Genomic DNA, 54,706 nt, shown 5'->3' with positions numbered 1-54,706 from the left:
CCGCAGGAGATTGAAGTCCCATGGCTGAAGTTCTGGTCTACGTCGACCACGTGGACGGTGCCGTCCGCAAGCCCACCCTCGAACTGCTGACGCTGGCCCGCCGTGTCGGCGAGCCGGTCGCCGTCGCCCTGGGCAACGGCGCGGCCGACACCGCCGCCGCGCTGGCCGAGCACGGTGCGGTCAAGGTCCTCACCAGCGACGCCGCCGAGTTCGCCGACTACCTCGTCGTGCCGAAGGTGGACGCGCTGCAGGCCGCCTATGACGCCGTGTCCCCGGTCGCCGTGCTCGTGCCCTCGTCCGCCGAGGGCAAGGAGATCGCGGCGCGCCTCGCGGTCCGCATCAAGGCCGGCATCATCACCGACGCCGTCGACCTGGAGGCCTCCGACGAGGGCCCGGTCGCGACGCAGTCGGCGTTCGCCGCCTCCTACACCACCAAGTCCCGGGTCTCCCGGGGTACGCCGGTCATCACGGTCAAGCCGAACTCGGTCGCCGTGGAGGCCGCCCCGGCCGCGGGCGCCGTGGAGGCTCTGTCCGTGTCCTTCTCGGAGCAGGCCACGGGGACGAAGGTGACCGCGCGCACGCCGCGTGAGTCGACCGGGCGTCCGGAGCTGACCGAGGCCGCGATCGTGGTCTCCGGTGGCCGTGGCGTGAACGGCGCGGAGAACTTCCACGTGATCGAGTCGCTCGCCGACTCGCTCGGTGCCGCCGTGGGCGCCTCGCGTGCCGCGGTGGACGCCGGCTGGTACCCGCACTCCAACCAGGTCGGCCAGACCGGCAAGTCCGTCTCGCCGCAGCTCTACATCGCCTCGGGCATCTCGGGTGCGATCCAGCACCGGGCGGGCATGCAGACCTCCAAGACGATCGTGGCGATCAACAAGGACGCCGAGGCCCCGATCTTCGACCTGGTCGACTACGGCGTGGTCGGCGACCTCTTCGACGTCGTGCCCGCCCTGACCGAAGAGGTCAACACCCGCAAGGGCTGATCGCTTCACGCGGCACCGGGCAACACCAGAGGCAGTACGAGGCCTTCGCCACCGCATGCCGCGGCGGCGAAGGCCTCGGTGCGTCACAGCGTCAGCGATGCCTGCACCGGCAGATGGTCGGAGGGGAACTGTCCGCCCTGCGAGAAGGTGTTGATGGCCGCCGAGTGGACCCGCACCCCGGGCGTGGCCAGGATCCAGTCGATCCGGTCGCCGTCCGGCACCAGCGGCTTGTAGCCGTGGAAGGTGGCGTACGCCTTGCTGCGCTGGTCCGCCGCGTCCCATGTGTCGACGAGACCGGCGCCCAGCAGGGTGTCGTAGACCGCGTTCTTGTGCGCCGCGACGTTGAAGTCACCCGTGACAAGCAGCGGCAGGGACCGGTCCAGGGCGCCGATGCGTTCGACGATCAGACTCGCCGCACGCGCGCGTGCGTACTGACTCGCGTTGTCGAGGTGGGTGTTGAGGACGTACAGCTCGGTGTCCGTGCGCAGGTCGTGGAAGCGCACCCAGGTGACCATGCGGATGGAACCGCCGCCCCAGGTGTTCGACCCGATGACGTCCGGGGTGTCGGAGAGCCAGTAGTGGTCGTACTCGACCGGCGCGAGCCTGCGCGTGTCGTAGTAGACGGCCATGAACTCGTTCCGGCTGCCGCCCGCGCGGCCGGTGCCGATCCAGTCGTAGTGCGGGCCCAGGTCCTGCGCGATGTCCCGCACCTGCTGGTAGAGGCCTTCCTGGGTGCCGATGACGTGAGGGCGCGCGCGGCGCAGCAGGTCCCGGGTCACCGGGCGGCGGTCGGCCCAGGTGTGCGGCGGCGTCGCGCTCGCGTAGCGGAGGTTGAACGACATCACCTCCAGCCGGCGCCCCGCGCGCTCCACCGCGTGGGCGGGCGAGGCGGCCAGCGCGGTGGTGAACAAGGGCACGGCCACCGCGGCGAGCGCGGTCTGGAGGCCGAAGCGGCGCGTTACTCGGGTGTCATTCGGCACGCGGTCTCCTTCGGTGGGGCTTCAGTGGGAGGCGGTCGGGACGGGACGAGGTGCGGGCGCACGAGTGCGGAAGCAGGATCTGAGACACGGGTGAACGGACGAGGTCCGGCAGACGAGAGGGTGTTGACCAGCGGGAAGGTCGCCGGATAACTTCGCCATGCGGATTGTTGATTCCGTGAAGCGGAAACTCGGTTGTCCCGAGTGGTCCTGAGTGTGTGGTCCCGAGCGTGTGGAGGGTGCAGGAATGGGTCAGCAAGAGAAGGTGGCAACGAGCCTCGCGGGCGCGGTCAGCGAGGGCATCAGCGCTTCCCTCGCCCCGGTGGACGCGGAGCTCGAGCGCCGCTACCCCGGCGACCCCGGCACCCGCCAGCCGGTCCACACCGTGTACGTCCCCGGCGAGCTCTTCGACGCCGGAACCATCCGTACGTGGGGTGACCAGGCCCTGAAGGCCCTCGACGAGCACGCTCCCGACGCCGCCTCCTTCGCGGCCGTCCTCGGTCTCGCCGACGACCTGGCCGGACCGGTCTACGACCGCGTGCGCGCCAAGCTGGAGCGCGAGCCCGTCGAGGACCTGCGCATCGACTTCGAGGACGGCTACAAGGGCGCGGACGAGGACCAGGACGCCGCCCGCGCGGCCCGCCTGATCTCCGAGGCCTACCGGAACGGCACCGCGGCCCCGTACATGGGCATCCGCATGAAGTGCTTCGAGGAGAACGTGCGCGACCGCGCCATCCGCACCCTCGACATCTTCCTGTCCGGCCTCATGGAGGCCGGTGGCCTGCCGGACGGACTCGTCCTGACGCTGCCCAAGGTGACCTACCCCGAGCAGGTCACCGCGATGGTGCGCCTCCTGGAGGAGTTCGAGAAGGTACGCGGCCTCGAGCCCGGCCGGATCGGCTTCGAGATCCAGATCGAGACCAGCCAGTCCATCCTCGCCGCCGACGGCACCGCCACCGTGGCCCGCATGATCGGCGCCGCCGAGGGCCGCGCCACCGGCCTGCACTACGGCACCTTCGACTACAGCGCCTGTCTCGGCGTCAGCGCCGCCTACCAGACCAGCGACCACCCGGCCGCCGACCACGCCAAGGCGATCATGCAGGTCGCCGCGGCCGGCACCGGCGTACGCGTCTCGGACGGCTCCACCAACGTCCTGCCCATCGGCACCACCGAGAAGGTCCACGACGCCTGGCGCCTGCACTACGGCCTCACCCGCCGCGCCCTGGCCCGCGCCTACTACCAGGGCTGGGACATGCACCCCGGCCACATCCCCACGCGCTACGCCGCCGTGTTCGCGTTCTACCGCGAGGGCTTCGAGCAGGCCGCCGCACGCCTGTCCGCGTACGCCGCCCACCGCGAGGGCGGCGACGTGGCGGACGAGCCGGCGTCGGCCAAGGCGCTCGCCGGCTACCTGCTGCGCGGCCTGGACTGCGGCGCCCTGGACGTCGGTGAGGTCACCCGGCTCACCGGCCTGACGCTGGCCCGCCTCCAGAGCTTCTCCGGCCCGCGCCGCGGCGACCTCACGCCGCACGGCAAGTAACACCCGGCACGCCCTGTCACCCCTGCCCCGTAGTCTGTGAGCCACCAGAAGTGGTGGCACAGGAACGGGGCAGCGGTGACTTCGGGGGATCAGGAACAGACGGGCGGAGTGGGCCGGCTCCTCGCCGGGCGCTACCGCGTGACGGCGCGGCTCGGACGCGGTGGCATGGGCGTCGTGTGGCGCGCCGTCGACGAGGTGCTCGGCCGTGAGGTCGCCGTCAAGGAACTGCGGACGTACACCGACGCGGCCGGGCCCGAACTGGCCGACCTGCGCGTACGGATGCAGCGCGAGGCCCGTGCCGCCGCCCGGGTGCGCCACCCCGGGGTCGTCGCCGTGCACGACGTGGCGGAGGTCGACGGACGGCCCCTGATCGTCATGGAGCTGGTCGAAGGACCCTCCCTGGACGACGTGCTGCGTGAGCGCGGCACCCTCGGACCCGGCGAGGCGGCTGCCATCGGCGCCCAGGTCATGGAGGCGCTCGCCGCCGCCCACCGCGCCGGAGTCCTGCACCGCGACGTGAAGCCCGGCAACATCCTCCTGGAGACCGGCGGCCGCGTCGTCCTGACCGACTTCGGCATCGCCACGATGGACGACCCGGGGGACGGCTCCGCCACCCACCTCACGCGCAGCGGCGAACTGGTCGGCTCCCTCGACTACTTGGCGCCTGAGCGGGCCCAGGGCCAGGACCCCGGTCCCGCATCCGACGTGTGGGCGCTCGGCGCCACGCTGTACGCGGCGGTCGAAGGCGCCTCCCCGTTCCGCCGTACGTCGACGTGGTCCACGCTCACCGCGATCGTCACCGACCCGCTGCCCGAGCCGCGGCGGGCAGGTCCCCTGCTCCCCGTGCTGCGACAGCTGATGCACAAGGACCCGCGGGCCCGGCCGGACGCGGAGCAGGCGGCGCTGATCCTGGCCGACGCGGCGGACGGCGCGGTCACGGCCGCCCTGCGCGAGCCCGCGCCCCGGCCGAGGGAGGCCACCGAGCGCAGCATCCCGAGCGGCCCTCCGCCGGGCTTCGGGCCACTGCTCGCCGGGCCGCCCCAGCCGCTCCAGCCGGCCGGGCAGCCCCCGCTGACCCACCCCACCGGACCGGCGCCCGCGCCCGCCTCCGGGAGCCGCCGGCGCCGTGGCCGGGTCCTGCTCGCCGCGGTGGCCGTGGCCGTCGTCCTGGCGGCGACCGGCGTCACCGTGGCCCTCCTCGACGGCCAAGGGGACAGCGGAAACAAGGCCGGGCGGGCCGCCGCCTCCGCGGACGCGGCCGAACCGGGCGCCGAGAGCAGCCGGGGCGCACTGGACGACGCGGACGGGCCCAAGCCCTCGAAGCAGGGCGACGAGAAGTCCCGCACGCCGGACGCGAAGCCCTCGGCGGGCCAGGGCGGCGCCGACGACGACCCCAAGTCCACGGACCGGCCGAAGGACCGCGCCAAGTCCTCCGCCGAGCCCACCGGGGACGGCGGCACCACGGGCGGCGGTGCGGACGGCTCCGGCGGCACGACCGGTGGCGGGGAGGATCCGGCACCCGAAGCCGCCTGCCACGCCGCGGGCGGCGGCAGGTACGACTGCTCGGTCTGGCGCACCGCCACGTCGTACACCGCGGCGGGCGCCGAAGCGGGCGTACTGAACGCGGGCACGAACTACTTCTACTGCCAGCAGAACCTGGGCCGCCGCGAGACGCACGGCGAGTGGACGAACGTCTGGTGGGCCAAGACGGACGACGACAGCGGCAACAGGGACGTGTTCATCAGCGACGTCTACATCAAGGGCGGCGACAACGACAAGCCGCTGCCCGGCCTCCCCGTCTGCTGACCGCGCCCCCACCGCCGCCTGCCGGCCGTCAGCCCGCGGGCGGCAGTTCGCCCGATCCGCGCTGGATGAGCCGCGTCGGGAGTTCGATGCGCTCCGGGGCGTCGGACGCGCCGTCCAGCTGACGGAACAGGCGCTCCGCGGCGGTCCTGCCCAGTTGCGCGGCGTCCTGGGCGACGACGGTCACGCCCGGCTGGAGCAGGTCCGCGAGCTCGATGTCGTCGAAGCCGACGAGGGCCACGGGCCGGGAGTGCCCGGCGAGGACGCGCACGACCGTCACCGTCACACGGTTGTTGCCCGCGAAGATCGCCGTGACGGGGTCGGGGCCGCCGAGCATCGTCCTGGTGGCCTGCTCCACGCGGTCCGGGGCGGTGGGACCCAGGGACATCCACGCGTCCTCGACGTCGATCCCCGCGTCCTCCATGGCGGCGCGGTAGCCCCGCAGGCGCTCTATCGCGGTGTGGATGCGCGGCTGGTCGCCGATGAAGCCGATGCGGCGGTGGCCGTGGGCGATGAGATGGGCGACGCCGTCGCGCGCGCCGCCGAAGCTGTCGGAGAGCACGACATCGGCGTCGATCTTCCCGGCGGGCCGGTCGACGAAGACGGTCGCGACCCCGGCGGCGATCTCCGGCTCCAGATAGCGGTGGTCGTCACCGGCCGGGATGACGACGAGGCCGTCGACCCGGCGCGCGCACAGCGCGAGCACCAACTCCTGCTCGCGGTCCGGGTCTTCGGCGCTCGACCCGTTGATGAGGAGGGCGCCGTGGGCGCGGGCCACTTCCTCCACGGCACGGCTGAGCGGCCCGTAGAAGGGGTCGGCGAGGTCTTCGAGGACGAGGCCGATGCTGGCCGTGCGGCCCTTGCGCAGGACGCGTGCGCTGTCGTTGCGCCGGAAGCCGAGGGCATCGATCGCCTCCTGCACGCGGCGCTCGGTGTCCGGGGTGACGCCCGGCTCGCCGTTCACGACACGGGAGACCGTCTTGAGGCCGACTCCGGCGCGGGCGGCGACGTCCTTCATGGTCGGACGGTTGCCGTAGCGGGGTTCGGGTCGCTCGGGTCGGCTGGCGGTCTCGGCCACGGTGCGCTGTCCTGTCGTCGACGAAGGGGAGCTGAAAGTGGTGCGTAAGTGATGTGGCGTCGAGCATAGAACCTGGACAACGTTGTCAGATGCAAGAGAGACTGTCCATCACATTCTCCGGCCTGCACTTTCACCAGGAGAGCGGCCTGCCCTTGCCACCGGGAGATCAGACACTGATGCACACGGACCTCGTCGCCGCACTCGACATCGGCGGCACCAAGATCGCCGGCGCCCTGGTGGACGGCCGCGGCCGGATCCTGCTGCGCGCCCAGCGGCCCACCCCCGCGCGCGAGGACGGCGACATCGTGATGCGGGCGGTCGAAGAGGTCATCGGCGAGCTCACGCGCTCCTCGATGTGGGGCAGGACGCGCGCCGTCGGCATCGGCAGCGCGGGCCCCGTGGACGCGTCGGCGGGCACCGTCAGCCCCGTGAACGTCCCCGGCTGGCGCGGTTACCCGCTGGTCGAGCGGGTGCGCGCGGCCACCGGCGGCCTGCCGGTCGAGCTGGTCGGCGACGGCGTCGCGATGACGGCCGCCGAGCACTGGCAGGGCGCGGCCCGGGGACACGACAACGCCCTGTGCATGGTGGTCTCCACCGGTGTCGGCGGCGGCCTGATCCTCGGGGGCAAGCTGCACCCCGGCCCCACCGGCAACGCGGGGCACATCGGGCACATCAGCGTCGACCTGGACGGTGACGCCTGCCCGTGCGGGGCGCGCGGCTGCGTGGAGCGCATCGCGAGCGGGCCGAACATCGCGCGGCGCGCCCTGGAGGGCGGCTGGCGGCCCGGCGCCGACGGCGACACGTCCGCCGCCGCGGTCGCCCTCGCCGCCCGGGCCGGGGACCCGGTCGCCGTCGCCTCCTTCGAACGGGCGGCGCAGGCGCTCGCCGCGGGCATCGCCGCCACGGCGACGCTCGTCGAGATCGACATCGCCGTGATCGGCGGCGGGGTGGCCAAGGCGGGCAACGTGCTCTTCGACCCGCTGCGCCGCTCCCTGCGGGACTACGCCACGCTCTCCTTCGTACGTCATCTGACCGTGGGCCCGGCCCTGATGGGGACGGACGCCGGCCTGGTGGGAGCGGCGGCGGCCGCACTCAGCCAGGAGGACCGGACCGTGGGGCTGCGGCCTGTCGTGGGGAGCTGATCGCTGGGGCGGGCCTGGTCGGCCTCGGTCAGAACGGCCGCGCTCCGGGAAGGCGGGCTCCGCTCCGAGAAGGCGGGCCCCGCTCCGGGCAGGCGGGCCGCGCTCCGGCCCCGGCCGGTGATCCGGGCGCTCGGCAGACCGGGCGCCCGGATCGTGGTCGGGTCAGCAGCTGAGCACCGGCTCCGCCCAGTCCGCGTGGTCGGAGTCCCTGCCGTCGCCGCCGTCCGTGACGACGAGACGTACGACCTGGGCGCCGCTCACGTCGGCCGAAATTCCTTGCGCGGCATCGGCGTTGGTGAGCACTCCGGTCGACGCGGCCTTCTTGCCGTCCGCCCAGATCTCGAAGGTGACCGTGCCCTTCGGGTCCTTCTCGTCGTCGACGCCCACCCGCGCGGTGAGCTTCTCGCAGGAGGCGCCGGTGTAGTACTCGACGGCGCTGTCGGCGTGCACGCCGAGCCCCTTGGCGAAGACGGCCCCGCCGATGGTGAGCGGCTTCCCGTCGCCCGCCGCGCTCTCGCCGTTGCTCGTGTCCTTCTCGACCGGGCCCCAGCCGTTGACCGTCGACATCCACGGCAGGTCACTGACCGCCGAGTTGCCCGCGGGCGGCGCCACGACGACATGCGCGGTCAGCGGCAGCACGCTGTCGGCGCGGGCGCCGCCGGGGGAGCGGTAACCGGTCTTGAGCGTGAGGTCGTACGCCCCCGGGGCCGCGCCCCGCGGTGCGGTCACCGTCCACTTCGTGCTCAGCGACTTGTCCGTCGGCAGGGATGCCGCGGTCGAGGGCGACGTGGCCTTGATCCGCCAGCCGGAGGGGCCGGTGAAGGTGGTGGACACCTTCTGGGCGGGGGTGCGGCCGAGGTTGGTGACCTTCGACGTCAGCCGCGCGGGCTTGCCCGCCTCCACCAACGGAGCCCCTTCCAGGCCGAGTTCGACGGCCGGCGGGTTCTTGGCCCACTTGCCGTCCGCCGAGACGCGCAGCAGTACGGTGCCGTGCGCGGGCACGGTCGCCGAGATCCCGCCCGCCGTGTTGTAGCTCTTGTGCTTCCACAGGTCGCGCAGCGTGTATCCGTCGGCGGCCGGCAGCCCGACCGCCTTCGCCGTCGTGGCGATCGACTGGGCGGTACCCGTCTCGTTGAAGAGCGCGACCGCCCGGCTGCCGTCCTTCATCTCCTTGGCGACGACCCAGCGGCCGCCCTCCGAGGACAGCACGTCGCCCTGCTTGCCCAGCGGGTCCTGGTCGACGGCGATGACTTCCTCGTTGCCGATGATCTCGAAGGTCTCCGGCGTCGCCTTGCGCAGATCGGACCCGATGAGCAGCGGCGCTGCCATGATCGACCACATCGAGAAGTGCGTGCGGTACTCGGTGTCCGTCATGCCGCCGTTGCCGACCTCGAGCATGTCCGGGTCGTTCCAGTGACCGGGCCCCGCGTGCTTTGCCAGCGGCAGGTTCTGCTTCATGATCGACAGCATCGAGGACCAGGTGTCGCTGATGTCGCCGGTGGTGCGCCACAGGTGGCCGACATCGGCGGCCCACTCCCAGGGTTTGTTCTCGCCCCATTCGCAGATGCTGTAAACGATGGGGCGCCCGGTGGCCTTGAGCGCGTCGCGCATCGCGACGTACCGCTTCTTGGCGTCGACGCCTTGGTTGTTGCAGTTGTCGTATTTGAGGTAGTCGACGCCCCAGTCGGCGAACTGCCGTGCGTCGCTCACCTCGTGGCCCAGCGCCCCGGGGAAGCCGATGTCGCTACAGGTCTTGGTGCCGGCACTCGTGTAGATGCCGAGCTTGAGTCCCTTGGCGTGCACGTAGTCGGCAACTGCTTTGATGCCGCCGGGGAAGCGCTTGGGGTCGGGCACCAGTTTGCCGTTCGCGTCCCGCTCGGGCAGCGCCCAGCAGTCGTCGAGATTGACGTACTGGTAGCCGGCTTCCTTGAGGCCCTTCTCGACGAAGAGGTCCGCGATCCCCTTGACCATGGCCTCGTCGAACTCGGCCCGGCAGTGCGTGGAGTTCCAGTTGTTGAAGCCCATGGGCGGGGTGAGGGCGAGGTCGCCGGGGAGGTTCGCGCCACCCGTGCCGGCCGTGCCGTTCGCGCTGCCGGTGTCACTTACGTCGCTCGTGCCACCCGTGTCACTCGCGCCACCCGTGGCCTGTGCCGCGGCCGGGCCCGCGAGACCCGCGGCGCACAGCAGTGCGGCGGTCAGCGACCCGACGACTCTTCGACGCGTGGTGCGGGATGTGAGATGACGCATCGTTACATTCCTCCGTACTCGCAGAAGTTGTGGGGCTGCATGTACGTGTCAGAGGTGCGCGCTTACGGTAGGGCTTGTTGGACTCTGTTGGAAGAGGAGGGGGCGAGCCGTAACGGTTCGAGCACCCGCCGCCGAAACCCTTGACTGCGGTGACGCTTGGGAGTGGGATCGCAACCCTTGCGTTCGGTTGTGTTCGTTTGAACCCCGAGGAGGGGGACATGGCACAGTCATCGTTCATGGGTCCTGCCACGCCTCGTAGCATGTCAGGACATCGGATGTCCCGCCGGAATGTCCTGCGCGGTGCCGCCGCCGGAGCCGGTGCGGTCACCCTTCCGGCCCTGCTCACCGCCTGCGGTGACGGACCGGGCGGCGACAAGGACGAAGTCTCGATGGGGTCCAATTCCTCGGACGCGGTGCCCAAGAAGGCGTTCGCCGCCGCCTTCGACGCCTATGAGAAGAAGTCCGGGAAGACCGTCAAGGTCAACACGACAGAGCACAACGAGTTCCAGCAGAACATCACGCGCTATCTCCAGGGCACGCCCGACGACGTCTTCATGTGGTTCGCGGGATACCGCATGCAGTACTTCGCCGAGAAGGGGCTGCTGATCGAGATCAGCGACGTGTGGAAGGGATTCAAGGGCTTCTCGGACGCGCTGCGCGACCAGTCCACGCACGAGGGCAAACAGTACTTCGTGCCGTATTACTACTACCCATGGGCCGTCTTCCACCGCAAGAGCCTCTTCGAGAAACAGGGCTACGAACAGGCCACGACATGGGACCAGTTCATCGCGCTCGCCAAGCAGATGAGCAAGGACGGCATACCGGTCGCCTTCTGCGACAAGGACGGCTGGCCCGCCATGGGCACCTTCGACTACATCAACATGCGCCTCAACGGATACGACTTCCACAAGAGCCTGATGGCCGGCGAGGAAGCCTGGACCGACACCAAGGTCAAGAAGGTCTTCGACCTGTGGCGTGAACTCATGCCCTACTACCAGAAGGGCGCGCTCGGCCGTACCTGGGAAGAGGCGGGGCAGGGCCTTCAGCAGCGCAAGACCGCCATGGCCGTCTTCGGGATGCCGCACCCCGGCCAGCAGTTCCCCGCGGACGAGCGCGACGACATCGACTTCTTCGCCTTCCCCGAGATCGATCCGGCGTACGGCCAGGACGCCGTGGAAGCGCCGATCGACGGATTCCTGGTGGCGAAGAAGTCGAAGAACGTCGAAGGCGCCAAGGAACTCCTCAAGTGGCTGGGCACACCGAAGGCCGAGGACATCTACCTGGCCGGTGACCCCAACAACGTCGCGGTGAACGACGGCGCCGACACCAGCAAGTACAGCCCCCTCCAGAAGAAGTCGGCCGAACTCGTCTCCGGGGCGAAACAGATCTCGCAGTTCCTGGACCGGGACACCCGGCCCGACTTCGCGCAGACCGTCATGATCAAGGCGCTTCAGGACTTCATCGACAATCCCAAGGACGTCGACGGCCTGGTGAACAGCATCGAGCGCCAGAAGAAAGACATCTTCTCCTCCGACGTCAGCTGAGTAGCGAGGGACCGCACCCCGTGCCGCAGAAAACCGCGCGGCGCGCCGGCGGACGGCGGGGACCACGGCGTTTCACGCGCCGTGACGTCGCCGTGCTCGGCGTGCTTCTGGGAATTCCCGTCCTCCTTGACCTCTTCATCATCTGGGGCCCGACCCTGGCCTCCGTCGGCCTGTCCTTCACGTCCTGGGACGGCATCGGCGACGTCACCTGGGTGGGCGGAAAGAACTACGAGAACCTGGTCGACAACTACCCGGCGTTCTGGCCCGCCGTCCGCCACAATCTGCTCTGGATCGCGTTCCTCGGCCTGGTGGCCACGCCGTTCGGCCTGCTCCTCGCGGTCGTGATCGACCGCGGGGTCCGCTTCAGCCGCTTCTACCAGTCCGTGCTCTACATGCCGGTGGTGCTCTCGCTCGCCGTGGTCGGTTTCATGGCCCAGCTGATCCTCGGCACCGACCAGGGCGTCGTCAACACGATCCTCGACAACCAGAACGACCCGATCGACTGGCTCGGCAACTCCGACATCAATCTCTGGATGATGATGCTGGCCGCGAGCTGGCGCCACACGGGTTACGTCATGATCCTCTATCTGGCCGGGCTGAAATCCGTCGACCCGGCCCTGAAAGAGGCCGCCCAGATAGACGGCGCGAACGCCCGCCAGACGTTCTTCCGCGTCGTCTTCCCCACCCTGCGCCCCGTGAATGTCATCGTCGGCGTCATCACGGTCATCGAGGCACTGCGCGCCTTCGACATCGTCTACGCGGTCAACAAAGGCCGCAACGGCCTGGAACTGCTCTCCGTGCTCATCACCGACAACATCATCGGCGAGGCGAGCCGCATCGGATTCGGCTCCGCCATCGCGGTCGTCCTCTTGACCGTCTCGCTCGGATTCATCGTGACGTTCCTGGTCCAAGAGCTGCGAGGTGCGCGAGACCGATGAGCGCCGACATCCGCACGACACCGCTCGGGGAAAAGCCCGCACCGCCCGCCGAGAAGCCCGCGGGCCGTACCCGCCGGCGCGGCCGTTTCGGGGTGCACATCTTCCTCACGGCAGTGACCCTGGCATTCCTCGCGCCCCTGCTCCTGGCCGTCTACGCCTCCCTGCGCCCGTACGAGGAAACGGCGCGGCACGGCTATTTCTCGCTGCCCAAGAGCCTGTCGTTCGACTACTACCGTCAGGCCTACAGCGATTCCGGCATGGGCAAGTACTTCACCAACACGCTGCTCATAGCGGTCCCCGCGGTCCTGGTCACCCTGTTCCTGGCGTCGTTCGTGGCCTTCGCCGTGTCCCGCCTGCGCATCCGCGGCGGAATGATCCTCCTGATGCTCTTCACCGCGGGAAACCTGCTGCCGCCCCAGGTCCTGGTCACCCCCCTGTACGTCCTCTTCCTCAAGATCCCTCTGCCGTGGTGGATGTCCGATTCCCTCACCCTGTACGACTCGTACTGGGCGATCATCCTCGTCAACATCGGCTTCCAGATCGGCTTCTGCGTCTTCGTGCTCTCCAACTTCATGCGGACCCTGCCGCAGGAAATCCTCGAGGCGGCGATCGTGGACGGCGCAGGAGTATGGACCCAGTTCTGGCGCATCACCGTCCCCCTGTGCCGCCCCGCACTGGCGGCTCTTGGCACCCTGGAATTCACCTGGATCTACAACGACTTCCTCTGGGCCCTGATCTTCATCTCGAACCCCGACAAACTCCCGATCACGTCGTCCCTGAACAACTTGAGAGGCCAATTCTTCACGGACTACAACCTCCTGGCAGCAGGCTCGGTCCTGGTGGCCCTCCCCACGATCCTGGTCTTCCTCCTCCTGCAACGCCACTTCATAGCGGGCCTGACACTGGGCTCGAGCAAGGGGTGAGGCGGGAAACGCGTCGGGCTCAGGGGCATCCCGCCGCACGAAAGCAACGCCCCCACCGGCAGATGGGGGCGTTGCAGAGCGCACGAGCGTAGTTGCAGTGTGAGCGGGTCAAAATGACGGCGCTCTCACGGCGTTGCGGTCCGCCACGGGACCGCCAAGGCGAACTCTTCCGCACCGCGCCAAACCTTGATCCACAACTGGGGCGGATGGTCCGCGCTCGAAGTGCCGACCACCGAGAACCTGACGGCCTCGCCCGGGACCAGCTCGGTCCGCGGAGGCGTAAGCGAAACGGCTCCGGGGAGATCTCGTGGGAGGACCTCGAAACGAATGTTCTCGGAACCCAGGTAGCGCAGCAGGTTCCCGGAGTGATCCTGTTCAATGCAGAAGTCTGTGAGGCGTTTTAGGGCGAGCCTCGCGATCCTGGCCGAATCCTGGGCAGCGGCCCTGCTCTGCCTGGCCTCCTTCACCATCTTCGTTCCGAGCCACAACTGCACGCCGAGCGTGACCACCGCAACGCCGAGTGTGATCGGCTCCATCCTGCGCGTCCTTAGCTAAGTTGGGTCTTGGCCAACCAACGAGAAGGGCGGCGAGAGGGGACGGGCTGGCCGCGAATTTCACTCCCGAGTGGTAGTCGGCTCTGATCGGTTGCCGGCGCTCGACTCATGTGCCCAGACCGCGAGATTCGAGGTGTCCTCTGCTGACTTCGCCGCTTCCGCGGCGGACCTCGCGCTGTCGCGAGCGGCGGACACGAGTTTTCGGCCGACGATGATCATCCACGCGGCCGCGAGCACGGTCACCACACTCGAAACTATGGGAGCTAGCGTCATACCGACCACGGGGGTTACCTCTCCTCGCCTGCGAACCCGATCGTCTGGAAGCGTGGGGAGTGATAGTCCTCGCTCTCTCGTCGGGCGTATTCGATCCGCGGAATGAACGGCCACATCAAGAACGATGCATCAGATCACCTTGTCACGGGACGCCTGCAAACTGACTCACTCGGAAGGGTGACGCAGGTGCTCGATCACCCTCCGAAAGCGCCAAGTTGAGGGTCGGAAGCGAAGCCAGAGCGCCGTAACTCGCCCACCGCAATCAGACACGATCTCGCGTTCGCAACATCCGGAGACGGGTGTCCGGGAGCGCTCGCGACCGGCTGGCTCGGACATCACTTGGGCTTCGTGGCGCGGACTGTCGCCGAGTGCATGTCGGTGGCGACCGGGTGGGTGGGGGTGAGTTCTACGTTGGTGAAGCCTGCCGCTTCCAGGCCCGTGCGGTATTCGGTGAAGGAGAGCGCGCCGGCTATGCAGCCGACGTAGTCGCCGCGCTCGGCGCGCTCGGCGGGGGTCAGGGTGTCGTCGGCGACCACGTCGGAGATGCCGATGCGGCCCCCGGGGGCCAGGACGCGGAACATCTCGGCGAAGACCGCGGGCTTGTCGACGGACAGGTTGATGACGCAGTTGGAGATGACCACGTCGATCGTGTTCGCGGGCAGCGGGATCGCCTCGATGGTGCCCTTGAGGAACTCGACGTTCGTGGCTCCCGCCTTGCGCCGGTTCTCGAGTGCGAGCGCGAGCATCTCCTCGGTCATGTCCAGGCCGTACGCCTTGCCGGTGGGGCCCACCCGGCGGGCCGAGAGCAGGACGTCGATGCCGCCGCCGGAGCCGAGGTCCAGGACGCGTTCGCCCTCGTGCAGGTCGGCGACGGCCGTGGGGTTGCCGCAGCCCAGGGACGCGGCGACAGCTTCGGCGGGCAGGGTGTCGCGCTCGTCGGCGGCGTAGAGCGTCGAGCCGAAGTTGCCGTCGACCTCGATGGCGTCGGGCCCGCAACAAGAGCTGCCGCCCTCGGCCACCTGCACGGCTGCTGCCGCATAGCGCTGCCGGACGGTCTCTTGCAGGTCCGCGCCGCTCTGGGCGGAGGTCTCGGTGGCGTTGATCGCGTCGGTCATGGCGGTCGCTCCTTCGTGGCGGACCCAGGGGCCAGGGGCCAGGGTTCGCGGTCGGCTGTGTGGGCTGCAGGGGCTGTATCGACGTTCCTCGATGCAACAATGCGCGTTGGTTTGAGAACTGTCAATATAGAAACATGTCGAAACAAGAGTTTGTGGTGCTCGGGCAGGACGAGGGCCGCTGCTGCCCCGCCCTGCTGGCCGCGCCGATGGATCAGGACCAAGCCGTCCAGCTGGCCAAGGTGTTCAAGGCCCTGGGCGACCCGGTCCGGCTCAGGCTGCTGTCGATGATCGCCTCGCGGGAGGGCGGCGAGATCTGCGTATGCGATCTGACGCCGGCCTTCGACCTGTCGCAGCCGACGATCTCCCACCACCTCAAGCTGCTGAAGCAGGCCGGACTGATCGACTCCGAGCGTCGCGGGACGTGGGTGTACTACCGCCTCCTGCCCGCTACGACCGACAGGCTCGCCGCGGTCCTCGCCCGCCGCGCGGCCACGCCTTCGCGTTCGGCCGGAGCCGCCGGCCCGGGCGGTGGAGGAAAGCGTTGCCCGGTGTGATGAGCGGGGCGTAGGGGCGGCCGTCCGCATGATCCGGTCCGTGTCACGGGCTGTCGTGTTCCGCGCCGAGCGGCCGGATTGAGAGTGTCGGGGCGTGGCCACCGACGACCCCCGGCAGACGGAGCGCTCCGCATGAAAGCCCCGAAGTACGCCCGTGAGATTCCCGGCCTGTGCTGGGACGAGAGGCCCGGTGATGTCCTGCACTGCACCCTCGGCCAGGGCCACCCCGGCGACCACTTCCACGCGTACACCCGGACCAGGTGGCCCAACCGTGCCCGCGTCGCCGGGCCCGCAGCCAAGCCACGGTGAGCATTCCTTTCACACGGGGTGTGAAAGGAATGCATATATGCATCGTGCGCGACTGCTACCGCCCATGGCATGCGCAGGGCAAGCTTTTGATGCTGCCCGGACCCCGCAGCACCCTTCCGTCGTCGCGCTCCCTTCGGCCGTACTCACTTCTCCCGCAATGCCTCCTCCAGCGTGCTCACGGGTAACAGCATGGGAGTGAGGCCCGTGAGGCGCAGGATGCGCAGCGTCAGGGGGTGCGTGCAGACCACGGCGAACCGGGCGTCTCTCGCGGTCGTGCGGCGCCGGGCGCGGACCAGCAGGCCGAGGCCCGAGCAGTCGAAGAACGTGGTGTGGGTCAGATCCATGACCACGGTGGTCGCCGTGCCGCCGGTGATGGGATCGAGGAGCGGGGAGATCCGCTGGTAGGCCAACAGGTCTATCTCGCCGTGCAGTTCGACGACGACCGCGCCGTTGTGGCCGTACACGCGCGGCTGCAGGTCGGAGTCTTCGAAAGCGAATTCGTTCAGTGCGTCGATTTGCACGAGTCCCCCCAGGATCGAACATCGGCCGGACCCTCGCGTGAGCGCGATGCGTCGGAAGAGCCGGATTCAGGAGGTCACCAGGGGCTGGGGCGCCAGACGGATCACGCTAGCGGGGGAGGCTCCGTCCTGTAGTGAGGGAACGATTCATGCAGGGCGACTGCCACCCGATGGGGTGAATTGAGTGCCAAGTGCTTGACATTCCTTGGCGTCTCTCGGTGCCTGTAACGGCGGCCTCATCAGGGCCTGGTTTCCGTGGCAGGGTGTTGCGGGCAAGCCACAGGGGGCCAACAGAAGAGGGGGAACCGTGATCGTCTGGATCAACGGCGCGTTCGGTGCGGGCAAGACCAGCGCCGCACGGGAACTGATCGAGCTGATCCCGAACAGCACACTCTTCGACCCTGAGGTCATCGGTGGCGGACTGCGCGACCTGCTGCCGCCCAAGCGCCTCGCCGAGGTGAGCGACTTCCAGGATCTGCCGCTGTGGCGGCGGCTCGTCGTGGACACGGCGGCAGCGCTGCTCGCCGAGGTCGGCGGCGTCCTCGTGGTGCCCATGACCCTCCTGCGCCAGGACTACCGCGACGAGATCTTCGGCGGCCTCGCCTCACGCAGAATCGCCGTACGACACGTCGTCCTGACCCCGGACGAAACGATCCTGCGCGAGCGAATATCCCAACGCCCCGTCCCGGACATCCCGGCCGGCGAGGTACGCGTACGGCAGTGGTCGTTCGACCACATCGAGCCCTACCGCGTCGCGCTCGCGGGCTGGCTCGGTGCCGACGCCCACCGTATCGACACCGGCGGACTCACCCCCTGGGAGACCGCCGAGCGCGTCGCCGACGCTGTACGCACCGGGGCCGCGTCCATCTGCGACATCGTGCAGACGCCGGCGCCCACGGCGGAGACGCTCGCGGCCGGCGTGCTGCTCTTCGACGAGCGCGACCGGGTGCTGCTCGTCGACCCGACGTACAAGGCCGGCTGGGAGTTCCCCGGTGGTGTCGTCGAACCGGGTGAGGCGCCCGCGCGCGCGGGCATGCGCGAGGTGGCCGAGGAGACCGGCATCCAACTCGCCGACGCGCCCCGGCTCCTCGTCGTCGACTGGGAGCCGCCCCTGCCCCCCGGCTACGGAGGCATGCGGTTCCTCTTCGACGGCGGAAGCCTCGCCGTCGACGAGGCACGCCGGATGCTGCTGCCGGGGCCCGAACTCCGCGACTGCCGCTTCGTCACCGAGGAGGAGGCGGCGCTGCTGCTGCCCCCCGTACGGTACGAACGCCTGCGCTGGGCCCTGCGTGCGCGGGAGCGCGGGGTCGCCCTCTACCTGGAGGCGGGGGTTCCCGTCGGCCGCCAGTGACGGGCGGTCGACACCACCGGGCCGGCCGCCCGGTCGGCAGCGGTGCTCGATCCCGGCCGCTCACCGCGGGCCACGCGCCGCGGGTCGCTCACCGCGGGCCACGCGCCCCCGACTCCCGTCCGCCCGCCGCCTACTGCCGACCGCGCGCCCTCTACTGCCGACCGCGTGGAGCTCAGCTCGTCGCGTACTTCTGGAGGAACAGTGCCTCCGCGACCGAGAGGCGCTCCAGTTCCTGCGGCGACACGCTTTCGTTGACCGCGTGGATCTGCGCCTCCGGCTCGCTCAGGCCGATCAGGAGGATCTCCGCCCGGGGGTAGAGCGCGGCCAGGGTGTTGCACAGCGGGATCGAGCCGCCCTGCCCGGCGTACTGCATCTCCTCGCCCGGGTACGCCTCGCCCATGGCCTCCGCCATCGCCGCGTACGCCGGGCTCGTGGTGTCCGCGCGGAACGCCTGGCCCTGCCCGATCTGCTCGGTGGTCACCTGGGCGCCCCAGGGGGTGTGCGTCTCCACGTGGGCCTGGAGGAGCTTGGTGGCCTCGGCCGCGTCCACGCCCGGCGGCACCCGCAGGCTGATCAGCGCCCGGGCGGCCGCCTGTACGGACGGGGTCGCGCCGACCACCGGCGGGCAGTCGATGCCGAGCACCGTGACCGCGGGGCGCGCCCAGATGCGGTCGGCGACCGTGCCCTCGCCGATCAGCCGTACGCCGTCGAGGACCTTGGCGTCCTTGCGGAAATCGGCCTCTTCGTACTGAAGCCCGTCCCACACCTCGTCGCCGGTGAGCCCGTCGACCGTCGTCGAACCGTCCTCCGCGCGCAGCGAGTCGAGCACCCGCACCAGCGCCGCGAGCGCGTCGGGAGCCGCGCCGCCGAACTGCCCCGAGTGCAGGTTGCCCTCAAGGGTGTCGACACGGACGCGCACGAGCGTCATGCCGCGGAGCGTGGCGGTGACCGTCGGCAGGCCGACGCGGAAATTGCCCGCGTCGCCGATGACGATCGTGTCGGCCGTGAGGAGGTCGGGGTGCTGCTCGGCGTACCGCTCAAGGCCGCCCGTGCCCTGCTCCTCGGAGCCCTCCGCGATCACCTTGACGGTCACCGGGACGCCGCCGTTCGCCTTCAGGGCGCGCAGCGCGAGCAGGTGCATCAGGACGCCGCCCTTGCAGTCGGCGCTGCCGCGTCCGTACCAGCGGCCGTCGCGCTCGGTCAGCTCGAACGGCGGGGTGGTCCACGCCGCCTCGTCGAGGGGCGGCTGCACGTCGTAGTGCGCGTAGAGCAGCACCGTGGGAGCGCCCTCGGGGCCGGGCAGCAGGCCGTACACCGACTGGGTGCCGTCCGGGGTGTCGAGCAGGGCCACGTCCTGGAACCCCTCGGCGCGCAGCGCGTCCGCCACCCAGTTGGCGGCGGCCTCGCTCTCGCTCTTGGGGAACTGATCGAAGTCCGCCACCGACTTGAAGGCCACCAGTTCGGTGAGCTCCGCCTTCGTCTTCGGCATGAGTGAGGCGACGGTCTCGGCGATCGGATTCGGCGACATTGGCACGCTCCTCGTGGGTGCGACGTTGTACGTCTGTGGGTGTTGTGATCCTCCCACAGGAGGGTGGCCGAGGTGCCCGCCGTAGGATGCCTTGGAAAGCGCGGCCAACAGCTGGATCGGGAGCGGTAGACCAACGTGAGCAGCGAGAACTCAGCGGACGACGCGCAGTACGTGTGGGACGTCGTCGTCGTGGGAGCAGGGCCCGCCGGGGCATCGGCGGCCTACGCGGCGGCCGTCGCGGGACGCAGCGTCCTCGTCCTGGAGAAAGCCGAACTGCCCCGGTACAAGACGTGTGGCGGCGGCATCATCGGCCCCTCGCGTGACGCGCTCCCGCCCGGGTTCGAACTGCCCTTCAGGGACCGGGTGCACGCGGTGACGTTCTCCCTGGACGGCAAGTTCACCCGCACCCGCCGCTCGAAGCAGATGCTCTTCGGGCTGATCAACCGCCCCGAGTTCGACCAGCAACTGGTCGAGCACGCCCAGAAGGCGGGCGCCGAGGTGCGCACGGGCGTCACCGTCGCGCGCGTGGAGCAGCACGGCTCCTCGGTCCCCGACCGGCGGACGGTCGCGGTGGTCCTCCAGGGCGGCGAGACGGTGCTCGCCCGTGCGGTGGTCGGTGCCGACGGCAGCGCGAGCCGCATAGGAGCACATGTCGGGGTGAAGCTCGACCAGGTGGACCTGGGCCTGGAGGCCGAGATCCCGGTGCCGCAGAGCGTCGCCGAGGACTGGGCGGGCCGGGTGCTCATCGACTGGGGTCCGATGCCGGGCAGTTACGGCTGGGTGTTCCCCAAGGGCGACACGCTCACCGTCGGCGTGATCTCCGCCCGCGGCGAAGGCTCGGCCACCAAGCGGTACTTGGAAGACTTCATCGCCCGCCTCGGGCTCGCGGGCTTCGAGCCCAGCATCTCCTCCGGGCATCTGACGCGCTGCCGCAGCGACGACTCGCCGCTCTCGCGCGGCCGGGTCGTGGTGTGCGGTGACGCGGCGGGGCTGCTCGAACCATGGACCCGCGAAGGCATCTCGTTCGCGCTGCGCTCGGGCCGGCTCGCGGGAGAGTGGGCGGTGCGGATCGGTGAGGCGCACGACGCGGTCGACGCCCGCCGCCAGGCCCTGAACTACGCCTTCGCGATCAAGGCAGGTCTCGGCGTCGAGATGAGCGTCGGGCGGCGCATGCTCACCGTCTTCGAGCGCCGCCCGGGCACGCTGCACGCGGCGCTCACCGGCTTCCGTCCCGCGTGGAACGCGTTCGCGCGGATCACCCGTGGCTCGACGACCCTCGGCGAACTGGTCCGGAGCCATCCGCTGGCGGGGCGGGCGCTGAGCGCGTTCGACAAGTAGGAAGCCCGCCTTCGAGCGGCTGCTGCTGGTGGGCGGCGGCCGCTCGTGGGTGGGAGCCGCTTCTGGGTGGCATGCGGCGGGCGGCCGGGGCCGCGGGTGGCCGGGGTCGCGGGCGGCCGGTGGGGTCGCTGTTCCCTGTGCCCCGGTGGTGGCGTCACTTCGTCACGGTGACGCGGAAGACGGGGTGGTCGCCCGCGGCCGCCTCGATCTCCGCGTCCGTGGACTTGGCGGTGACGCCCTTGAAGTACTGGTTGACCTCCCAGCCCCACTTCTCCAGGTAGCCGCGCAGCAGCGGCAGCTTCTCGGCGTCCGGGACCTCCTCGACCGTGAACGCGCGCACCTTGCGCCCCACGCGCAGCTCGCCCCCGCCGGCCACGCGCATGTTGCGCACCCACTGCGAGTGCCCACGCGCCGAGACCAGGTACTGCGCGCCTTGGTACGTGAACGGGTTGACCGGGATGCGCTGCATCTGGCCGCTCTTGCGCCCCCGTACGGAGAGCTCGGCCGAGCCCATCAGGCTGATACCGCGCCGCGCCAGCCAGCCGATCACGCTGTTGAGCCGCACGGCGAACGGGCTGCCCTGGAGGTAGTAGGGGGAGGTCGAGGTCGAGGAAGAGGAGGAGGAGGAAGAGGATGCGGAGGGTGACGAGGACATGGTGACCGCCAGAGTCGGAGTTATTTCCGAGAGCACTGCTCTCGCTTAAGAGCAGTGTGCACGAGACGGGTGCTCCATTTCAAGAGCAGTGCTCTCGAAGTTAAGCGCCGCTCTCGAATTTATGCGCCGCTCTCGTTTTGGTGCACCGCTCCCATTCCGTGGCACACTGCCGGTATGAGCAGCGCCACCAGCGGGGCCAGGGCCCGCGCCCGAGTCGAAGTGACCGCCGCGATCAAGGACGAGGCACGCAGACAGCTGGCCGCCGACGGCGCCGCCAAGCTCTCCCTGCGCGCCGTCGCCCGCGAGCTCGGCATGGTGTCCTCCGCCCTCTACCGCTACTTCCCCAGCCGCGACGACCTCTTGACCGCGCTCATCATCGACGCCTACGACTCCCTCGGCGCCGCCGCCGAAGCCGCGCACGCCGAGGTCGCGTCGGCCGAACCCGTGCGCCGCTGGACCGTCACGTGCGAGGCCGTGCGGGCCTGGGCGCTCGACCGACCCCACGAGTACGCGCTGATCTACGGCTCGCCCGTCCCCGGTTACAGCGCGCCCGCCTCCACGATCCAGGCCGCGGCCCGCGTCGGGCTGCTGCTCATCGGGATCGTGCGCGACGCCCATCAGGGGCGGGGCGTGGCCGTGCTGCCGCTGCCGGACGGGCTGCGTGCCGAGGCCGAGCGGATCGCCGCCGATCTCGCCCCCGATCTGCCGCCGGCGGTGGCCACGGCTTTGGTCGCCGCGTGGTCCCAGCTGTTCGGGCTGGTGAGCTTCGAGGTGTTCGGCCAGTTCAACCGCGTCGTGGAGGACCGCGCCGAGTTCTTCGCGTACGCGGTCACGCAACTCGCCCACGGGGTGGGCCTGTTGGACCAGAAGTAAGCCCGCGCACGCCCCCCACCACGCCCGCCCACCCTCCCCACCACGCCCACCACGATCACCCCATCCACCCCACCTGCCGCGCCCGCCACCACCACTCACCCCGCACCCGAGCCGCACGCACGGCCAAGCGCGTACGTACTCCCCCGGGAGTACGCGTGATCGCCACGCACGGCTGACGCCCCTCGCCCGCCGCGCGGTCTAGCGTGGCCGTCATGGATGAGCAGCGCGAACACGGGCGCGGCCGACCGCCCCTGCCCTGGGGCGGACCCGCGGCGTGGCGGCACGGGCCGCCCTGGTGGCACCAGCGCCACGAGGCGGGCGCCGCCGGCAGGCTGCCGTGGCCGACGACGCTGGCGATCACCCTGTTCGTGCAGATCGGCAGCAAGTACGCCGCCGAGGGCCAGCTCGACCGGCAGCCGCTCGACCTCTACGCCCGGCTCCTCCTGCTCGCGGGCACGGCATCGCTGCTGCTGCGCCACCGCCGTCCCGTCCCGGTCGCGTACTTCACGGCCGGGACCGCACTGGTCTACCTCGGTGCCGGGTACGCGTACGGCCCCGTCCTCATCACCGTCGCCGTCGGCTGCTTCGCCGCGGTCGTCGCCGGGCACCGCCGCGCCGCGTGGGGCGCCGTCGCGATGCTGTGGGCGGGGCATCTGCTGGTGGCGCACTGGCTCTACCGGTGGCTGCCGCCGGACGGCGACACCGCCCGGACCTGGGGCGAGGAAACCGTCGTCGCCGTCTGGGTCGTCGCCGTCGTCGCCGTGTCCGAACTGGCCCGCGTACGGCGTGAGCAGTGGATGAAGGAACGTGCGGAGCGCGCGCGGGCGGCCGAGCGGCGGGCCGACGAGGAGCGTCTGCGCATGGCCCGCGAACTGCACGACGTCCTCGCGCACAGCATCTCCGTGATCAACGTCCAGGCGGGCGTCGGCCTCGCGCTGCTCGACTCCGACCCCGAACAGGCCCGCACCGCGCTGACCACCATCAAGGCCGCGAGCAAGGAGGCGCTGGGGGAGGTGCGCCAGGTCCTGGGCACCCTCCGCACGCCCGGTGACGCGCCCCGCGCCCCGGCTCCGGGGCTGGACCGGCTGCCCGAGCTCGTGGAGCAGGCGGGCAGCACCGGGCTCACCGTCGACGTCGACACGCAGGGGGCCCGCGGAAAGCTGGCGCCCGGCGTCGACCTGGCCGCCTTCCGCATCGTCCAGGAGGCCCTCACCAACGTCGTACGCCACTCCGGATCGCGGCACGCGCGCGTGCTGGTGCGGTACGAGGCGGCGGCGCTCACCCTGCGGGTGGACGACGACGGCCCCGCCACCGGCGCGGACGCGGGCGGCAGCGGCAACGGACTCGCCGGGATGCGGGAGCGCGCCGCCGCCCTGAACGGCACGATCGAGGCGGGCTCGCGCCCGGGCGGGGGCTTTAGGGTCACCGCCGTACTGCCCACCCGCACGGCACCCCAGGAGGACCAGTGATCCGCGTACTGCTCGCCGACGACCAGTCGCTGGTCAGGGCCGGTTTCAAGGCACTGCTCGACGCCCAGCGGGACATCGGGGTGGCGGGCGAGGCGGCGGACGGCGAGGAAGCCGTGCGCGCGGTGCGGGAACTGCGGCCCGACGTCGTCCTGATGGACATCCGCATGCCGCTGCTCGACGGGCTCGCGGCGACCCGCAGGATCACCGACGACCCGGACCTGAACGACGTCAAGGTGGTCATGCTGACCACCTTCGAGCTGGACGAGTACGTCTTCGAGGCGATCCGTGCCGGGGCCTCGGGCTTCCTCGTCAAGGACACCGAGCCGGAGGAGTTGCTGCGTGCCGTCCGTGCGGTGGTCGGCGGTGACGCGCTGCTCTCGCCCGGCGTGACGCGTCGCCTCATCGCCGAGTTCGCGGCCCGCTCCAAACAACCCGCGAGCGCGGCGCCGCTGGGTGAACTCACCGAGCGGGAGCGGGAGGTGATGGCCCTGGTCGGCATCGGTCTGTCGAACGAGGAGATCGCCCGCCGTCTGGTCGTCAGCCCGCTGACCGCGAAGACGCACGTCAGCCGGACGATGGTGAAGCTCGGCGCCCGCGACCGGGCCCAACTGGTCGTCCTGGCCTACGAATCGGGCTTGGTGCGCCCCGGCTGGCTCGGCTGACGCGTCCGGCGGAACCGGATGAGGACCGTGACCACGGACACGACGAAGACGGTGGCCGCGACGATCGCGCCGACCCGGGTCAGCGTGTGCTCCGAGGGTGAGGTGACGCCGAAGAGGTGGACCGGCGCCGTCACGGCGAAGAAGGCGGCTCCCGCGAGGCTCGTCGCGACGAACAGCGCGAAGCAGGTCTCGACGGTGGCCGCGTCCCGCTGTGCCTGTGTCCTTCGCCCCATCTCCCGAGTGTCACGGGCCGGCCCCCGGCGGACAAGGAGCTGACCGCCGGAGGCCGGTAGGGAGGTGTCCTTCCGCCACGGTCAGTCCCGTACGGCCACCCGCTCCTCGTCCGCCTCTCGCTGCACGGACTTCACCACGAGGATCGTCTGCTGCGTACGGCGTGTCCGCAGTCCGGTGAGGGTGATCAGGAGCCCCGCGACGGCGATCGCCGTGACGACGACCAGGCCGGGGCGGTAGCTGTCGAGCACGGCCTGCGGTGAGGCGTCGGCTCCGTGGGACGAAGCGGTGACGACCGCCGTGACGACGGCGAGGAAGATCGCGCCACCCACCTGGATCGAGGTGTTCAGGAGGCCCGAGACCATGCCCTGCTCGTCGTCGTCCACGCCGTTGGTGGCCTGGATGTTGAGCGAGGGGAAGACCAGGGCGCACGCGAAGCCGAGCAGGATCATCGACGGCAGCACCATGGACGCGTAGGAGGGGGTGAGGCTGACGCGCAGGAACAGCGCGTACGAGGCGACGAGCAGGACGAAGCCCGCCACGATGACCCGCGGCGTGCCGAACCGGTCGATCACCGAGCCGACCTTCGTGGACGACAGCGCGACCAGCGCGCCCGCGGGCAGGAAGGCGAGCGCGGTCTCCAGGGCGGACCAGCCCAGCAGGGTCTGGAAGTACTGCGTGGCCAGGAACTGGAAGGAGACGTAGCCGCCGAAGAAGGTCATCGCCCCGATCTGCGCCCGCAGCTGGGGCCCCGCGCGCAGGACGCCGAGCCGGATCAGCGGGTGCGCGGTGCGCAGTTCGATGCGTACGAAGACGGCGAGCAGCACGGCCGCGGCGAGGAACGACAGGAGGGTGCGGGCCGAGGCCCAGCCGGCTTCCGGCGCCTCGACGACCGTGAAGACGAACAGCAGCATCGCCGCCGTGCCGGTGACGGCGCCCGGCACGTCGTATCCGCCGGTGTTCTTCTCGCGGGCGCTGCGCGGGATCAGCTTGAGCCCGGCGACGAGGGCGATGACGGCGATGGGGGCGGGCAGCAGCATCGTCAGGCGCCAGCTGGCCTCGGTGAGCAGCCCGGACAGGACGAGGCCCATGGAGAAGCCGGTGGCGGCGCAGGTGGTGTAGATGGTGAGCGCGCGGTTGCGGAGCGGGCCCTCGGCGAAGGTCGTGGTGATGATCGAAAGGCCGGCGGGCGCGGTGAACGCGGCGCTCAGGCCCTTGATGAAGCGGCTCGCGATCAGCAGCGGGCCCGAGTCGACGAAGCCGCCGAGCAGCGAGGCGAGCGCGAAGACGGCGAGTGCGATCAGGAAGACGCGGCGCCGCCCGAGCAGGTCGGCGGCCCGGCCGCCCAGGAGCAGGAGGCCGCCGTAGCCGAGGATGTAGCCGCTGACGACCCACTGGAGGGTCGAGGTGGAGAGGTTCAGTTCGGAGCCGATGGAGGGCAGCGCGACGCCGACCATCGACACGTCGAGGGCGTCGAGGAACATCGCGGCGCAGAGCACGAGCAGTGTGCCCCACAGGCGCGGGGACCAGCGCTCCGGGGACGCGGAGGCAGCTGTGAGCGGAGAAGTCATGCGGAGGACAGTACATGCACATGCATTGAGTGCAAGTGCATTTAATTCCGATGCAACAAAGTTCGTGTTCTCTGCTACCGTGCGATGTCATGGCGGCGAAGAAGGCCGAGCAAGGGCTCGTGGACCAATGGCGCGACATCCTCGCGGTGCACGCGCGCACGTTGTGTGAACTCGACGGCGCCCTGCGTGAACACGGCCTCGGGGCGAGCGACTTCGAAGTCCTCGACGTCCTGTCCGAGGGCGCCGCGGCGGACGGCGACTGCGCCTACCGCGTCCAGGACATCGCGGGCCGGGTGCACCTGAGCCAGAGCGCGCTGTCGCGCCTCATCGGCCGCCTGGAGAAGGACGGCCTGGTGGAGCGTGCCATGTGCAGCGAGGACCGGCGCGGGGTGCGGGTCGTGCTCACCGACAAGGGGCGCCACCTGCACGAGCAGGTGCGGCCGCTCCAGCGGGCGGTGCTCGCACGCATGCTGGCCCCCACCGACTCGTAGGCGCCCGGCCCGTCCAGGCTTACGAGCGGATGCCTGCGCTCCTCCTCACACGCCCGACGTCTCGCTCCACAGCTCACCGAGCGCGGTGTCGCCGGTGACGTGCGGGAACGGCGCGCGATTCCACAGCGCGAGGTAGAGGCGGTCCGCGGGTCCCGACAGTTCGCACTCGGCCGGGCCGTCGTCGCCCCGCTCCGTGACGGGCGGTTCCTGCGAGAGGCGCACGGTCCACACGGCTTCGGCGTCCGTGTCCGTCGCCCGTACGCGCAAGATCCTCGGTTCCCGCGTACGCACCCTGCTGCGTGAGCGGGCGTGAAAGCCGCGCAGCAGCTCGTCGATCCCGTCGGCGGCGAACTCCGTGCCGATGGGGGAGAAGGCGCCCGCGCGCGCGGACTCGGCGTCCACGCGGTGGACCGCCGTCTCGTTCGCCTGCCGCCGCGCCCAGAAGGCGAGCGGGGACGGCGCGGGCAGAAACGCCCAGCACGCCACGTCGGGTGCGGCGGCCCGCAGCGTGGCCACCAGGTCCCCGTGGGCTTGGCGGTACCAGTCGATCAGGGCCGCGCCGTCCAGGTCCGGCGGGTCGCCCATGGGGCGCGGCGAGTCGTGGCCGTCGGCGACGAACGCCGCGGCCCACCGGTGCACCGCCCCCGTGTGCCGCAGCAGATCGCGCACGGTCCACTCGGGGCAGGTGACCACCTTGGCGCCGGTCCCCGCCGCTTCGGCGGCGCGGGCCAGCAACCGGCCTTCGGTGGCGAGGACGTCGAGGTGCTCGGCAATCTCCATGGGGGGATTGTGCCGGACGGAGCTCCGCCGGGAACTGCAATTTCGCCCTCACCTCGTACAACTTTTCGAGCAGGATGAGGGTCTTGCTCTTGCTGCTGGTCCCCCGGACACCGATCACCGCCAGAGCCGGTGAACGAGGCAGCGACGGAGACACCGATCAAGAATCGGTACAGACCGACAGAGAAGAGTCCATGCGCCACCCCTACCGCTCCCGCACCGCCCCCGCCCTTGCCGTCGCCCTCGCGGCCGGGGTTCTCGTGGCCGTCCCCGCACACACCGCGTCCGCCGCGCCCGCCGCCGCTCCCGACGGCCGCAGCGACGTGAACGGAGACGGCTACGGCGACCTCGTCACCACGTCCGAAGCCGGTGTGGCGGGCGTCCGGGGCGCCGGTGCGATCGTCGTGAACACCGGTTCCTCCGCCGGGATCTCGGCCGGCCGGACCCAGATCGTCACGCAGAACTCGGCGGGCGTGCCCGGTGCCGCCGAAGAGGACGACCGGTTCGGATCGGCCGTCGCCACCGGTGACCTGAACGGCGACGGCTACACCGACGTCGTGACCGGCACCCCGCGCGAGAAGGTCGACGCCGACGTGGAAGGCGGCACCGTCGCCGTGCTGTGGGGTTCCAAGTCCGGGATCGACGGCGGTACGACGCTCGCCGACCCGGCACCGGCCGCGCACGACCTCTTCGGCAACCGTCTCGCCGTCGGCGACTTCGACGGCGACGGACACCCCGAACTGGCCGTCGGCACGGGCGGCGACGACGTGTGGATCTTCAAGGGGATCGGCAAGTCCGGTGCCGCGGGCCACCGCGAGCTGAAGACCGAGATCGTCGCGGACAGCTCGGACTACTACCGCTCGCTGGCGGCGGGGGACTTCGACGGGGACGGCAAGGACGACCTCGTGGTCGGCGGCCGCTACGACAAGGACGGCAGCTACGACGGGGCCTCGCTCGTCTACCCGGGGGCGGCCGGCGCGTACACCACGCTGCCGGACGAGGCCCACGCGGCCGCCACGGGGGACTTCGACGGCGACGGCAAGGACGACCTGATCCTCGGCTCTCCCGACGACAACGCGGTCATCTCCTACGCGGGCGGCGCCGACGGCCTGAAGCCCACCGGCGGCCGCACCCTCACCCAGGACACCGCCGGTGTGCCCGGTGCCACCGAGCCCGAGGACACGTTCGGCGAGGCGGTCGCGGCGGGCGACGTGGACGGCGACGGATACGCCGACGTGGCGGTGGGCGTCGAGTTCGAGACCGTCGGCTCGGTCCCCAACGCCGGGGAGGTCGTGATCCTGCGGGGCTCGGCGAGCGGCCTCACCGGCACCGGATCGCAGGTCGTGCACCAGGACACCGCAGGCGTGCCGGGCGCGAACGAGCCCTACGACCGCTTCGGTTCGGCCGTGCGCCTGACCGACACCGACCGTGACGGCCACGCCGATCTGGCCGCCGCCGCTCCCATGGAGAACACCAGCAACGGCGCCCTGTGGAGCCTGGGCGGGTCCGCCGGTGGCGTGAACCCCTCGTCCCGCGCGGTCAGCTTCTCGGCGGCGACCGCCGGGCTCTCCAAGGACCCGTACACGTACTTCGGCAGGTCCATGCCGACGAGCGCGTACTGAGCGGGACGGACGGAGCGGTGGCAGGGCGGCGCCCGGGGCGTGGGCGCCGCCTTCTGCCGGCGTGGGTGCGGCTCCCGCGAGTTTGTGAACGCGAGCACAACTTCCCCGTGGTTGCGCTTACCGATCATCCACGCGGGCACATGGGGACAGCCAACGGCGATTCGTTGCCCCCCCATGGCTCCACGCATCGAACGAAAGGAGCACCCAGTGCTCAGGCCTCACCCCACGTTCCTGCACACCCTGCTCGAGACGTACGTGTCGCTACGGGATCTGCAGGCCCGGGAGGACTCGCCCGACGTCCGGCGCAGGCTGGACGACGTCGCGTACACCCTGTGCGTCTCGACGGGCACGCGGACTCCCGAGGCGGCCGTGGCCTGGGCCCGGGGCCAGCTCGCCGGCGTGAGCTCGCAGGACGACGCCCGGCTGTCCGCTTGACGGATGTGGTGACGGACGGGGTTCCGGCGTCAGCTTGCGCCACATGAGCAACCCTTTGTGATCTGCTCCGCATGCATGCGCGACTACCGGGAACCCCGTCCGCATGGATTCCAGCCTCACCTGCCCCGTCGCGTCCCACCTGCGCGTAGACGCCCTCGACCTCGTGCTCGAGGCAGAACTGACCCTCACGTACACCACCAAGGACCCGCTGGCGGTGGCCCTCACCTTCCCGCGTCCCGCCGCCAAGAAAGCCCCGACGACCTGGGTGCTCTCCAGAGAGCTGCTGGCGTCGGGGCTTCGCGCGCAAGTGGGCGAGGGGGACGTGGTGATCCGGCCGACGGGACGTCACACGGTGATGATCGTCCTCACGTCCCCGAACGGACGCGTCCTCGGCGAGATGGAGCGGGCGCCGGTCGAGAGGTTCATCCGCGAGACGTACGCCCTGCTGCCCGCGGCCGAGGAGAGCGCGGCCCTGAACATGGACGGACTGATCACGGCTCTCCTCGTCGAACCCTGAGACACCTCGGCGCGGCACGTGTCCCTGGGCCCCGTGCCCCTGGGTGCAGCAGCCTGCTCACGCGGCCTGGATCAGCTCGGCCCGCCCGAACAGGAGGGCGTGGCCTGCGGGGAGCTGGTCCAGGATGCGGGTCAGGAGATCGGGGCCCGCCAGGGCGCTGACGGCGGCCAGGACCGCGCCGGTGTCCCAGCGCGTGGTGGCGAGGCTCGCCCCGGCCCGGGTGGCGAGATCCTTGACGAAGCCCCAGCCGGTGAGGGGCTCGGCGGCGGGGATCTGTGCGGTGAGGATACGGGCCGCCTCCAGGGGCAGCCGGGCGGCCAGTTCAACGCGTTCGTCCCCGACCAGCTGCCTGCCGAGCCCGCCCAGGACCAGCCGGACGGCTTCCTCGGCCCGCTCCCGGGTGGGATAGGCCCCTTCGTAGCGGACCTTCTCCAGCATCTGCGGGAAGGTCATCGCGGGGAGGGGCCGGGTGGATTCGGGTCGCTCGAACATCGCTGGGTGCGCGCCTTTCTCGTCGCGGGGGGCTGTCGGGGAGGGGTTGTTCGTCGTGAATGCGGGTCGTCGTGGCATGCGGGGCGTGGTGGATGTGGCCCGTCCATGCGGGCGGTCGTGCGAGATGGGCGGGGCCGGGCGTCACCACGTGCGCGGGGGCGGGGCGGGGATGCGGAGGACGGAGTGTGAGCCGGGGGATGCTCGGCCCGTCCTCCGCACCACGCGTCGGTGCTCCCGGATCAGCCGCGGATCTCCTTGCGGGACCCTTCGCTCCCGATGGAGACCTTGCGGGGCTTGGCCCGCTCGGCGATCGGGATACGCAGGGTCAGGACCCCCGCGTCGTAATCCGCCGTGATCCGCTCGGTGTCCAGTGCGTCGGCCAGCACGATCTGGCGGGAGAACACGCCCAGGGGCCGCTCGGACAGTTCCATCTGGACGTTCTCGGACTTGGTGACCGGTCGGCGCTCGGCCTTGACGGTCAGCATGTTCCGCTCCACGTCGATGTCGATCGCCTCCGCGGTCACGCCGGGCAGATCGAAGACCACCACGTACTCGTCGCCCTCGCGGTAGGCGTCCATGGCCATCGCGGACGGCCGTGACCACGTGCCGGGTCCGACCAGCTGCTGGGCGATGCGGTCGAGCTCGCGGAAGGGGTCGGTGCGCATCAACATCGCGAAACACCTCCTGAAGGTTCGGGCAGTAACTGCCAATGCGCTTCACCTGCCTTCGGTTGTAGCATGTCGTCCAATGGATGACAAGCTCGATGTCGTCCAAGCGATGACGCTACGAAGTGACGCCCCGAAGTGACGCCACGAAGGAGGCTCCCCATGGCAGCGACCGGCCCGCCGAATCCACCGCACGGACCCGGAGACCGCCCCGTCGAGAACCAGAACCCGACGTCCTTCCCGGCCGCGGCCACTGCCCTGGAAGCCATCCGTGACGCCCTCCAGGTCGCCCGGCAGGACGGCGCGGACGCCTCACCCGCCGACGGCACCGACCCGGAGGACGCCCTGGCCTCACTCCTGCTGCTGCGGGAAGTCCGGGAGCAACTCGCCGCGTGGGAAGCGGGCCTGATCGAGACCGCCCGACACGCGGGAGCCAGCTGGGCCGACCTCGCCCAGCCCCTGGGGGTCGCGAGCCGCCAGGCCGCCGAGCGCCGCTACCTGCGCCAGCGCCCCGGGCCGACCGGCAGCACGGGCGAACAGCGGGTGCAGGCCACCCGCCGGCGCCGCGCCGCCGACCGCAACCGCACCGCCTGGGCCCGGGACAACGCGGCAGCGCTGCGGCGCCTGGCCGGCCAGGTCGCGGCCGTCACCGGACTTCCGCCGGGTGCGCGGGTCCCGCTCGGCCGCCTCGACGCCGCTCTCGCCGACGACGACCCGGCGGCCCTGATCGACCCCCTGAACGCGACCCGCTCGTACGTGGAACGCCCGCATCCCGGTCTCGCCGCCCAGATCGACGCCCTGACCGGCGACTTCGACGAGAACAGGACCGGCTGACCTCCGCACCGGCGTCCTCGGCGGCAGACGGCACAAGGAGTCCTCAACATGACCGTGACCGCCCTGCGGGTGCTGACGATGAACGTCCTCGAACCCCCCGGTACGCGGACGGCCCCGCACGCCGTCGCGTCCTGGCCGACGCCGCGGCCGATGGCGCCCCGGACGTGCTGGCGCTTCAGGAAGTGGTCGCGCAGGACGCGCGGCGACTGGCCGCGGACGGCCGGCACGTGCTTGCGCACCCCCGTACGTCGCGGGACGGCCCTGGAGGCGTCGGCGCGCTGCTCGCGGTCGTGCCCCGCTGGGCCACGTGCGCTCCGACCCCCTCCAGGTCTCCGCCCGGACCGCTCCTACGCCCTGGTGCGGTGTCGTCGCCGCCGAGGTGGAGTACGCGGAGCCGCTCGGCGGCGTTCTCCTCGTCCCCCACACGCACAGCTGGCCCTACGGCTTCGAGGCCGAGCGTGAGGCGCAGGCCAGGGCCGTGGCGGCGCTGGCCGAGGAGATCCTCGCGGAGGGGCGGGGCGGGGCGGCTTCGGCACGTGAGCCCGCGCAATGCGTACGCGCGGGGGACATGCCGCCGGCGCCGGGGCGGCGCGTCGACCACGTCATGGCACGTTGCGGACCGCACGGTCCGACCTGCGGGTGGCCGCGTGCGAGCTGTTCCTCCACGAGTCCGTCTCCGGCGTGCAGGTGAGCGACAACTACGGTGTTCTGGCCGACTTCGAGCCGCCCGAGCGCGAACCGGAAGATTGGCCGATTAAAGCTGTGTGAGGGCACATGACAGCGGCAATAGTGACGAGGCAGCTGACGATCCGTCCCGGACAGAAGTCGTATCGCTCACGCACCACAGCGCGGCGTATCGAGCGCTGACGGTGTACACCGACGGGGTTCTGCCGTCTCCTCCTGATCACACGATGCGGCGAGGAAGCTGACTCATGTACCAGCACCACGACTTGTTCCGGATAGAGCAGAGGTTCGACACGACAGCTGCTGTCGTCGAGCTCCACGGGGAGTTCGACGTGCTTCCGGCCGAGCGTTTGACGCTCTGTCTCCGGAATCTGGCAAAGTGCCCGCAGCGGGACCTGATCGTGGATCTGCGGCCGGCCACTTTCATCGACGCGAGCCTGCTGGGCGTGCTGTGCGACGCGCACGAGGCACTACGGCGAGACGGCCGCAGACTGAAGGTGGTGGCCACCCGCCCCATGACCCTGCGCATACTGCGACTGTGCCGGCTCGACCACGAGTTCCAGATCCTCGCGACCCTGCCCGTCCCCGACGGTCTCGCCGCGACGATCGGGGCGAACGGGTCCCCTGGTCCCCGGCTTTGACCGGGGAGGCGCCCCGCGCGCTCACCCTTCCAGCCCGGCGGCGTGGTCGGGGACGTACGACTGGAGGTCGCGCGGCGGGCGTTCGTATCCCGTGTCCGGAGGCCGGGGCGGCAGGCTGAGCCGAGGCGGCGGCACCGCGTGGTACTGGATGGTCGAAAGCAAGTGAGCGATCATGTTCAGCCGTGCGCTGCGCTTGTCGTCGCTCTCGACCACGTGCCAGGGGGCTTCCGGTATGTCCGTGTGGACGAACATCTCGTCCTTGGCCCGCGAGTACGCCTCCCACCGGGTGATCGACTCCAGGTCCATGGCCGAGAGTTTCCAGCGCCGCGTGGGGTCCTGAAGCCGACGGCGGAAGCGCTGTTCCTGGACGGCGTCGCTCACCGAGAACCAGTACTTCCGCAACAGCAGGCCGTCCTCCACCAGCAGACGCTCGAAGATGGGGCACTGGTGGAGGAAGCGCTGGTGCTCGGCCTTCGTGCAGAAACCCATGACGTGCTCGACACCCGCGCGGTTGTACCAGCTCCGGTCGAACAGGACGATCTCTCCCGCGGCGGGGAGATGTTCCGTGTAGCGCTGGAAGTACCACTGGGTGCGTTCCCGCTCGGTGGGGGCGGGCAGGGCGACGATGCGCGTGATCCGCGGGTTGAGATGCTCCGTCACCCGTTTGATGGTGCTGCCCTTGCCGGCCGCGTCACGCCCCTCGAACACCACGACGAGCCGTGCTCCCTCGGCCCGCACCCACTCCTGGAGCCTGACCAGTTCCGTCTGCAGACGGTAGAGCTCACGCTCGTAGGTCGCCTTCTTCATGGGTCCACACCGCCTCCGCCCACTGCTTCACCCGATGTCGTCCGCCGGGTAGTCCCGCTCCCCAGTCTCGCGTCCGCTCACGGTGTCCGGCTCCAGCCGCACCCACAGGTCGCGCGGACCGCCGGCCCAGGGCCTGGAGTAGGACCGGTCGGCCAGCCGACGCACGTCCTCGGCGTCCGTCACGGCTCCGGCGCGGCCACGGACCAGCACGCTCCAGCCGCGGCTGAGCGCTTCGTCGATGTGGTCGACCTCGAAGGCGACCGACGTCCCGACGGCCGCGGCGGGCGGTGAGCCGGGTGCGGTCCGGAAGACGATCGCGCCGTCGATCACCGTGTAGTTCACGGGTACGATGGCCGGTCCCTCGGGCGTGGACACCGCGAGCCGTCCCACGCCGTGGCTGCCCAGCCGCGCCCGGCACTGCTCGGCGCTCAGTTCCGTCAGGACGGGGTGACGTGCCGCCTTGCCGAGGCCGGGCGGCACGTCGATCCCGCCGCCGCGGAGCGCGGCGGCACTGGTGTGCAGGGCGCCTGCCAGCCGGATGAGCACGCCGAGACCCGGATCGGCGGTGGGGTGCTCCTCCAGGTGGCGGAGGTAGCCGGGGGTCGTTCCCGCGCGCTCCGCCGTCTCCTGCCGCGTGAGGCCGAGTTGGGCGCGCCGCCGGGCGATCCGGCGGCCGATGTCGCTGCGGGGGGTCTCGGTCGGTTCCGAACCGGTGTGCGGCGGCTGCTCGTCCGTCATCGGGCCTCACTCCTCGTGCTCATCGAAGGCTCCGGGGCCGGGCCAGGGCGGGCCTTCCGCCCGGAGCCCGTCACCCGTCCACCGCCTCCGGGTCCAGCAGCTCCGCGAGGTCGTCGACCACCAGATCCGCTCCGTGTTTCAGGAGCGCGGCGCGGGTGTCCGGCGTGTGGGTCCGGTCCACGCCGATCACCCGGCCGAAACCGCCGTGGCGGCCCGCCTCGACCCCGGCCAGCGCGTCCTCGACGACGGCGGTGCGTGCCGCGGGGACTTCGAGGCGGCGCGCCGCCTCCAGGAACAGCGCCGGGTCGGGCTTGCCCGGCAGTTGGAGCCGGGCGGCTTCGGAGCCGTCCACGAGGGCGTCGAAGAGATCGCGTACTCCCGCGTGGGCGAGGAGTTCCACCGCGTGCCGGGAGGCCGACACGGCGGCCGTCGCGAGGCCCGCGGAGCGCAGGACGGCCAGCAGCCGGACGGTGCCGGGATAGGGGTCGATCCCGTGCTCGCGCAACCGCTCGGTGAACAGCCGCTCCTTGTCGGCGGCGACGGCCCGGACCTCCTCCTGCGAGGGGGAGAGCCCCTGGGACTCCAGGTAGGCCCGCGCTCCGTCCAGGCGCGATTTGCCGTCGACGTACCGGAGGTAGTCGTCCCGCACGTCGAAGGGGCGCCTGCCGCGCAGGAGGGGAAAGGCGTCGAAGGCCGTCTTCCACGCGGCGGCGTGCGCCCGCGCGGAGTCCGTGATCACACCGTCGGTGTCGAAGACCGCCGCCGCCGCCCCGCGCAGCGCACGGGGCACGGCTGCCCTACCGCTCCGGTCGGTGCCCATCAGCGCTCTGCCACCAGAGCGGTGAGGTCCAGCAGCCGGTTGGTGTAGCCCCACTCGTTGTCGTACCAGCCGAAGACCTTGACCAGGGTGCCACTGGCCTGCGTCAGGGCGGGGTCGAAGACGCAGGACGCCGGGTCCCCGATGACGTCGCGGGAGACGATGGGGGCCTTGGACACCCGCAGGATGCCGTTCAGCGGGCCGTTGGCGGCTTCGACGAAGGCGGCGTTGACCTCATCGGCCGTCACGGCGCGGCCCAGCACCACCGTGAGGTCGGTCAGCGAGCCGTCCTCCACCGGCACGCGGACGGCGATGCCGTCCAGGGCGCCCGCCAGCTCCGGCAGCGCCAGACCCACGGCGCGGGCCGCACCCGTACTGGTCGGGATGATGCTCAGCGCCGCCGAGCGGGCCCGGCGCAGATCCTTGTGCGGGCCGTCCAGCAAGGACTGGTCGTTGGTGTAGCCGTGGATGGTGGTCATCACGCCCTGTTCGACGCCGAAGGCCTCGTGCAGGACCTTCACCATGGGAACCACGCAGTTGGTGGTGCAGGAGGCCGCCGACACGATGCGGTCCCTCTCCTGGTCGTAGGTGTCGTCGTTGACGCCCATCACGAGGGTCGCGTCCGCGTCCTTGCCCGGCGCCGAGAGCAGCACCGTACGGGCGCCGTTCTTCAGATGCAGGGCGGCCGAATCGCGGTCCCGGAACCGGCCGGTGGACTCCACGACGACCTCGGCGCCGTGGTCGGCCCAGCGCAGGGCGGCCGGGTCGCGTTCGGCGGTGACGATGATCCGCCGCCCGTCGACGGTGATCGAACCGTCGTCGTGGCCGACCGGGCGGCCGAGCCGGCCGAACGTCGAGTCGAACTCCAGGAGATGGGCCAGCGTGGCGGGCGGCGTGACGTCATTGACGGCGACGACCTCGACGTCCTGCGTCCCCGCGTCCGCTCGCTCCAGTGCCGCGCGCAGGTAGGTGCGGCCGATGCGGCCGAAGCCGTTGATGCCGACACGTGTGGTCATGGCGGTGAACTCCTCTGCTTCGTAGGGGTTTCAGGGAGCCCTGGTGTCCCAGGGGCCCCAGCAGTTTCAGGCGTTCGGGTGCGGGTAGTCGGGTGGCCGGTCGGCGTTCGGGCTGGGCGGGCCCGGACGGTGATCCCGGGCAGGTCGGTGCCGGGTTCCCTGGTCCAGACGTGGTCATGGGGAAAGGTGTCGGCCATTTCCGGTTCGAGCCGCGTGTCCCGTGGACGTAGCTCACCGGCCACCGGGCTGGTGGGCCGTGCGCGGCAGCCGCGCACGGGGGCTCACACCCTCTGCGGCACGACGGCGACCGGGCAGGCGGAGTGGTGCAGGACCGCGTGGGCGACCCGGCCGAGCTGGAGTCCGAAGCGCCCGTGCCTGCGCCGTGCGCCCACCACCAGCAGGTCGGCGTCGGCCGAGGCCGCAAGAAGCACCTTGTGAGCGGGGCCCTCGGCGGTACGCCGGTGCAGTTCCACCTCCTCCAAGACGTCCCGGAGCGCCGCTTCCAGGGCCATTGCCGCCTGCTCCTCGTGCAGCCGGGCCGGTTCGCCCACCAGGAGCGGGTGGTCGGTCGTCTCGTGCGCGGGGCACCGCCAGGCACGTATCGCCGTCAGGGGCGCTTCGCGGTACCGGGCCTCCTGGAAGGCGAAGCGCACGGCCGCCGCACTCTCCAGCGGGTCGCCGACTCCGACCACCAGGCGCCCGCGCGACGCGGGCTTCGCACGGTTGTCGTGGCTGCCGCGGAGCACGATCACAGGGCAGTCGGCCCGGGCGGCGACCGCGAGGCACACCGAACCGAGAAGCAGCTCGGCGATGCCGCCGCGCCCGCGCGACCCCAGGACCAGCGCGCACGCGTTGCGCCCTTCGACCAGAAGCGCGGGCACCGGCTCGTCGTGCAGGACCTCGGTGGAGACCTTGACATCCGCGTCACGGCGGTGCGCGCGCGCCGCCGCGGCATCGACGACGGCATCGGCCTGGGGCGCTTCCTGGGGCACACGCACCTCCCCGGCGAACGCGGGCCCCTCGTAGCGATGCCACAGCGAGGCGTACACCAGCCGCAGCGGAACGCCGCGCATCGCGGCCTCGCCCACGGCCCAGTCGACGGCACGCAGACTGGTTTCGGATCCGTCGACGCCCACCACCAGGGGCAGTTCCATCGTCGTCACTCTCCTGTGTCGAGATCGCGAACGGTCGAGATCGTGGACGGCCGAGATCGCGGGCGGTCGGGGTCTCGTCGTGGACGGCCCATCACGACGGGGCGGTACACGGCGGTCAGCTCCCGGCGCGTCGAACTCCCGGTGTCCAGCTCCTGGAACCGCTCTTGAACCCAGCGTGATCCCGTCCGCGACGGCCGGGCAGGGGCCACAGGTACCTGACAGGGGCCGACCGGCCCCATGACGCACGTGGTGACGACGGGCCGGTCGGCACCGGGCACGCCGGTCCGCGAGGCGGCCCCCGTCCGGGCCACTCGGCACGGGTGCGGGCCGTCCGGCCCCTCCTCGGGCCCCGTACGGCCGCCGCACGCTGGGAACGGCCGCCGGAACCCCGTACGCCGGGAACGGCCGCCGAAAACCCGTCGTCTTCGCGACACGCGGCGTGGAGGAGTTCCCGATGAAGTCTCCGACTCTCGACGACACGACCCTGGAGGCGCTCGTCGCCGCCGCAGTGGCCGCCCCCTCGATCCACAACACCCAGCCGTGGTGCTTCCGGCTCGACCCGGACACCGTCACGCTGGAGATCCGCGCCGCCGCGGCCCGCGGCCTGCGGCACACCGATCCCACCGGGCGGGCCCTGCATCTCTCCGTCGGCTGCGCCCTGTTCAACTTGCGGCTGGCGGTGGCGCACTCCGGCCGGGAACCGGTCTTCCGCCTGCTGCCCAGGCCGGATGAGCCCGATCTGCTCGCCGCCGTGCGGTTGGGAGGCAGACTGAGGGCTACCTCACCCAGGCGCCTGTACGACGCGGTGTGGCGTCGGCACAGCAGCCGGCTGCCCTTCTCGGACCGGCCGTTGCCCCCGGAGGTGTGGGCCGAGCTCAGGGATGCCGCCCACGCCGAAGGCGCGTTGCTGAGCTTTCCCGCGCGGGACGCGACCGACTGCTTGCTCCGGATCACGAGGGAGGCCGAGCACCGCAACACCGCGGACCCCGACAGGGCCGCGGAGAGCCGGAGCTGGGTGCTCGGCCCCCACCTCACGGACCTGGGGATGCCGCCGGAGGCCCTGGGCCGGCAGGACTTCCGGGAGCTGCTGCCGATGCGGGACTTCGGCGCCCACCGGCATCCGGCCGCGCTGTCCGCCCGGCCCTTCGAGAAACGGCCGACGGTCGCGGTGCTCTCCACGGGCCACGACCGCCGGGCGGACTGGCTGCGCGCCGGACAGGCCCTCGAACGCGTCCTGCTCGTGGCCACCGCCCACGGCCTGCGGGCATCGCTCCTTCATCAGGCGCTGGAATGGCCCGACCTGCGGCTGCGGCTCCTGCCGCCGGTGAGCGCCCGGCGCGGCTGGGCCCAGATGGTGATCCGCCTGGGGTACGGCCCGCAGGGGCCGGCCACTCCGCGCCGCCCGGCCCGGCGGGTCCTCGTCGACGGTGCCTGACGGGGGCCTGCGGAGCGGCCGTCGGCCCCCTGGTACGTACGTGAGGGGCCGGTCGGCCCCAGTCAGGTACCTGTGGCCCCTGCACGGCCGGTCCGGCCGGGATCACGCTTGGGGCACAAGCGGTTTCAGGAGGTGGATACCGTGACCCAGCCCGTCATGGTGGGCCTGGACGGCTCGCCGGAGAGCCAGGCAGCGGCCGAATGGGCGGCCCGTGAGGCCGAGTTGCGTCGGCTGCCGCTGAGACTGGTTCATGTGTGGGAGCCCCTGCCGCAGCCGACCGTGCAGGCGCCACTGCTCGGCGCGGAGACACAGCAGCGCTGGAGCAGGAAGGTGCCGCGCGAGTCGGCCGAGGGGCTGCGGCTGCGCCACCCGGGGGTCGAGGTCACCGCGGAAGACCTCTCCGGGCCGCCCGCGATCCTGCTGGCCGGACTGGCGCGAGAAGCCGAACTGCTCGTCCTCGGCTCCCGCGGTCTGAGCGGCATCACCGGATTCCTGGTCGGCTCGGTCGGCCAGGCCGTGGTGGCGCGTGCCACGCGGCCGGTGGTCCTGGTCCGCGCCGGGGAGCAGGCCGCGGACGAGCATCGGATGGACCCGGCGGGCATTCCGTCGGCCGCGACCCCCTACCGGCCCGTGGTCCTGGGACTTGCCACCGAGCGCGAACCGGATCCCGCCCTCCTCGGGTTCGCCTTCGAGGCGGCCGCCCACCGTGCCACGGCCCTGCGCGTCGTCCACGGCTGGCACCCACCGCCCTACTACGCCTTCGGCCTCGCCGCCGACCCCGGATTCCACGACCAGCTGTCCGGCCGGGAAGCCACCGCCCTCCGCGATCTCCTCCGCCCCTGGCGGCAGAAGTACCCCTCCGTGGAGGTCGTCGAGGAATGCCGGCACGGGCCGGCGGCCGACCACCTGACCGCCGCCTCGCGTGACGCCTGCCTGGTCGTGGTGGGCCGCGGCACCCGGCGGAGCACCCTCGGCGCCCGCATCGGCCCGGTCACGCACGCCGTCCTGCACCACGCCGCCGTCCCCGTGGCCGTCGTCGCCCACGGCTGACCGGCAGACGACTGACCGGCATGTGGGGGCCCATGAGCAGCAGGGGGGGGAGGCAGAAGATGAGAAGGGGGTCGGAAGTCCCGGTCGGCGGCGCGGCAGGCGTCCGTGCGCCGAAACGCTCAGGGGAGGGCGTCTCTGTGCCCGGACCGCTTCGTGCCGCGGAGAGTTCCTGGCTGCTGCGGCTGTACCGGAGGGTGGTTCCGGTGGCCGTCCGGCGCGAGATCGTCGCGCGTACGTCGGCCAGGACCCGCACCGGAGCCAAGCGGAGCCTGGCCATGGTGCCCTCGGCACGCCATCTGCTGGGCCGGGCGCAGGCCCACCGGCTGGTGCGCCGTTACCCGCGGCTGAGCACCGGGGAAGACCGTGCGGTGCGCATGGTGCGGGGAGCGGCGAAAATCGTGCTCGTACGCTCCGACGTGACCGCGCTGGCGGCCCGCAACGCCAATGAGGCGCTGGTGCGCCAGACTCTGGACGCCGCGGGGATCGACCACTTCTGCGTGCGCGGACGCAACCACAGCTCCGCGGTCGTCGCCGTCCCCGAGAAGCACCGTGGAGCGGCGCTCCGGGCACTGGCGGACCGGTGCGGAGCCGTGCCCGGTTACGTCGGCGTGGGGGGCCGGCGGTCGGCCACCCGACCGGGCTTCACGCGTGCCGTGTGGCGGACGGCCGGCCGGTGCGACGTGATCCGCCTGACCTGGTATCACAGTGACCCGACCGGGCAGCTGATCCTGGGGCCCAAGTACGGCTGTGACGTGGAGTTCTGGTCGGCCGACGACACGATGCTGGTGGCCCCGAGGCCCAACCGGACCGCTGATCGGGTGCCCCTCGGCGACACTCCGGTGAGTGTCTCGGACTCCCTGTTCACCGGTCTGGCCTCGCCGGCGCATCCGTTGGTGCCGGTGCGTACCCGCAGGGAGTTCGCCCTGCCCGGACCGGAGGATGTCCGCTTCCCGGTGGACGCCGTGTACACCTGGGTCGACGGCAGCGACACCCGGAATGGCTCCGCCGTCGTGCGGCCTGCGCGGGGCACGCCTATCACGCGCAGTCCGCGAACGCCGCCCGTTACGTCAGCCGGGACGAGCTGCGCTATTCGCTGCGCTCGCTGCGGCAGTACGCTCCCTGGCTGCGGACCGTCTACGTGATCACCGACGACCAGGTCCCGCCTTGGCTCGACACCGCAGTCCCGGGGCTGCGCGTCGTCAGCCACAAGGAGATCTTCAGCGATCCGAGCCTGCTGCCGACGTTCAACTCCCATGCCATCGAGAGCCAGCTGCACCACATCGACGGACTGTCCGAGCACTTCCTCTACTTCAACGACGACGTGTTCCTGGGGCGGCTCACCATCCCCCAGGACTTCTTCGTGGCCAACGGCCTGACCAAGTTCTTCCCCTCTCCGGTGCTCATTCCGCCGGGGCCGCCGAGCGGGGAGGACCCCCCGGTCGACGCAGCCGGAAAGAACACCCGTGCCCTCATCCGGGCGACCTTCGGCACGGTGATCGCCCAGAAGATCAAGCACACCCCGCACGCGCTGCGGCGCAGCGTGCTGTACGAGATCGAGGCGCGGTTCCCCGAGCCACACCACGCCACCGCGAGCAGCCGGTTGCGCAGTCTCGACGATCAGGCCGTCGTGTCCTCGCTGCACCACTACTACGCCTTCCACACCGCACGCGCCGTCCCGGCACGACTGCGCTACGCCTACCTGGACCTGTCCCACCCCGGACTCGGCGTGCGACTGGACAGATTGCTCGCCCGGCGGGACCGGCATGTCTTCTGTCTCAACGACACGGTTTCCGAGGAGGCCGAACGGGCGGAGCAACAGGCTCTCCTCACGGCCTTCTTGGAGGCGTACTTCCCCGTACCGAGCGTGTATGAGGCCGGTCGCCCCCGGCCTGGGCCGGGGAGGCGGTCACCGTGAAGGGGACGCTGCCTCTGGGGCGTATCGCCGGCATACGCGTCGGACTGCACTGGAGCGCCCCGGCGGGCGCAGTCCTGGTCGCGACCGCACTGGTCCGCTGGCGTTTCCCCACTGCGCATCCCGGCGAACAGGACTGGCTCGACTGGCTGTTGGGGCTCGTCGTCGCGGCGGCTCTCCTGGCCTCGCTGCTCGGGCACGAACTGGCCCACGCCCTGGTCGCCCGGCGGAACGGACTTCGGGTCGAGGGCATCACCCTTGGGCTGCCCGGCGGCGTCGTTCGCCCGCGCGATGCGCCGAAGGACCCGGGGGCGGAGCTCAGGATCGCCGTAGCGGGTCCGCTGACCAGCGCGGTCGCAGCGCTGGGTGCCACCGGGACGGCTGCGTGGATGGAGGTGTTCGCCGCGCCCGAGGCTGCCGTGGAGGCCGTGCTCTGGCTCGCCGCGGCCAACGCCGCGCTCGCCCTGCTCCAGGCCCTGCCCGCCCCGCCTCTGGACGGCGGCCGGATGCTGCGCGCCGTCCTCTGGCGCCGTACCGGCGATCGGTGGCGGGCCGCGTGGAGTGCCGCGGCGACCGGGCGGTTCCTGGGCTGGTCCCTGCTGTTCACCGGGTGTGCCTTCGTGCTGCTCATGAGCGACCTCCGTGGTCTGGGGGCGGCGTTGTCCGGCTGGTTCCTGATCCGGGCGGCCGCCGCGGCGGCGCGTGAGGCCGCGCTGTGCACAGCTTCGGGCGGAGCGGCCGTGCGGCGGGCCACGAGGCCTGCCTCCGATGATCGCCCCCGGCCGGCGGGCCCTCGCCCGATGCCCCGGCACCGCGCCCCGCGGTCGCCGTCCCTCGCCGACGTGGACCGGAGACGTGACACGCCCCCGGGTGACGCAGCGATCGGCGCTCCCCAGGAGCCGCCACCGACCGGTCGCCGCGCCCCGGAGAGGAAGGAGGAAGAGCCATGAACAACGTATTCCCGGCCCGTGAGGTGCCGCTGCGCCGGGCGCCGATCGCCCCCGAGGGCCGGATCGACGTCACCCACGTCTCGGGGCCGTCGTACGCGGTGTTCGTGCGCGACCACGAACTGACCGTCGACCAGCCCGTGGAGGCGGGCGGTGACAACGACGGGCCGACTCCGGTGGAGTTGTTCGTCGCCTCACTGGCCGCGTGCGTCGCGTACTACGCGGGCCAGTTCCTGCAGCGCCACCATCTGCCGTACGAGAATCTGAGGGTCCGGACGGAGTTCGACATGGCCGGGGACCGCCCGCCCAGGGTCGCGGCCGTACGGATGCGGATCCAGACGCCGGGCCCGCTCACCGCTGCCCGGCAGGAAGCCCTGCGTGCCGTCGTCGACCACTGCACGGTGCACAACTCCTTGCGCCGGCTGCCGCGGATCAGCGTGGACATCGGCTGACGGAACGGCCCCCGGAAGGGGGGGTCGACCGGTACGCCTTCGGGGCCGGGCGGCCCCTCCCCGAGGGCCGGCGGACGGAGCACCGTGGTGGCAGGGAAGGCGGAAGGCGGGCTTCACCCGCCTCCTCCGACCCTTGACTCCTGGCACTTGCCGCACGCACCGGAAAGGCGGAGGAACTCATGTACGTGTTCGGGACAGTGGCCCTCTTGGGCCTTGCCGTGCTGGTCGTGGCCAAGATGATGCCTGCCCTGGCTCAGGAGATCGTGGCCCTGGTCCTGATGGCACTTGGAGTGGGAGCGGCCTGGCTCGCCGACTTCGACCTCTTCGCGGCCTGGGAGCTGGGTGTCCGCAACGAAGCCATCGGCATCACCCTGACCGGATTGCTCATCGCGGGCGCGGGCTACTTCTGGCGAGAGGTGCTTCGGTTCTTCGCCGGTGCGGCCCGGAAGTTCACCGATGAGGCCAAGACCATCGAAAAGACCGAGCAGCTGCGCCGCGTCGCCTGAGCGGCCCGACGGCCGGGGTGGGGCCGGACCCACGGCCTATCCCCGGCCGCCGCCCGACGGGCGAGGGCCTGGACGAGGAGGCAGGACCATGCGGGAATCCCGGAGCCTGATCGTGGGGGTGGACGGTTCTGCCGCCGCCCTCGCCGCACTGCGGTGGGCCGGCCTCGGCGCCCGGCTCCTCGGCGCCGAAGTGGTGGCGGTGCACGTCTGGCAGCCGTCCGCGGCGATGCGCGCCCCGTACGCGCCCGTCGGAGATCTGCGCACACAGGAGCAGGACCGCAGCCATGCCCTGGACATTCTCGACGCGACGGTGGCTCAGGTCCGCGAACGCGACCCCGAGGTCGCCGTGCGGACGCTCCTCGCTCAAGGTGCGCCGGCGCGCGTGCTGCTGGACCACTGCCGCCACGCTCTCCTGCTCGCACTCGGCAGGGGAGCGCGGGAGGACGTGACCCAGCCGGTCCTCGGTGCGGTAGCGCGAACGTGCATACGGCATGCGACCTGTCCCGTGGTGACCGTGCCGGAGTCGCTGCTCGACGCCGCACCCGCCGACCCGGCCTGGCTGCCCGAGCCGACAGCGGTCTGACCGGCCCCGCGTTCACCGGATGGCGGAAGGGAGGTGCAAGCCATGCAGACGACACTCACGGTGACGTTCTGGCAGACGTTCTTCGCTCTGCTCTTCCTCGCGATGGTGCTCCTCTTCGTGCTCACCCTCGCGGCAGAAGTCTTCTACGACCTGACTCACCGGCACCCCAGGAGCCGGTAAGCACGGCCCCGGACTCACCCACCCTCAAGGAGACGTCAGAATGGACCGAAAGGTGATCACCAAGGGGGTGCGGCCCCGCCTCGCGCCCAACCTCGTCGACTACGAGCGCGCCCGTGCTGAGTTCAGCTGGGAAGCGGCCCGTTCGTCTCTCGCCGGATTGCCCGGCGGAGGCGTCAACATCGCCTACGAGGCCGTCGACCGGCACGTGACCGAGGGGCGGGGCGGGCACACCGCGCTGCGCTGCGTACGCCGTGACGGGTCCGTCGATTCCGTTTCCTACGCGCAACTCGCCCTGCTCGGAAACCGGTTCGCGCAGGTGCTGCACTCGTTGGGGGTGGAGCGCGGTGACCGGGTGTTCACGCTGCTCGGCCGCTGCCCGGAGCTGTTCACCGTGGTGCTCGGCACGCTGAAGCGAGGCAGCGTGCTGTGCCCCCTGTTCTCCGCGTTCGGCCCCGAGCCGGTCGCCCAGCGCATGATCCTGGGCGATGCCCGGGTCCTGGTCACCACGGAGCCTCTGTACCGACGCAAGGTCGCGCCGATCCGGGACCGGCTGCCCGAGCTCCGGCACGTGCTGATCGTGGGTGAGCGGCGTCACGGCTTTCCCGGCACCGTCGCCCTCGACCCGCTGATGGCCGAGGCGAGCGAGGACTTCACCCTGCCGCGCACCCGCCCCGACGACATGGCGCTGCTGCACTTCACCAGTGGAACCACCGACGTGCCCAAGGGGGCGGTCCACGTCCACGAGGCGGTGGTGGCTCACCACGTCACCGCCCGGTACGCCCTGGATCTGCACGCCGAGGACGTGTACTGGTGCACCGCCGACCCGGGCTGGGTCACCGGCATGTCCTACGGCATCATCGCCCCGCTCACCCACGGGGTGACCCTCGTGGTGGACGAGGGCGACTTCGACGCGCGCCGCTGGTACCGCATCCTCGGCCAGGAGCGGGTCACCGTCTGGTACACCGCACCCACCGCGATCAGGATGCTGATGCGGGCCACGCCGCGCGAAGGGCCGCACCATCTGCCCCGCGGCCACAACCTGTCGGCACTGCGCTTCGTCGCCTCGGTCGGCGAACCGCTCAACCCCGAGGCCGTGTGGTGGGGTGAGGACGTTCTCGGGCTGCCGATCCACGACAACTGGTGGCAGACCGAGACCGGCTGCATCATGATCGCCAACTTCGCGGCGAGCCCCCTCAAGCCGGGCTCCATGGGGCGCCCGCTGCCCGGTGTGGAAGCCGCGGTCCTCGCCCGCACCCCGGACGGGCGGGCCCTGCGGGGACCGGTCCACGTCATCGATTCACCCGACCGCGAAGGGGAGCTGGCGCTCCGGTCCGGCTGGCCCTCGATGTTCCGCGGCTATCTGCACGCCAAGGACCGCTACGAGGAAGCCTTCGCGGACGGCTGGTACCTGACCGGGGACGTGGTGCGCCGTGACGCCGACGGGTACTTCTGGTTCGTCGGACGCGCGGACGACGTGATCAAATCCGCGGGGCACCTGGTCAGCCCCTTCGAGGTGGAGAGCGTGCTGCTCGAACACCCCCTGGTGGCCGAGGCCGGAGTGATCGGCCGCCCGGACGCCACCGCGGGCGCCGTCGTCAAGGCGTACGTCTCCCTGCGCCCCGGAACCGAGCCCGGTGACGATATGCGGCGGGACCTGCTCGCTTTCGCCCGCCGGCGCCTCGGCCCGGCGGTGGCGCCCCGTGAGATCGCCTTCGACCAGCACCTGCCGCACACCCGAAGCGGCAAGGTCATGCGTCGTCTGCTGCGCGCCCGTGAGCTGGGACTCCCCGAAGGCGACACCTCCACGCTAGAAGCCCCGCCGGAGCCCGGGCCGTCGAAGGAGGGTGCATCATGACCGCGCCTCGCCGCAGGAAGGCCGCTTCCAAGAAACCCGATCCGAGCCCCGCGGCCAAACACCACCGCGAGCTCCTCGCCGGGATGCTGCTGATCCGCCGCTTCGAGGAACGGTGCGTCGAGCTCTACAGCAGCCAGAAGATACGGGGCTTCGTGCACCTCTACATCGGCGAGGAGGCGGTCGCCGTCGGTGTCAGCGCTGCCCTGGACGCCCAGGACGCCGTCGTGTCCACCTATCGCGAACACGGTCATGCCCTCGCCCGAGGGGTGCCCGTCGAGGCCGTGATGGCGGAGATGCACGGCAAGTCCACGGGCTGCAGCGGTGGCCGTGGCGGCTCCATGCACCTCTTCGACACGGCCCGCCGCTTCTACGGCGGCAACGCCATCGTCGCCGGCGGACTGCCCCTGGCCGCGGGCATCGCCCTCGCCGAGAAGCTACGCGGTGGCCATGGCGTCGTCTGCTGCTTCTTCGGCGACGGGGCTTTCGCCGAAGGGGAGTTCCACGAGACCGCGAACCTCGCCGCCCTGTGGAGCCTGCCCCTGCTGCTAGCGTGCGAGAACAACCTCTACGCCATGGGCACCCCGCTCGCGGTGGAGCACGCCCAGACCGACCTGGCGATGCGTGCCGCCTCCTACGGCATGCCGGCCTGGGCCGTCGACGGCATGGATGTGCTCGCCGTCGAGGAGGCCGCGCGCCGTGCCGTCGACACCATCCGGGCCGGACACGGGCCGCACTTCCTGGAGTTGCGCACCTACCGGTACCGCGCGCACTCCATGTACGACCCCGACCGCTACCGGGACAAGGACGAGATCGCCCGGTGGCGCAGGCGCGACCCCCTCGACGTGCTGGCCGAGCGCATGCGTACGGACGGTGAACTGGACGACGAGCTCCACGCGGAGCTCGCCCGAAAGGCGGCGGCCGAGGTCTCCCGCGCCGAAGCCGAGGCCGAGGCCGCACCGGTGGAGCCGGAAGCGGACCTGCTGCGGCACGTGCACACCGAGGAGACCAGGGAGGCCCTGCCATGACCACCACGTACCGGGAGGCCGTCCGCGAGGCTCTGCGTGAGGCGCTCACCGCGGACGATCGTGTCTTCCTGATGGGGGAGGACGTGGGAAAGTACGGCGGGGCCTTCGGGGTCAGCCTGGGGCTCCTGGAGGAGTTCGGGCCCCGGCGGATCCGTGACACCCCGCTGTCGGAGTCGGCCTTCACCGGGATGGGCATCGGTGCCGCCATGGCGGGCCTCCGACCCGTCGTCGAGATCATGACGGTCAATTTCAGCCTGCTCGCCCTGGACCAGATCCTCAACAATGCCGCCACGCTGCGCCACATGTCCGGCGGGCAGATCTCCGTTCCCGTCGTGATCCGCATGACCACCGGGGCCGGACGCCAACTGGCGGCCCAGCACTCCCACAGCCTCGAGGGCTGGTACGCGCACATCCCCGGCATCCGGGTCCTGGCGCCGGCCACCCTGGAGGACGCCCGGACGATGCTCGCCCCCGCGCTGGCCGACCCCGACCCCGTGGTCATCTTCGAACACGGCTCGCTCTACAACGCCTCGGGTGAGCCCGGCCGATCGGACGCCCCGGTGAGCATGACGTCCGCCGCGGTCCGCCGTCCCGGTGCCGACGTCACCGTCATCACCCACGGCGGCTCGCTGCCCAAAGCTCTCGCGGCGGCGGATCAGCTCGCGGCCGAGGGCATCCGTACCGAGGTGATCGACCTGCGTTCCCTGCGACCGCTCGACGACGCCACCGTGATGGCGTCGGTGGCCAAGACGCACCGGGCCGTGGTCGTCGACGAGGGCTGGCGCACCGGCTCCCTCGCCGCCGAGATCTCGGCCCGCATCACCGAGCAGGCCTTCTACGAACTCGACGCTCCGGTGGGCCGGGTGTGCAGCGCCGAAGTGCCGATCCCCTACGCCCGGCACCTGGAAGAGGCCGCCCTGCCGCAGCCCGCGGCCATCGCGGCGGCGGCCCGGAAGGCGGTGGGAAGCCATGGGTGAGTTCACGATGCCCGCACTCGGCGCCGACATGGCCGAGGGCACCCTCACACAGTGGCTCGTGAGCCCCGGCGACACGGTGGACAAGGGCGACCCGGTCGCCGTCATCGAGACGGCCAAGTCGGACATCGAGGTGGAGTGCTTCGAATCGGGGACGGTGGCGCGTCTGCTGGCCGAGCCGGGCGACGTACTGCCGGTGGGGGCGCCGCTCGCCGTCATCTCCGGCGCCGGGGAACAGCTGCCCGAAGACGCCGGGCCGGCGGCCGAGGAGCCGGCACCGCTCGCGCGGGCGGCGGCAGACGCCCTCTCGACGGCGGCACGCCCGCACACCCCGGACGGGGCGCCGCGCCCGGAGGCCGGCCCCCTGGTCCGGCATCTCGCCGCCGAACGCGGCATCGATCTCGCCGCCGTGCGCGGGACCGGAACCGGAGGGCGGATCACACGGGCCGACGTCGAGCGGGGCGAGTGCGTCACCTCCCGGAAGGCAGCCCCCAAGGCGGGGCCCCGCATGACCTCGCCGGGGGCGCGGATCCGTGCCACGCCTTACGCCCGGCGTCTCGCCGCGCAGCTCGGCGTCGACCTGGCCACGGTCACCGGCAGCGGAGAGAACGGAGCCGTACGGGCGGCGGACGTGCGCGAGACGGTCCGCGGAGAGGCCGCTCCCGACGCTGCCGGCACCGCATCCGTGCCGCCGGTGCCGGCAGAGGACCGGAGCACGGATGGGACCCGGCCCTCCGGGGCCGCGGTGGAGACGGCCGTCGACGGCGCGGTCCCCGAGACGGGGTCCGCCGACAACCGCCGTTCGGCGGCGATGCGCCGTGCCGTCGCCGACCTCATGAGCCGTTCCAAGCGGGAGATCCCGCACTACTACCTCGCCACCACCATCGACATGTCATCCGCCGCCGCGTGGCTGCGGACCCACAACCGTGGCCGTCCGGTGGCCGAGCACCTGGTCCCAGCGGCCCTGCTGCTCAAGGCCGCGGCGGTGGCGGCACGGCAGGTGCCGGAACTCAACGGTCACTGGGGCGAGGACGGCCTCGAGCCGTGCGACCACGTGCACCTGGCGGTGGCCGTCTCGCTGCGGGGCGGCGGGCTGCTCACCCCGGTGCTGCACGAGGCCGAGTCCCTTCCGGTCGCGGAACTCATGGGCGAGCTCAAGGACGTGGTGCAGCGGGCCCGCAGGGGGCGGCTCAGGGGCCGGGACATCTCCGGCGCCACGCTGACCGTCACCAGCCTGGGCGACCAAGGCGTCGACTCGGTCTTCGGCGTGATCCATCCACCACAGGTGGCGCTGGTCGGTTTCGGTTCCGTCGTCGAACGCCCCTGGGCGGCCGACGGCATGCTCGGAGTGCGGCCCTTGGTCACCGCCACCCTCTCCGCCGATCACCGTGCCACGGACGGCGCGGTCGGCGCCCGCTATCTGAACGTCGTCAGCCGACTGCTGCAAGCACCCGAGGAGCTGTGATGAACCAGACCCAGGCCCTGGAACTCGTCAAGGAAGCGATCCTGGAGATCGTGCCGGACGCCGACCTCACGGACGTCGCCCCCGACGACAAGTTCCGCGAGGTCCTCGAACTCGACTCGCTGGACTTCCTGAGCCTCGTCGAGCGGCTCGCGCACCGCACCGGTGCGCGGATCGACGAGGAGGACTACCCCGCTTTCGCGACCTTGACGGGCGCCTCGGAGTTCCTGGCCGAGCACGCCGCCTGAGAGTGAAGCGGACGCCTCGTTCCCGGGACTCCGGTGGCGTGCCACGGACCCCGCAGGCTCCGGGCCGCGCGCTCGTCCGCCGGCCCGGCGGGGTCATGCCCGCCGGTCGCGGGGAAGCCGGCGCGCATAACGCCCGACCGCCGTTCGGGCGCCCCGTACGAGCCGGGCGGCGCCAGGCCGTCCGAACGGCCGGAGATACGTGACCGGCCGCGGCACCGCGACGACCGGGCACGGGACGTGCCGCAGCACCCGGGCCACGACCGGGCCGGACAGGTTGCGCGGGCCGTGACCGCCGGCGCCCACCACCAGGGCGAGGGCGTGCGCGGATTCGCGGGCCAGCATCCGGGCCGGGTCGCCGCGGAGCACCCCGTGTCGCAGATCCACGTCCGGCCGCGTGGTCCGCCAGCCCGCCACCATGTCCGCCATGAGCACGCGGCACTCCCGCAGCGCGGCCCGCTCGTCCAGGACGCCGAGGAGAGGCGGATGCCACACGTACAGCACCCGCACGGCCGCACCGCACCGGGCCGCCGCGTCAAGGGCATGCACGACGGCCGCCGCGGGGTGGCGACGGCCGTCCCAGCCGACGTCCACCCCCACGACGATGTACGGCGGTGCATGTCTGGTGACCGCGGGTTCGCGCACGACGACCACGGGGCAAGCGGCGTGCCTGATGACCGGCAGCGCGACGGGAGGTGCGGCGAACGCTCCCCCGCGCCCGGCCGGTGGCCGGGAGCCGACCACGACGGCCGCCGCCGAGCGGCTCTGCTCGCGCAGGACGACCACCGGCGCGTCGTCGGCGAGGAGCGTCGAGACGTCCAGGCACGGGTGCCGGTCGCGCACGAACGCGACCGCCTCGCGGACCGCTCCCTCCGCGGTCCCGCGTGGGGCCCCGACCCGTCGGTCGGCGCGACGGCGTGCGGCAGCGGAGAGCTGCCCGTCGGCCGGCCGTCCCCGGGCAAGCACCAGTCGGAGGGGGAGACGGCGTCGGAAGGCCTCGTCGGCCCCCCACGCAAGGGCGACGCGGCGGGACGGATCGGCGGCGAGGCCGACCACGATCGGTGTGCGTTCCGCCGCCGTCATCGTCGCCTCCGTGCGTGTCTCGACGCCGAGGAGACAGCCGGGCACGTCCGCGGGCGGAAGCGGATCACGTCCGTCACAAGAGCCCGCTGGACGAGCCGGGCGTGATGCCGGGGCACGGCAGGCCCCGGACCTCGGCGAATGTCGTTCTCCGCACAAGTGTCGTGACGGGCCGGACCGTTGCGCAGGGGCCGACCGGCCCTCGCCGTGGCCTGGACGGCCCGACAAAGAGGCTGCTCGGACCCTGCACTCCGGCCCGCCCACCTCCGACGCTGGTGGTACAAGGAGGTGGAGACGATGCTCCGGTCGATCGTGGTGGGTCTGGACGGTTCCCGCGAGAGCGTCGCCGCGGCGGACTGGGCGGCCAGGGAGGCCGTGCGCCGCGGGCTGACGCTGCGTCTCGTCCACGCGTGGGAGGTGGTCCCGGGCGACGACCAGCCCGTGTCGCCGGCCGGACTGCGGATCCCGCAGTACTGGGCGGGGAAGGCGCTGCGCACCGCGCAGCGGCAGCTCGTCGGGCGCTATCCGCAGTTGACGATCAGTGCCGAGCAGATCAGGCGCCCGGCGGTCCCGGCCTTGGTGACCGAGGGGGAGACCGCCGAGTTGCTCGTTCTCGGAAACCAGGGGTTCGGCGGACTCGGCGGTCTCCTCGCCGGCTCGGTCGCCACGGCCGTCGTGGGGCAGGTGCGCTGCCCGGTCGTGCTCGTCCGCGCGGATGCGTGCGGGGCGGGCGAACGGCTGCCGGAGCCCGAGGGCAGCCCGTCGACGCGTACGCCCTGCCGGAAGGTGGTGCTCTGCGTCGACGTGCGCAACGAGTCGGATCCGCTGCTGGAGTTCGCCTTCGAGGAGGCACACCTTCGACGCGCTCCGTTGCGGGTGGTCTACGCCTGGCAGGTGTCCGGTGCCCGGGCCGACAGGGGCCGGGAGAGCGCCGCACGGACGGTCAGGAGCCGGGAGGCCGGATGGGCGCTCGACGCCGTGCTGGAACCCTGGCGGGAGAAGTTCCCGGACGTGGAGGTCCGGACCCGGACCGCGCAGGGCCGCCCCGTTCGCGAGGTGCTCGGGGCCGCGTGTGGTGCCGGGCTGCTCGTCGTCGGCCGCCGGGTGCGTCACGTGCCCGTCGGAGGGCGAGTGGGGCGGGTCACCCACACGGCGATCCACCGTGCGACATGTCCGGTTGCCGTGGTCGCACACGACTGAGCCGACCGCGGCGCGCGACACGCGAAGCGCGCCCCTCCGCGTGCGGAGAGGCATGTTCTGGAGGTGGGGACATGAATGTACTCGTCGGATACGCCACGGTGCACGGGTCCACCCGGGAGATCGCCGAACGGCTCGGTGCGCGGTTCGCCGAAGCCGGGCTGCGTGCCGACGTGCGGCCGATGGAGGAGGTCGAGGACGAGGACGCCTACGGCGCTTTCGTCCTCGGCAGCGCCGTGCACGGGCAGGCCTGGCTGCCCGAGGCGAAGGAGTTCTTGCGCCGCGGCGGGGAGTTGCTCGGTGCACGACCCGTGTGGATCTTCAGCGTGGGCATGCCCGGCTCGCTGCGCGGACCGTGGAAGCGGATCGCCCGCAAGGAGATCCCCGTCATCACGGAGGATCTTCCGGGAGACATCCCCTACCGCCGCCACTGGTTGTTGTCGGGGGTGATCCGGCACGCGCACCTGCCGCTGATCGGCCGGGTGATCTTCCGGCTCATGGGCTGCCGGTACGGGGACCACCGCGACTGGCCGGCCATCGACGGCCTGGCGAAGGAGGTCATCCGCGGACTGTCCGGACCCTGAGGGCTTTCGTCGGCCGTGAGCCGGGACGCACGGCCCTGGTACGGACGCCAGGACTGCGAGTCGGTGGAGGGGTGAATCATGCTGCGGTCGGTCATTGCCGGAGTCGACGGATCCGCCGAGAGCCTGGCGGCGGCCGAGTGGGCGGCGCGGGAAGCGGTGCGCCGAGGGCGGCCGCTGCGACTGGTCCACGCATGGGGCAGGAGCCCGCACCCGCCCGCTTCCGTGTCGGCCCGCACGGCCCGGCGGGCCGAGGCGGGGCGGGTTCTGCGCGCGGCTGTGGCCCGTGCCGAGCGAGCCTGTCCGGGGCTCCGACTGCTGGAGACGCAGGTCCAAGGACCGGCCGTCACGGCTCTGTGCCGCTTGGCGCAGGACGCGGACCTGCTCGTGCTGGGCCGAAGCGGACGGCGGGGCGTCGGCGGGCTCCTGGTCGGCTCGGTCGCCCGCGGGGTCATCGACCACACGCGCTGCCCTGTCGTTCTTGTGCGGGCCGGGGAGGGAGCGGCGGAGGAGGGCGCGGGCCGGCCGGGCGTCGGCGAGCGGCCCTCGGAGAGGGGGCCGGGTCGCGAGGTCGTCCTGGGGATCGATCTCGGCGACCCCTGCGACGAGGTGATCGGCTTCGCCTTCGACGCGGCCCGGTCGCGCGGGTGCGGCCTGCGTGCCGTCCATGGATGGCGCGATCCCTCGCCTCTGGTGCTCGGACCGGGTGAGATCGGTCTGCTGGAAGATCCTCGACGTGAGGAGGCGGAGTGGAGCGGATTCCTGACCGCTCTCCTGAAGGTCTGGCGCGAGACGTATCCGGACGTACCGGTGGTCGAGAGCGTGAGGAAGGGAAACGTGGCACCGAGGCTCCTGAGCGCCGCCCGAGGAGCCGCGCTGCTCGTCGTGGGCCACCGGCTGTCCGGCCGGCCGCGCACGGGCTCCGTCACCCATGCCGTGATGCAGCACGCAGACTGCCCCGTGGCCCTCGTCCCGCATTTCCGGTCACTCGCTCGGATCGGCTCGTGGGGCCCGGTCGGCCCCTGCCCAAGCCGGTCCGGCCGTGGAACCGTGACGTGAAGCGCACCGGGCGACACGGCACGCGCAGCCCCGGAAGGGGCTGACTGCCGCGGATCGCGGTACGCGGGCGCACGGGCCGTCAGCGGCACCCACCCTTACGGGACGGGGGTGCTCGTGACCCCCGTACCTCGAACGGGACTCCGCCGCGAGGCCGGTGAGGTGTCCGGGAACTTCTGGACGGAGGGGAAGAACCATGACGGAGCCCATCGGGAGCTGGGTCTGGGAGTACGAGGGATACGATCCGGCGGACGAGAGGCTCAGGGAGTCGCTGTGCACGCTGGGCAACGGCTACTTCGC

The 54,706-nt window shown here is 71.6% G+C and carries 58 protein-coding genes (1 of these 58 only partly in view); 39 read left to right on the top strand and 19 right to left on the bottom strand.

The genetic code is table 11. The features are described 5' to 3' along the window. The first annotated feature begins 20 nt into the window (after positions 1 to 20). Positions 21 to 983, top strand: a complete 963-nt coding sequence (locus QBL25_RS07115; RefSeq protein WP_409056149.1) for an electron transfer flavoprotein subunit alpha/FixB family protein — start codon at positions 21 to 23, stop codon at positions 981 to 983. A gap of 83 nt (positions 984 to 1,066) precedes the next feature. Here QBL25_RS07115 and QBL25_RS07110 read toward each other — a convergent pair whose 3' ends face one another. Next, complete coding sequence (locus tag QBL25_RS07110) at positions 1,067 to 1,963, bottom strand: endonuclease/exonuclease/phosphatase family protein (RefSeq protein WP_409056148.1); 897 nt, start codon at positions 1,961 to 1,963, stop codon at positions 1,067 to 1,069. A gap of 244 nt (positions 1,964 to 2,207) precedes the next feature. On the opposite strand from QBL25_RS07110, the gene QBL25_RS07105 reads away from it, so the two are divergent. Further along, positions 2,208 to 3,500 (top strand): DUF6986 family protein, encoded by a 1,293-nt coding sequence (locus tag QBL25_RS07105; protein ID WP_409056147.1) that lies wholly within the window; start codon positions 2,208 to 2,210, stop codon positions 3,498 to 3,500. Between the two features lie 75 nt (positions 3,501 to 3,575). Beyond that, entirely contained in the window at positions 3,576 to 5,306 is a 1,731-nt protein-coding gene (locus QBL25_RS07100; RefSeq protein ID WP_409056146.1) for a serine/threonine-protein kinase, read from the top strand. A 28-nt stretch (positions 5,307 to 5,334) separates the two neighbouring features. Here the strand turns inward: QBL25_RS07100 and QBL25_RS07095 are convergent, their stop codons facing one another. Next, on the bottom strand, positions 5,335 to 6,321 hold the full coding sequence (locus QBL25_RS07095; RefSeq protein ID WP_409056145.1) for a LacI family DNA-binding transcriptional regulator: 987 nt from the start codon (positions 6,319 to 6,321) through the stop codon (positions 5,335 to 5,337). 236 nt (positions 6,322 to 6,557) lie between these two features. Here QBL25_RS07095 and QBL25_RS07090 point away from each other — a divergent pair, with 236 nt between their 5' ends. Then, positions 6,558 to 7,523: an ROK family protein gene (locus tag QBL25_RS07090; protein ID WP_409056144.1), complete on the top strand. Its 966-nt coding sequence runs from the start codon at positions 6,558 to 6,560 to the stop codon at positions 7,521 to 7,523. Between the two features lie 162 nt (positions 7,524 to 7,685). Here QBL25_RS07090 and QBL25_RS07085 read toward each other — a convergent pair whose 3' ends face one another. Beyond that, positions 7,686 to 9,770, bottom strand: a complete 2,085-nt coding sequence (locus tag QBL25_RS07085; protein WP_409056143.1) for an NPCBM/NEW2 domain-containing protein — start codon at positions 9,768 to 9,770, stop codon at positions 7,686 to 7,688. Between the two features lie 275 nt (positions 9,771 to 10,045). On the opposite strand from QBL25_RS07085, the gene QBL25_RS07080 reads away from it, so the two are divergent. Genes QBL25_RS07080 through QBL25_RS07070 form a run of 3 tightly spaced genes read left to right on the top strand, consistent with a single transcriptional unit; the run spans position 10,046 to position 13,175 of the window. After that, positions 10,046 to 11,314 (top strand): ABC transporter substrate-binding protein, encoded by a 1,269-nt coding sequence (locus tag QBL25_RS07080; protein ID WP_409056142.1) that lies wholly within the window; start codon positions 10,046 to 10,048, stop codon positions 11,312 to 11,314. Positions 11,315 to 11,334: 20 nt separating this feature from the next. Then, positions 11,335 to 12,252, top strand: coding sequence for a carbohydrate ABC transporter permease (locus tag QBL25_RS07075; protein ID WP_409056141.1), 918 nt, complete (start codon positions 11,335 to 11,337; stop codon positions 12,250 to 12,252). Next, entirely contained in the window at positions 12,249 to 13,175 is a 927-nt protein-coding gene (locus QBL25_RS07070; RefSeq protein WP_409056140.1) for a carbohydrate ABC transporter permease, read from the top strand. Before QBL25_RS07075 ends, QBL25_RS07070 begins: the two co-directional genes overlap by 4 nt. Before the next feature lie 125 nt (positions 13,176 to 13,300). Here the strand turns inward: QBL25_RS07070 and QBL25_RS07065 are convergent, their stop codons facing one another. Then, positions 13,301 to 13,711, bottom strand: a complete 411-nt coding sequence (locus tag QBL25_RS07065; protein WP_409056139.1) for a hypothetical protein — start codon at positions 13,709 to 13,711, stop codon at positions 13,301 to 13,303. Between the two features lie 626 nt (positions 13,712 to 14,337). Next, positions 14,338 to 15,117, bottom strand: coding sequence for an arsenite methyltransferase (gene arsM, locus QBL25_RS07060; RefSeq protein ID WP_409056138.1), 780 nt, complete (start codon positions 15,115 to 15,117; stop codon positions 14,338 to 14,340). A gap of 134 nt (positions 15,118 to 15,251) precedes the next feature. Between arsM and QBL25_RS07055 the strand changes: the two genes are divergently transcribed. Both QBL25_RS07055 and QBL25_RS07050 read left to right on the top strand, forming a co-directional pair. After that, positions 15,252 to 15,671 (top strand): ArsR/SmtB family transcription factor, encoded by a 420-nt coding sequence (locus tag QBL25_RS07055; RefSeq protein ID WP_409056137.1) that lies wholly within the window; start codon positions 15,252 to 15,254, stop codon positions 15,669 to 15,671. Between the two features lie 132 nt (positions 15,672 to 15,803). Continuing rightward, positions 15,804 to 15,980: a hypothetical protein gene (locus QBL25_RS07050; RefSeq protein ID WP_409056136.1), complete on the top strand. Its 177-nt coding sequence runs from the start codon at positions 15,804 to 15,806 to the stop codon at positions 15,978 to 15,980. A gap of 143 nt (positions 15,981 to 16,123) precedes the next feature. Here QBL25_RS07050 and QBL25_RS07045 read toward each other — a convergent pair whose 3' ends face one another. Next, complete coding sequence (locus QBL25_RS07045) at positions 16,124 to 16,501, bottom strand: STAS domain-containing protein (RefSeq protein WP_409056135.1); 378 nt, start codon at positions 16,499 to 16,501, stop codon at positions 16,124 to 16,126. A gap of 304 nt (positions 16,502 to 16,805) precedes the next feature. On the opposite strand from QBL25_RS07045, the gene QBL25_RS07040 reads away from it, so the two are divergent. Then, positions 16,806 to 17,849: an NUDIX domain-containing protein gene (locus QBL25_RS07040; protein ID WP_409056134.1), complete on the top strand. Its 1,044-nt coding sequence runs from the start codon at positions 16,806 to 16,808 to the stop codon at positions 17,847 to 17,849. Positions 17,850 to 18,021: 172 nt separating this feature from the next. On the opposite strand, the gene QBL25_RS07035 is transcribed toward QBL25_RS07040, so the two are convergent. After that, a complete protein-coding gene (locus QBL25_RS07035) occupies positions 18,022 to 19,377 on the bottom strand; it encodes a dipeptidase (protein ID WP_409056133.1) in 1,356 nt (451 codons plus the stop codon). 135 nt (positions 19,378 to 19,512) lie between these two features. On the opposite strand from QBL25_RS07035, the gene QBL25_RS07030 reads away from it, so the two are divergent. Beyond that, on the top strand, positions 19,513 to 20,715 hold the full coding sequence (locus QBL25_RS07030) for a geranylgeranyl reductase family protein (protein ID WP_409056132.1): 1,203 nt from the start codon (positions 19,513 to 19,515) through the stop codon (positions 20,713 to 20,715). Positions 20,716 to 20,869: 154 nt separating this feature from the next. Here the strand turns inward: QBL25_RS07030 and QBL25_RS07025 are convergent, their stop codons facing one another. Next, complete coding sequence (locus QBL25_RS07025; RefSeq protein WP_409056131.1) at positions 20,870 to 21,370, bottom strand: nitroreductase family deazaflavin-dependent oxidoreductase; 501 nt, start codon at positions 21,368 to 21,370, stop codon at positions 20,870 to 20,872. A gap of 174 nt (positions 21,371 to 21,544) precedes the next feature. On the opposite strand from QBL25_RS07025, the gene QBL25_RS07020 reads away from it, so the two are divergent. From QBL25_RS07020 to QBL25_RS07010, 3 genes are all read left to right on the top strand, one after another. Continuing rightward, the gene (locus QBL25_RS07020; RefSeq protein ID WP_409056130.1) at positions 21,545 to 22,243 is read left to right on the top strand and encodes a TetR/AcrR family transcriptional regulator; all 699 of its coding nucleotides are present in this window, start codon (positions 21,545 to 21,547) and stop codon (positions 22,241 to 22,243) included. 212 nt (positions 22,244 to 22,455) lie between these two features. Beyond that, positions 22,456 to 23,712 carry a sensor histidine kinase gene (locus QBL25_RS07015; RefSeq protein WP_409056129.1) on the top strand — a complete coding sequence of 419 codons (1,257 nt, stop codon included), beginning with the start codon at positions 22,456 to 22,458 and terminating at the stop codon, positions 23,710 to 23,712. Then, complete coding sequence (locus QBL25_RS07010) at positions 23,709 to 24,374, top strand: response regulator (RefSeq protein ID WP_409056128.1); 666 nt, start codon at positions 23,709 to 23,711, stop codon at positions 24,372 to 24,374. The genes QBL25_RS07015 and QBL25_RS07010 overlap by 4 nt, the downstream gene beginning before the upstream one ends. Here the strand turns inward: QBL25_RS07010 and QBL25_RS07005 are convergent. Then, complete coding sequence (locus QBL25_RS07005; protein ID WP_409056127.1) at positions 24,335 to 24,607, bottom strand: DUF6332 family protein; 273 nt, start codon at positions 24,605 to 24,607, stop codon at positions 24,335 to 24,337. The genes QBL25_RS07010 and QBL25_RS07005 overlap by 40 nt on opposite strands. 81 nt (positions 24,608 to 24,688) lie before the next feature. Then, the gene (locus QBL25_RS07000) at positions 24,689 to 26,176 is read right to left on the bottom strand and encodes an MFS transporter (protein WP_409056126.1); all 1,488 of its coding nucleotides are present in this window, start codon (positions 26,174 to 26,176) and stop codon (positions 24,689 to 24,691) included. Positions 26,177 to 26,265: 89 nt separating this feature from the next. Here QBL25_RS07000 and QBL25_RS06995 point away from each other — a divergent pair, with 89 nt between their 5' ends. Beyond that, the gene (locus tag QBL25_RS06995; protein ID WP_409056125.1) at positions 26,266 to 26,667 is read left to right on the top strand and encodes a MarR family winged helix-turn-helix transcriptional regulator; all 402 of its coding nucleotides are present in this window, start codon (positions 26,266 to 26,268) and stop codon (positions 26,665 to 26,667) included. Between the two features lie 45 nt (positions 26,668 to 26,712). On the opposite strand, the gene QBL25_RS06990 is transcribed toward QBL25_RS06995, so the two are convergent. Beyond that, positions 26,713 to 27,447: a maleylpyruvate isomerase family mycothiol-dependent enzyme gene (locus tag QBL25_RS06990; protein WP_409056124.1), complete on the bottom strand. Its 735-nt coding sequence runs from the start codon at positions 27,445 to 27,447 to the stop codon at positions 26,713 to 26,715. A gap of 191 nt (positions 27,448 to 27,638) precedes the next feature. Between QBL25_RS06990 and QBL25_RS06985 the strand changes: the two genes are divergently transcribed. From QBL25_RS06985 to QBL25_RS06975, 3 genes are all read left to right on the top strand, one after another. Beyond that, on the top strand, positions 27,639 to 29,066 hold the full coding sequence (locus QBL25_RS06985) for an FG-GAP and VCBS repeat-containing protein (RefSeq protein ID WP_409056123.1): 1,428 nt from the start codon (positions 27,639 to 27,641) through the stop codon (positions 29,064 to 29,066). Positions 29,067 to 29,273: 207 nt separating this feature from the next. Beyond that, entirely contained in the window at positions 29,274 to 29,501 is a 228-nt protein-coding gene (locus tag QBL25_RS06980) for a DUF5133 domain-containing protein (RefSeq protein ID WP_409056122.1), read from the top strand. A gap of 103 nt (positions 29,502 to 29,604) precedes the next feature. Further along, positions 29,605 to 30,018 carry an SsgA family sporulation/cell division regulator gene (locus QBL25_RS06975; RefSeq protein WP_409056121.1) on the top strand — a complete coding sequence of 138 codons (414 nt, stop codon included), beginning with the start codon at positions 29,605 to 29,607 and terminating at the stop codon, positions 30,016 to 30,018. A 57-nt stretch (positions 30,019 to 30,075) separates the two neighbouring features. Here QBL25_RS06975 and QBL25_RS06970 read toward each other — a convergent pair whose 3' ends face one another. Further along, positions 30,076 to 30,510, bottom strand: a complete 435-nt coding sequence (locus tag QBL25_RS06970; RefSeq protein ID WP_409056120.1) for a DUF2267 domain-containing protein — start codon at positions 30,508 to 30,510, stop codon at positions 30,076 to 30,078. Between the two features lie 239 nt (positions 30,511 to 30,749). Continuing rightward, positions 30,750 to 31,181, bottom strand: coding sequence for an Hsp20/alpha crystallin family protein (locus QBL25_RS06965; protein WP_409056119.1), 432 nt, complete (start codon positions 31,179 to 31,181; stop codon positions 30,750 to 30,752). 156 nt (positions 31,182 to 31,337) lie between these two features. On the opposite strand from QBL25_RS06965, the gene QBL25_RS06960 reads away from it, so the two are divergent. The 3 genes from QBL25_RS06960 to QBL25_RS06950 all read left to right on the top strand — a co-directional run bounded on the left by QBL25_RS06960 (position 31,338) and on the right by QBL25_RS06950 (position 33,334). Further along, positions 31,338 to 32,009: a type III effector protein gene (locus QBL25_RS06960; protein ID WP_409056118.1), complete on the top strand. Its 672-nt coding sequence runs from the start codon at positions 31,338 to 31,340 to the stop codon at positions 32,007 to 32,009. Between the two features lie 307 nt (positions 32,010 to 32,316). After that, positions 32,317 to 32,700, top strand: coding sequence for a hypothetical protein (locus QBL25_RS06955; RefSeq protein WP_409056117.1), 384 nt, complete (start codon positions 32,317 to 32,319; stop codon positions 32,698 to 32,700). A gap of 241 nt (positions 32,701 to 32,941) precedes the next feature. After that, positions 32,942 to 33,334 carry an STAS domain-containing protein gene (locus QBL25_RS06950; RefSeq protein ID WP_409056116.1) on the top strand — a complete coding sequence of 131 codons (393 nt, stop codon included), beginning with the start codon at positions 32,942 to 32,944 and terminating at the stop codon, positions 33,332 to 33,334. 21 nt (positions 33,335 to 33,355) lie between these two features. On the opposite strand, the gene ppk2 is transcribed toward QBL25_RS06950, so the two are convergent. The 5 genes from ppk2 to QBL25_RS06925 all read right to left on the bottom strand — a co-directional run bounded on the left by ppk2 (position 33,356) and on the right by QBL25_RS06925 (position 37,866). Next, the gene (gene ppk2 / locus QBL25_RS06945; RefSeq protein ID WP_409056115.1) at positions 33,356 to 34,141 is read right to left on the bottom strand and encodes a polyphosphate kinase 2; all 786 of its coding nucleotides are present in this window, start codon (positions 34,139 to 34,141) and stop codon (positions 33,356 to 33,358) included. Between the two features lie 27 nt (positions 34,142 to 34,168). After that, positions 34,169 to 34,879, bottom strand: coding sequence for a helix-turn-helix domain-containing protein (locus tag QBL25_RS06940; RefSeq protein WP_409056114.1), 711 nt, complete (start codon positions 34,877 to 34,879; stop codon positions 34,169 to 34,171). Between the two features lie 70 nt (positions 34,880 to 34,949). Next, complete coding sequence (locus QBL25_RS06935) at positions 34,950 to 35,699, bottom strand: HAD family hydrolase (protein WP_409056113.1); 750 nt, start codon at positions 35,697 to 35,699, stop codon at positions 34,950 to 34,952. Then, the gene (gap, locus tag QBL25_RS06930; RefSeq protein ID WP_409056112.1) at positions 35,699 to 36,712 is read right to left on the bottom strand and encodes a type I glyceraldehyde-3-phosphate dehydrogenase; all 1,014 of its coding nucleotides are present in this window, start codon (positions 36,710 to 36,712) and stop codon (positions 35,699 to 35,701) included. Before gap ends, QBL25_RS06935 begins: the two co-directional genes overlap by 1 nt. Positions 36,713 to 36,993: 281 nt before the next feature. Then, positions 36,994 to 37,866 (bottom strand): universal stress protein, encoded by an 873-nt coding sequence (locus tag QBL25_RS06925; protein ID WP_409056111.1) that lies wholly within the window; start codon positions 37,864 to 37,866, stop codon positions 36,994 to 36,996. Positions 37,867 to 38,320: 454 nt separating this feature from the next. Between QBL25_RS06925 and QBL25_RS06920 the strand changes: the two genes are divergently transcribed. The 14 genes from QBL25_RS06920 to QBL25_RS06855 all read left to right on the top strand — a co-directional run bounded on the left by QBL25_RS06920 (position 38,321) and on the right by QBL25_RS06855 (position 50,495). Next, positions 38,321 to 39,301: an Acg family FMN-binding oxidoreductase gene (locus QBL25_RS06920; RefSeq protein ID WP_409056110.1), complete on the top strand. Its 981-nt coding sequence runs from the start codon at positions 38,321 to 38,323 to the stop codon at positions 39,299 to 39,301. 141 nt (positions 39,302 to 39,442) lie between these two features. Continuing rightward, entirely contained in the window at positions 39,443 to 40,351 is a 909-nt protein-coding gene (locus QBL25_RS06915; RefSeq protein WP_409056109.1) for a universal stress protein, read from the top strand. A 137-nt stretch (positions 40,352 to 40,488) separates the two neighbouring features. Next, the gene (locus tag QBL25_RS06910; RefSeq protein ID WP_409056108.1) at positions 40,489 to 41,493 is read left to right on the top strand and encodes a Stealth CR1 domain-containing protein; all 1,005 of its coding nucleotides are present in this window, start codon (positions 40,489 to 40,491) and stop codon (positions 41,491 to 41,493) included. After that, positions 41,433 to 42,266, top strand: coding sequence for a stealth conserved region 3 domain-containing protein (locus QBL25_RS06905; protein ID WP_409062572.1), 834 nt, complete (start codon positions 41,433 to 41,435; stop codon positions 42,264 to 42,266). Before QBL25_RS06910 ends, QBL25_RS06905 begins: the two co-directional genes overlap by 61 nt. Continuing rightward, on the top strand, positions 42,263 to 43,213 hold the full coding sequence (locus QBL25_RS06900) for a site-2 protease family protein (RefSeq protein ID WP_409056107.1): 951 nt from the start codon (positions 42,263 to 42,265) through the stop codon (positions 43,211 to 43,213). The genes QBL25_RS06905 and QBL25_RS06900 overlap by 4 nt, the downstream gene beginning before the upstream one ends. Further along, entirely contained in the window at positions 43,210 to 43,662 is a 453-nt protein-coding gene (locus QBL25_RS06895; protein WP_409056106.1) for an OsmC family protein, read from the top strand. The genes QBL25_RS06900 and QBL25_RS06895 overlap by 4 nt, the downstream gene beginning before the upstream one ends. 185 nt (positions 43,663 to 43,847) lie before the next feature. Beyond that, positions 43,848 to 44,168 carry a hypothetical protein gene (locus tag QBL25_RS06890; RefSeq protein WP_409056105.1) on the top strand — a complete coding sequence of 107 codons (321 nt, stop codon included), beginning with the start codon at positions 43,848 to 43,850 and terminating at the stop codon, positions 44,166 to 44,168. A gap of 88 nt (positions 44,169 to 44,256) precedes the next feature. Then, on the top strand, positions 44,257 to 44,751 hold the full coding sequence (locus QBL25_RS06885; protein WP_409056104.1) for a universal stress protein: 495 nt from the start codon (positions 44,257 to 44,259) through the stop codon (positions 44,749 to 44,751). Between the two features lie 42 nt (positions 44,752 to 44,793). Then, positions 44,794 to 44,931: a hypothetical protein gene (locus QBL25_RS06880; protein ID WP_409056103.1), complete on the top strand. Its 138-nt coding sequence runs from the start codon at positions 44,794 to 44,796 to the stop codon at positions 44,929 to 44,931. Between the two features lie 40 nt (positions 44,932 to 44,971). Next, positions 44,972 to 46,786, top strand: coding sequence for an acetate--CoA ligase (gene acsA, locus QBL25_RS06875; protein WP_409056102.1), 1,815 nt, complete (start codon positions 44,972 to 44,974; stop codon positions 46,784 to 46,786). Further along, positions 46,783 to 47,811 carry a pyruvate dehydrogenase (acetyl-transferring) E1 component subunit alpha gene (gene pdhA, locus QBL25_RS06870; protein ID WP_409056101.1) on the top strand — a complete coding sequence of 343 codons (1,029 nt, stop codon included), beginning with the start codon at positions 46,783 to 46,785 and terminating at the stop codon, positions 47,809 to 47,811. The genes acsA and pdhA overlap by 4 nt, the downstream gene beginning before the upstream one ends. Beyond that, positions 47,808 to 48,788, top strand: coding sequence for an alpha-ketoacid dehydrogenase subunit beta (locus tag QBL25_RS06865; protein ID WP_409056100.1), 981 nt, complete (start codon positions 47,808 to 47,810; stop codon positions 48,786 to 48,788). Before pdhA ends, QBL25_RS06865 begins: the two co-directional genes overlap by 4 nt. Continuing rightward, entirely contained in the window at positions 48,781 to 50,250 is a 1,470-nt protein-coding gene (locus QBL25_RS06860; RefSeq protein ID WP_409056099.1) for a 2-oxo acid dehydrogenase subunit E2, read from the top strand. The genes QBL25_RS06865 and QBL25_RS06860 overlap by 8 nt, the downstream gene beginning before the upstream one ends. Then, positions 50,250 to 50,495: an acyl carrier protein gene (locus QBL25_RS06855; protein WP_409056098.1), complete on the top strand. Its 246-nt coding sequence runs from the start codon at positions 50,250 to 50,252 to the stop codon at positions 50,493 to 50,495. The genes QBL25_RS06860 and QBL25_RS06855 overlap by 1 nt, the downstream gene beginning before the upstream one ends. A 93-nt stretch (positions 50,496 to 50,588) precedes the next feature. Here the strand turns inward: QBL25_RS06855 and QBL25_RS06850 are convergent, their stop codons facing one another. Then, positions 50,589 to 51,575, bottom strand: a complete 987-nt coding sequence (locus QBL25_RS06850; protein WP_409056097.1) for a universal stress protein — start codon at positions 51,573 to 51,575, stop codon at positions 50,589 to 50,591. Between the two features lie 294 nt (positions 51,576 to 51,869). Between QBL25_RS06850 and QBL25_RS06845 the strand changes: the two genes are divergently transcribed. The 4 genes from QBL25_RS06845 to QBL25_RS06830 form a co-directional block, all read left to right on the top strand. Then, entirely contained in the window at positions 51,870 to 52,772 is a 903-nt protein-coding gene (locus QBL25_RS06845) for a universal stress protein (protein ID WP_409056096.1), read from the top strand. Positions 52,773 to 52,843: 71 nt separating this feature from the next. Beyond that, entirely contained in the window at positions 52,844 to 53,353 is a 510-nt protein-coding gene (locus tag QBL25_RS06840; RefSeq protein WP_409056095.1) for a flavodoxin domain-containing protein, read from the top strand. Positions 53,354 to 53,431: 78 nt separating this feature from the next. Further along, positions 53,432 to 54,409 carry a universal stress protein gene (locus tag QBL25_RS06835; protein WP_409056094.1) on the top strand — a complete coding sequence of 326 codons (978 nt, stop codon included), beginning with the start codon at positions 53,432 to 53,434 and terminating at the stop codon, positions 54,407 to 54,409. 193 nt (positions 54,410 to 54,602) lie between these two features. Beyond that, positions 54,603 to 54,706, top strand: the start of a protein-coding gene (locus QBL25_RS06830) for a glycoside hydrolase family 65 protein (protein ID WP_409056093.1). The gene runs 2,296 nt beyond the window's last position; the window shows 104 of its 2,400 coding nt (coding positions 1–104); its start codon is at positions 54,603 to 54,605; its stop codon lies beyond the right edge, outside the window.

Origin of the sequence: Streptomyces sp. SYP-A7185, assembly GCF_046103685.1 — a bacterium.
In the GTDB taxonomy this organism is placed as follows: domain Bacteria; phylum Actinomycetota; class Actinomycetes; order Streptomycetales; family Streptomycetaceae; genus Streptomyces.
Note: the sequence above shows the minus strand (reverse complement) of the source record. Positions and strands in the feature narration are given on the sequence as shown.

Bases quoted from the DNA above. Each gene is read 5' to 3' on its own strand.
- QBL25_RS06855 (WP_409056098.1), top strand. From the start codon at position 50,250: ATGAACCAGACCCAGGCCCTGGAACTCGTCAAGGAAGCGATCCTGGAG.
- QBL25_RS07070 (WP_409056140.1), top strand. From the start codon at position 12,249: ATGAGCGCCGACATCCGCACGACACCGCTCGGGGAAAAGCCCGCACCG.
- QBL25_RS07105 (WP_409056147.1), top strand. From the start codon at position 2,208: ATGGGTCAGCAAGAGAAGGTGGCAACGAGCCTCGCGGGCGCGGTCAGC.
- QBL25_RS07065 (WP_409056139.1), bottom strand. From the start codon at position 13,711: ATGGAGCCGATCACACTCGGCGTTGCGGTGGTCACGCTCGGCGTGCAG.
- gap (WP_409056112.1), bottom strand. From the start codon at position 36,712: ATGACCACACGTGTCGGCATCAACGGCTTCGGCCGCATCGGCCGCACC.
- QBL25_RS06940 (WP_409056114.1), bottom strand. From the start codon at position 34,879: ATGACGGACGAGCAGCCGCCGCACACCGGTTCGGAACCGACCGAGACC.
- QBL25_RS06975 (WP_409056121.1), top strand. From the start codon at position 29,605: ATGGATTCCAGCCTCACCTGCCCCGTCGCGTCCCACCTGCGCGTAGAC.
- QBL25_RS06970 (WP_409056120.1), bottom strand. From the start codon at position 30,510: ATGTTCGAGCGACCCGAATCCACCCGGCCCCTCCCCGCGATGACCTTC.
- QBL25_RS06935 (WP_409056113.1), bottom strand. From the start codon at position 35,699: ATGGGCACCGACCGGAGCGGTAGGGCAGCCGTGCCCCGTGCGCTGCGC.
- QBL25_RS06850 (WP_409056097.1), bottom strand. From the start codon at position 51,575: ATGACGGCGGCGGAACGCACACCGATCGTGGTCGGCCTCGCCGCCGAT.
- QBL25_RS07080 (WP_409056142.1), top strand. From the start codon at position 10,046: ATGTCCCGCCGGAATGTCCTGCGCGGTGCCGCCGCCGGAGCCGGTGCG.
- QBL25_RS06880 (WP_409056103.1), top strand. From the start codon at position 44,794: ATGCAGACGACACTCACGGTGACGTTCTGGCAGACGTTCTTCGCTCTG.
- QBL25_RS06860 (WP_409056099.1), top strand. From the start codon at position 48,781: ATGGGTGAGTTCACGATGCCCGCACTCGGCGCCGACATGGCCGAGGGC.
- QBL25_RS06840 (WP_409056095.1), top strand. From the start codon at position 52,844: ATGAATGTACTCGTCGGATACGCCACGGTGCACGGGTCCACCCGGGAG.
- QBL25_RS06960 (WP_409056118.1), top strand. From the start codon at position 31,338: ATGGCAGCGACCGGCCCGCCGAATCCACCGCACGGACCCGGAGACCGC.
- QBL25_RS07090 (WP_409056144.1), top strand. From the start codon at position 6,558: ATGCACACGGACCTCGTCGCCGCACTCGACATCGGCGGCACCAAGATC.
- QBL25_RS06835 (WP_409056094.1), top strand. From the start codon at position 53,432: ATGCTGCGGTCGGTCATTGCCGGAGTCGACGGATCCGCCGAGAGCCTG.
- pdhA (WP_409056101.1), top strand. From the start codon at position 46,783: ATGACCGCGCCTCGCCGCAGGAAGGCCGCTTCCAAGAAACCCGATCCG.
- QBL25_RS06845 (WP_409056096.1), top strand. From the start codon at position 51,870: ATGCTCCGGTCGATCGTGGTGGGTCTGGACGGTTCCCGCGAGAGCGTC.
- QBL25_RS06965 (WP_409056119.1), bottom strand. From the start codon at position 31,181: ATGTTGATGCGCACCGACCCCTTCCGCGAGCTCGACCGCATCGCCCAG.
- QBL25_RS07095 (WP_409056145.1), bottom strand. From the start codon at position 6,321: ATGAAGGACGTCGCCGCCCGCGCCGGAGTCGGCCTCAAGACGGTCTCC.
- QBL25_RS06920 (WP_409056110.1), top strand. From the start codon at position 38,321: ATGAAGTCTCCGACTCTCGACGACACGACCCTGGAGGCGCTCGTCGCC.
- QBL25_RS06895 (WP_409056106.1), top strand. From the start codon at position 43,210: ATGAACAACGTATTCCCGGCCCGTGAGGTGCCGCTGCGCCGGGCGCCG.
- QBL25_RS07020 (WP_409056130.1), top strand. From the start codon at position 21,545: ATGAGCAGCGCCACCAGCGGGGCCAGGGCCCGCGCCCGAGTCGAAGTG.
- QBL25_RS07055 (WP_409056137.1), top strand. From the start codon at position 15,252: ATGTCGAAACAAGAGTTTGTGGTGCTCGGGCAGGACGAGGGCCGCTGC.
- QBL25_RS06925 (WP_409056111.1), bottom strand. From the start codon at position 37,866: ATGGAACTGCCCCTGGTGGTGGGCGTCGACGGATCCGAAACCAGTCTG.
- QBL25_RS07085 (WP_409056143.1), bottom strand. From the start codon at position 9,770: ATGCGTCATCTCACATCCCGCACCACGCGTCGAAGAGTCGTCGGGTCG.
- QBL25_RS06885 (WP_409056104.1), top strand. From the start codon at position 44,257: ATGCGGGAATCCCGGAGCCTGATCGTGGGGGTGGACGGTTCTGCCGCC.
- QBL25_RS07035 (WP_409056133.1), bottom strand. From the start codon at position 19,377: ATGTCGCCGAATCCGATCGCCGAGACCGTCGCCTCACTCATGCCGAAG.
- QBL25_RS07015 (WP_409056129.1), top strand. From the start codon at position 22,456: ATGGATGAGCAGCGCGAACACGGGCGCGGCCGACCGCCCCTGCCCTGG.
- QBL25_RS06950 (WP_409056116.1), top strand. From the start codon at position 32,942: ATGTACCAGCACCACGACTTGTTCCGGATAGAGCAGAGGTTCGACACG.
- ppk2 (WP_409056115.1), bottom strand. From the start codon at position 34,141: ATGAAGAAGGCGACCTACGAGCGTGAGCTCTACCGTCTGCAGACGGAA.
- acsA (WP_409056102.1), top strand. From the start codon at position 44,972: ATGGACCGAAAGGTGATCACCAAGGGGGTGCGGCCCCGCCTCGCGCCC.
- QBL25_RS07050 (WP_409056136.1), top strand. From the start codon at position 15,804: ATGAAAGCCCCGAAGTACGCCCGTGAGATTCCCGGCCTGTGCTGGGAC.
- QBL25_RS07115 (WP_409056149.1), top strand. From the start codon at position 21: ATGGCTGAAGTTCTGGTCTACGTCGACCACGTGGACGGTGCCGTCCGC.
- QBL25_RS06995 (WP_409056125.1), top strand. From the start codon at position 26,266: ATGGCGGCGAAGAAGGCCGAGCAAGGGCTCGTGGACCAATGGCGCGAC.
- QBL25_RS06865 (WP_409056100.1), top strand. From the start codon at position 47,808: ATGACCACCACGTACCGGGAGGCCGTCCGCGAGGCTCTGCGTGAGGCG.
- QBL25_RS07000 (WP_409056126.1), bottom strand. From the start codon at position 26,176: ATGACTTCTCCGCTCACAGCTGCCTCCGCGTCCCCGGAGCGCTGGTCC.
- QBL25_RS06985 (WP_409056123.1), top strand. From the start codon at position 27,639: ATGCGCCACCCCTACCGCTCCCGCACCGCCCCCGCCCTTGCCGTCGCC.
- QBL25_RS07025 (WP_409056131.1), bottom strand. From the start codon at position 21,370: ATGTCCTCGTCACCCTCCGCATCCTCTTCCTCCTCCTCCTCTTCCTCG.
- QBL25_RS06990 (WP_409056124.1), bottom strand. From the start codon at position 27,447: ATGGAGATTGCCGAGCACCTCGACGTCCTCGCCACCGAAGGCCGGTTG.
- arsM (WP_409056138.1), bottom strand. From the start codon at position 15,117: ATGACCGACGCGATCAACGCCACCGAGACCTCCGCCCAGAGCGGCGCG.
- QBL25_RS07005 (WP_409056127.1), bottom strand. From the start codon at position 24,607: ATGGGGCGAAGGACACAGGCACAGCGGGACGCGGCCACCGTCGAGACC.